The sequence below is a fragment of the Nostoc cf. commune SO-36 genome (assembly GCF_023734775.1).
Classification (GTDB): domain Bacteria; phylum Cyanobacteriota; class Cyanobacteriia; order Cyanobacteriales; family Nostocaceae; genus Nostoc; species Nostoc commune_A.
Genome location: NZ_AP025732.1, coordinates 1,441,789 through 1,499,459, shown reverse-complemented (window position 1 = coordinate 1,499,459; position 57,671 = coordinate 1,441,789). Strand labels below are relative to the sequence as shown.

The window sequence follows — 57,671 nt, the reverse complement described above, 5'->3', positions numbered from 1 at the left end:
CTTGGCAGTATTTTGTCAAAAATTATCAGCCAGCAACAGGATTTACCAAATCTACTGGGGGTTATCCTTCTGGTACACTCTGGGATATGGGTAATTACCTAATGGCGTTGAATGCTGCACGCTGGTTGAATCTCACTGACCAAGCAGACTTTGATGCTCGTCTCAACAAATTTTTAACAACTCTCAACAGCTTAAAGTTATTTGAAGATACCTTGCCCAATAAAGTCTATAACGCAGCCAATGGACAAATGGTTGATTATGGCAACAATCCCCTTGAGCGGGGTCTTGGTTGGTCTGCTTTGGATGTTGGGCGAATCCTGGCGGCCTTTGATGTCATTCGCACTTGTCATCCGCAATATAATGATTGGCTCAAAGGAATTGTCGCACAATGGCAAGTGGCGCGATCGCTCAAAGATGGGCAACTTTTTGGCGCTACTGTTCTTCCAGACAACACAACGTTATTGGTGCAAGAAGGACGACTCGGCTATGAAGAGTATGCCGCCAGGGGTTATCAACTTTGGGGCTTTTCTGCACCGAAAGCTATTGCTTTTGAGCCGTTTAAGTTAGTCGAAATTAATGGCGTGCAAATCCCCGTTGATACCCGTGACTTTCAAAACACCAACGCTAATAATTACGTTGTTAGTGAATCTTATATCCTAGATGGGATTGAATTTGGTTTGCAAGGTGAGTTAGCTGATTTTGCTGCCAGGGTTTTAGATGTGCAAAAACGGCGTTATGATACCACGGGGCAGTTGACTGCTGTCACAGAAGATAATATTGATCAAGCACCTTACTTTCTCTACAACACCGTCTACGCTAACGGTGCAAACTGGGCAACAATCACGGATGCCAATAAACCTTATCCACAGTTTCGCAGCATCAGCACCAAAGCTGCTTTCGGTTGGCGCTATCTTTTTCCAGATAATGCTTATGCTCAAAAAGTTTTTGATGCTGTCAAGGATCTCCGCAGTCCTGATGACAGTGGTTACTATGCTGGTATCTATGAAGAATCAAAACAACCTAATAAAGCTTTGACAGGTAATACTAATGGGCTAATTTTGGAGATTTTAAGAGAACTCCACAAAAAAAATGATCCAATAGCTATGTGGGTTTAGCAAAAATTTCTACAAACCATTTTCTGAGATTGGGGAGGCGGTGAATCTGTGTTTCAATTTCTGCCATAGCGGAGGTAGTAAGTTTAACTCCTGTAGAATAAACTGTTTCTACCAATGTGACCACCGGATTTTTACCCTTAAATGTGAGAGTTTGGGCGAAATTCAGTACAGTCTCAACAGTGTCAAGTAAACTACCATTCCAATGCTGTTCTAACCAGCCAAAACAACGTTCTATCGGGTTATATTTGCTATGATAAGGCGGATAATAAGCAAGTTGTAACGTCAGTTGAGATGATGTACCAAAATCTACAATCCGCTTCATAAATTGAGTGCGGCGAGAATTATTTTCAGGTCCATTATCCTGATTAATCACCAGTTTTTGAATATGAGCAAATCTGTGTTTGACAGTTTGCCACCAGCTTTCAAGCAAATCAACAATACAATCAGCGGTTAATTTGGAAGAAACAAAGAATAAAAATAACTCGTTGTATTCAGGTATAAAAATGCCGTAGGGAATCAGAGTTATCTCCGTCGGGAAGTCGTGGTCTACTGAGATGGTTGGCATTCGATTTTTACCCCCACGGTCAAATTCTCCAATCTTAACTGCTACCTTAGCATCAATGGAAATTCGCAGAGTATGAGGGTCATTGTCAGCTTCACTATTAATTTGTTCAACTTGTTCAAAAATCGCTTCTGTTTCGGGAATTTTCTTGATAGGCTTGGTTTTCAGAACTCTTTTTAAGGTATAGCCTAAATCATTCAATTTTCGTCGAATTGTTTCTGATGAAGGTAGTTCTTCCTCTGTGTAACCAAATTGTTCAATTAGTTGACGACGGACTTCGCTTGCCGTCATGCGTGTATACAAACGTATACTTTTAAAACTGGGGTCAGTTTGACTTTGTGGGTCTACTAACGATTTTATATCCCTCAACAAGTTTGATAATTTTGCTTCAGCCCGCTTGCGTCCACTACGCCTGAAACCATCAATAAAAGGCTGACCACTCTCTAACTCCTGCATCCCTTTACGGATAGTGCGCCTATTCCATCCCAACTCCCTTTCCGCCACAGTTTGTCCACCTATTCCCAAACCTTTGACTACTTCTGCCATGAATTGTCTTCGGTCACTTCCCTTGAGTTTTTTCGCTGTTTTGATGTACAGAGATTTTAGGTGCGCGGTGAGTTGAATGATAGATTTTGGATACATGAGCTAGACTGCACACTGAATTTATCTTTCTCTTATCATAGGATCAATTATTCTGTGGAGTTCTCTCACCTCATCAAATGAGTAACCAGTTGTTTGTTCACAAGCTTGATTGAAGCGAACAATTTGCCCTTGTGTGTCAAGAACTATTACCAAAACGCTGGCTGTATCAAGGACTGCGGAGATAAAGTTGCGTTCTGTGTTTAGTGTTTCTTCTGTTGATTTACGCTCGCTTACCTCACGAGAAATGAAATAGTAGACTATAGCCAAAATGAGAAAACTTAGACAAATAGCGAAGGCAAGTGTCAAAATCGTATTATGGGCACTGGCTTTTGCAGCTTGTGACTGCTGTTGAAGCAACCTTCTATCCTCATTTTCTATCTCATAAATCATCTTGCGGATATCATCCATGAGATTTTTTCCCTGATTTGTCTGAATTACCTGCAACGCCGCTTCAAATCCCTGATTCTGACGCAGGTATATAGTCTGCTTGAGTATGGCGAGTTTTGCAGCTATCAAAGGTTCAAGGGTGGCAAACTGCTTTTGTTGGCTAGGTTTATCTGCGATTAAATCCTTCAGTTTTGCAATTTTTTGATCGATGTTTGCAACTACTGCTTGATAAGGTTCTAGATAACTTTCTTGTCCAGTGAGAATGTAACCGCGTTCTCCAGTCTCAGCATCCTTCATCTCGGACAGTAATTCTTCTAGTTTATTGATTTTCTCTTGGGTTTTTTGTACCTGATTACTAGTATTAATTAATATATGTGTGTTTTGATAAGAAATTACGCCAATCAAAACTAAAATCGCCGATGCTAAACCAAACCCTCCGGCTATTCTTTTAAAAAATTGTTTGCGTCCCTTCTGCGCCTGTTTGTCTGTATCACTCGCCAATACTAAACTTGCTAAAGTGCGCCGCATTTCTAGTTGCTTGATTACTTGACGGCCTAGAATTCGTAATGCTTCAACTTGTTCTGGAGAGAGGTTTCTTGGTACATGGTCAATTACGCAAAGTGTTCCTAGTGCATATCCTTCAGGGTTAGTCAATGGTATACCAGCATAAAACCGAACATTCGGGTCAGAGGTAACTAGCGGGTTTGTAGCAAACCTTTCGTCTACTGTGGCATCAGGCACAATAAAAACTTCAGGTTGCATAATAGCATGGGCGCAGAATGCCACATTTCGGGGTGTTTGTAGCGCATCCAAACCAACTTTAGACTTGAACCACTGGCGATCGCTATCAATTAAACTGATTAAAGCAATGGGAGTTCCACAAATATATGAAGCTAAACGGGTGAGATCGTCAAAGGCAGCTTCCGAACGAGTATCAAGAATTTTATACTGCAAAAGAGATTCGATTCGCTGTGTTTCATTATCAGGTAATGGTGCTTTCATTCTTCAGGCTTTTACCATTTTAAATTTTAGATTTTAGATTTTGGATTATTTATAAGGTTTACCTCCTGCCCCCTGCCTCCTAAAATTTGACCCGTAACTGTCCTGTCAAAGAATTACCACCGTATGCACTTCCCCCCGTTTCTTGATTTCGGACATTACTAAAGCTATAGCCAAGGTCTGCCTCTATATTTGGTGAAACCTTTACCATACAGCGCGTTTGATATGTATTGGCATTGTCAAATTCTCCTTTAAGTCGCTGCTGTCCTAGGTTAGCAGCGAGGCGACAGCGTAAGAAATTAGCAATATCTCCTTCCCAAGCCACTTCAGCGTTGTAAACTAGAAAATCTGGTGGAGAAAAATAGCCACTTGTGCGTTCTAAATCGCGATTAAAACTCCAACTGAATAGGTTTGCTGCCAGAGAAAACTGTCCAAACTTGCGCTCTAGCCTACTAAATGATTGCACCTCGGAATTACCATCGTTGGTTTAACAAACAGGGTTTGGATTTTATTCGAGATGCTTTAATGCCTATTGCTAATGCGGCACAATTTGGACATCTGGGACAAGAAGCTTCTACTGCTTATGTGATTCGGCTACTGGCATTATTGAACCGTTGCAATTTCCTGAAAAAATTGGTTCTGAATATGCCTCAATTCCAAGAAGGGAATCAAGAATTATGGAATCGTTTAGCAGCAACTCATAACTTGTGTCTAGGACAAACTATTGAGCGTGTTTCTCGCGGTCAAACAATTCTGGTAAAAACTACCTCAAATCAGTGGGAATTCGAGCGTTTAATTTGGACTGCTCCTGTAGATGACTTTCTTAGCGTAGCTGATGCTTCCACGGAAGAAGCAGATATTTTTTCTCGGGTACGTACAATTAAAAGAGCAGTTATTACCTGTAAAATAGAGGGTTTACCTGCAAACATTTTCTACGTCATCAGAAATACTTTAAATCAGCCTTTACCAACTAGTTATCCATTAGCTATCTACGAGGTTGATCCAGGCAGTAAAATCTACAATTTTTATCCATTCATGGATGAAACGACAACTATTGAAGAGTTGGAAAGCAACGTAGTCGATTGTGTCAAAAAGCTCGGAGGTACTCAAGTGACACCTATGGGGCAACCCCTAATTTGGAAGTGGTTCTCTCATTTTTTAACCGAAGACCTCAAGGATGGTATTTATGAACGATTGGAAATGTTGCAAGGTAGCCAAAACACCTACTTTGCTAATGAAATGACTGCTGGGGTTAGCGTACCTTATGGTATGGAATATGCGGCTTATTTAGTGAAACGCTTCTTTTGATAGTTGGCATACTCCCCGCAATTGAATTGCGGAGATTCTAGACTTAAACAGCGATCGCAGATCCTATCAAGAAAAACTCTCGTGTGACCGATCAAAATTTCTGTGCCGAGATTTCAACAAAAACGTTGTTTTGCTTGATATCAGTGCAAATCCCGCCGTCTGTCCGTCAGATGTGAATGTCAAAAAGTTTACTTTGATGCATTCATTTTATTATTTCTTTGCCGTTGGTAATTTGGTATAGTTCATAATACTATTTTTAACAAAGAGATTTTAAATATACAAAGGACACAAATATTATGGATGTAAAAGAACAAAATTGGAATTACTTTACTAACCATTTGCTCGATTGGCATGGAATTTGGACGCGATATACACCAGAAGGTGATATCAAAGAATCGTTTCAAAGTCTGAGAAGTTTTAAAAGTAATCCAGAAAAGACTGAAATTACCCATACCAATACTTATACTTATGCAAATGGCGAAAATAAGCAAGAGAGTTGGGAATTTAATTTTCTGTCAAATAGCTTAGATAATGGACTTTTTCACCCATCACGCGAGACGATGCGAGGATATTTCTTTGCTTCCGGTCATGCTAGTTGGGCAGCAGTGAAATTAGAACCAAACTCGTATTTTGGGATAGAATTATTCTTTCGATATGAAGATTTACGCCATAGTGTAGGTATTGTTTACGACGAGAGGGGAAACTTATTTCATATAGCAAATATTCGTGAAGATTGTAATGAATTACCTAGCCAATATTGGTCAGATGAATTAAATCAATTACCACAACGGGAGTTGAGTGGTAATTGGCAAGGTATATCTATGACTATTACTCCCGATTTGAAGATTTCCGAACCAATAGTAACTCAATTTAATTGGCATAGAGAAGGGCATAAATATTACTATTTACCTGACGGTGTTTCTGTTAGTTGTCCTAGTTCAATTAGTATAGATACTCCCTTTTCTCTAATCGCAAATTGGTTGATTAATAATTATGAAATGCATCAACTAATTGCTAATTATGATGAATTGGGAGCATTTTCTTCGCTGACGCTAGAAACATTCCTGATATCCAATGTTTAATATTTTGCTCTACTAACATCTAATTAGTAGAGCAAAATAAATTTGCTTTAATTGGGGGAGCATTTTATGGAAATTAGAAACCAAAGAAAAACTTGAAGAATTTTTCAAGCAAGCATTTCCTCAACTCTCCCTAAAAAAAATTATTTCTTGTGAAGAAATAGCTAGATTTACATGATGGGTCGATTGAGTTAAAGGTCAAACTAGAAGTGTGTTTGTCGGTTTGTTGACAAAGTTAGACGGGTCTTGATCTCGTCGATGTTTAGTGGGAATGGGGTCTGGCTGCCCATCACCGACAAGGGCTGCGGTTTTCTCTAGGGATTCCCTCAATCGCTTGGCTGCGTAGATGGACATATCTCGTGGTACATTAATGCGATCGCGCAAATATCGCAGAGCAACATCAGATCCCGATGGAGGTACACAGTCTTCACCTGTCATCATGTGTGTTAAAGCACAACGTAGTGCTTGATCAAACAATTTATCATCTAAGGGGTTGACTCGGATAATATTAATGCGGTGTTCGATAGTTCGTTGAAGAGCTTCCATGCGAGAGTTTTCGGGTTCTGGATAAGTAACATCTGGTAGCCCGAACCAAGGGCCGTTATCCACCCGCGCTTTATTGAGAAGCATCTGGGTTTCGCCGTTTTCCCAACAGCCCCCCATCTGGGGCGGCAAATCATGTGCGTGGGTGTGAAAGTCGCTCTGGGTACCGCAGTAGGTCGGTCGGCTTTCCATTGCCGCAAACCATGCACTCAAACGAGGGTTTTCCTCACGCAGCGAATAGCCCTTATAGTAGTAAAGGCTCGCATTCATCCGTTCAAGATATGGTGTAAAAATGACATCGACAATGCCGAACCTATCTAGAAAGTAAGGACTTGGGGTGCGACCCAGAGCCTCCTCGACTCTAGCCACCACTCCGATAAATTGTTCTCGGTTGCGTTGTTCTTGTTGAGAGGAACCGGCTTTAGAACACAGCCAAACGCACCAAGCTCTAAATAAAAGTCGTTCTAATTGACGTAGAGGAAGCACTGTATGGTCTTCCATCCCTTGGCTCAATGGAGCAAAAACCTTTTCCAAAGCGATCAAAATGTCATCGCTTTCCTTAATAATCCGTCCATCTAGCTCGATCGCGGGGAGCATTCCTGATGGTACCTTACGTTTGTACCAACTTTCTTTCTCCCCATAGCAGAACATTGTCACTTTTTCGATGCGGTAGGGGATTTGTTTTTCCTCTAGCCATAACCAAACTTTTTGACAGTAAGGACACCAGGCGTGGTTATCGCGGTACAGCGTTACCCGCACATCAGATTCCGGTTGACCAAACAAGCGCAACCTGGCTCTAGCGTTGGTGAGACCATTAACGGTATCTATTTGATAGTCCGTGAGGGTTTCTAGTTCTTCCCAGCTTAAGGGTGCGGTAGTCATAGGGGAAATGGCATAGGGCAATACTCAGGACAATTCTATACTCTACAATATTTCCAATTACACTAACTGTATCGGCTAAATACTTACTAATTTGTATAAGCGTGTTTAAAGTAGCATAGATTTAAGTGAGCGATCGCTAGTTGAATAATGAGTATAGTATCCCCCATTCCGCACCCTAATACTATTTCACGAAAAGTATGATACAGATAATTAAGGAATAAATATTACGAGCAAAGATGGCTGGAGTCACCAAAGTAAAAATAGTTGAATCAGTTGACGAATTGCATGAACTATATTACTTAGACTAAAATCGACTGCTCTATCGACTGATAAAGTTAAACAGATGGGAATTGATGTCTAAATTTAATGAAGTACCAAGCTGGAGGCGAGTTTATACAAGAACTGCCACTGATTTTAGGGGGGCCAATCCTTCAACATACTGAGCCAGAGTCAGTGACGGTCTGGGTGGCACTGAAACAGTCTTGTCAAGTAGAACTTAAAGTTTATGACACAACAAATGATGGTGAAGCATTAGAAAATTGTTTATTGGAGGGAGAACGCTCTACCGTTGCTTTGGGCAAGTATCTTCACATTGTTGCTATAACGGCTCGGTCTACGCAAGGGTCTCGTTTAATTAATGACCGCATCTATGCATACGACCTCCAATTTACTGGTACTGACCAAAGCCCGCAAACGCTGCAACAAGCATTATGCTCAAACTCCTCTCCGACAGCCAGCATTAGCTACTTTGAACATCAAAAACCAACCTTTGTTTTGCCGCCGAACCGTCTTCAAGATTTGCAAATTATCCATGCTTCTTGCCGTAAACCTCATGGTCATGGGTTTGACGCGCTGCCAATTCTCGACAGTTTGATTGAGACATCAGCAAATCAACCCCAACACCGTCCGCACCAGCTATTCCTCACCGGAGATCAAATTTACGGCGATGATGTAGCAGAACCATCCTTGTGGGTTGCCAGTACTCTTGGTGATGCCCTCTTGGGTTGGGAAGAACAACTTCCTGTGAATGGAGTATACTGTACTCCCCAGCAGCTACCCCCTGGAGAACGGGCTGATGTGGCGACAAATCAAGCTGGCTTAACCGCAGGATTACATAATAAACCTGAGAAAGTTAACAGTCATCTTTTCAGCCTCGGTGAATATTACGCTACTTATTTACTAGCTTGGTCGCCAGTGTGCTGGCCGTCCGAATTTCCCAAAGGACACCAAGTAAAGCGCAAGAGCAAAGCCATCAAGAACTGGAACCGACAAGTCTGGCATTTGCGACAATTTATTTATACGCTTTGGAAAGTGCGCCGCGCCCTTGCCAATATTCCCATGTACACCATCTTTGATGACCATGATGTCACTGATGACTGGAACCTAAACCAAGCTTGGTGTTTGCGAGTGCTGGGACATCCTTTAGGACGAAGAATAGTCCAAAATGCATTGTTAGCTTACACGGTGTTTCAAGGTTGGGGCAATACGCCTGAGCAATTTGCAGAAGGTCAACCCGGTGAAAAGTTGTTGGCGGCGGCACAAGCTTGGTCAGCATCCCTTGGGAGAGATGCCAAGGCTGATGAGGCGATCGCTCGCTATGTAGGTATGCCAGCCAACGATCCCCGCACAAACTTACCTATTTTAGTTCGAGATGGTGCAGTATTCATTCTGGATCGACATCCTGAAGCAATCACTTGGAACTACATAGTCAGAAGCAATTGCCATGAAGTAATTGTGCTGGATACGCGGACTTGGCGGGGTTATCCAGCCGATCAAAAAGCGATCGCGCCGCCCATGCTGCTGTGTCCAAAAGCCTTTGAGCAACAACTAGTTTTACCTTTACAAGAAATAGTTGAACAAACTCAGATTCAAACTACATTTGTGATTGCGCCCACAAATGTATTTGGACTACAAGTGATTGATTGGATTCATCATTGGCAGTTACAACAGGAGAAAGTTTTTTCAACGGATGTTGGAGATGCCTGGAACATTAATACTGAAGCATTGGCTAAATTCTTAACCACCTTGTTTGAAGAACGTCAACAAGTGATTATTCTATCTGGGGATATTCACTACAGTTCTGTTGCTCACTTGTCTTATGCACGCACTCATTCCAAATTACAGTCTGTCTTAGTGCAGTTAACCGCTAGTGCATTGAAGAATGAAGAGATTTTGACGCGACTCATTCATACACGATTGAAACATTGGCTACTACCAGAAAACGTCCGACATTGGATAGGTTGGATTAATCCACCCAATATGGTAGAAGTTTCAGAGAAACAATTACACCATAATCGCCACATGCTGACTAACTCTGAATGGCATTGCGTGCTGGAGTGGATACCTCGAAACAGCGTTCAGACTTCTCGGTACGGAGCAGATATATCATCGTTGATAGCTCCCTGGAAACGAGCCGAAAATGCTAAATGGAAATGGTTACAACCCGTAATGTTTTGGAAATCTCGTTGGTTTCAAGAGGGGCGAGAAGTAGTTGGATTGAATAATTTAGGTCTGGTTCACTTTGAACTAGCAGATGGGAATAATTATTGCAAAGTTATTCAAGATTTGTACTGGTTTTCTTCTTGGCATCCAACCCAAGTTGTTTACAGCCGTTTTGAGAGCCAGTTAACGCCGAATAAGTCATTGTTACAATGACCCCCGGAAGATCCCCCCAACCCCCCTTAATTCCAGGGCTATTTCACCACATAAAGGCAAGAAGTTTGTCAATTGCCCATATTTCTTCCTTAAATATGTTTATCACTTTTTTAGTAAAATCGTATCAACACTTGCAATTTTACCTATTTTAGGGAATGAAAATAACCCTGCCCGCAAGCCTACGGTGTACACACAAGTAGTCCTAGAGCGAGTTTCCAGCCAAAAAAGGTAGATTCAAACTGATACAATCCGCGAATCAAAGTAGTAATTCCCGGAGGTTTCTGAGACTTATAACCAGACCAACCACCAAGTCGAGCAATAATCCAAGTAGCCCAAGCAAGGGTTTGAGGAGGATAAGGATTTTGTTGCAATTGAGTTTTCCCATCAAGAGTTGGGGCGATTGCAAACAAGCATTGCAGTTGCTCGTCCGAAAAGGCAACAGTTGCAGGCAAATCAGGATTTTCTCGTCCCTGAATCAATTGTAAAATTCTCACAGCAATAGACAAAGCCAACACAGTTAGTCGTTGGATGGCAGCAATCGACTCTAACTGGGTAGCTTCGAGATTTAATCCGGCTTTTTTGAGGGTGGCAAACAACTGTTCAATTCGCTGTTTCTCCTTGTATACCATCTAATCACTTGTAATGCTTGTTCTAAACAAACAACTTGGTGAGTGGTCAGCAATCGCCAATGAATCGGTTCTTGACCAACAGGTGGGTTAACTTCTACAGCTTCAACTGCATAAAGCGTTACACTAGCGGGATAATCTAAAGCACTCAATTGATCTGGACGTTGAATTTTCACCACCGCACGGCGAAGGATTAATAATGCCTCCCTTGCGGTTCTACCGATACGTGAATCTGCCGGGACATTTACGGTATAAGTTCCTTCACTAGATTGTTGGTTTAAATACGTATAAAGCGATTGAGTTTGTCCTGCAAGGCGACGGTCTTGGCAAGCTCTTACCAATACATGATTGTCTCGATTTGGTACAGTGGCAAATTCTTCATACAAATCGCTTTCTCGGTCGGCGATATGAGTCACTACTTTGGCTGACCCAATGCTTAAGAGAACTCCACAGAATAATTGATCCTATGATAAGAGAAAGATAAATTCAGTGTGCAGTCTAGCTCATGTATCCAAAATCTATCATTCAACTCACCGCGCACCTAAAATCTCTGTACATCAAAACAGCGAAAAAACTCAAGGGAAGTGACCGAAGACAATTCATGGCAGAAGTAGTCAAAGGTTTGGGAATAGGTGGACAAACTGTGGCGGAAAGGGAGTTGGGATGGAATAGGCGCACTATCCGTAAAGGGATGCAGGAGTTAGAGAGTGGTCAGCCTTTTATTGATGGTTTCAGGCGTAGTGGACGCAAGCGGGCTGAAGCAAAATTATCAAACTTGTTGAGGGATATAAAATCGTTAGTAGACCCACAAAGTCAAACTGACCCCAGTTTTAAAAGTATACGTTTGTATACACGCATGACGGCAAGCGAAGTCCGTCGTCAACTAATTGAACAATTTGGTTACACAGAGGAAGAACTACCTTCATCAGAAACAATTCGACGAAAATTGAATGATTTAGGCTATACCTTAAAAAGAGTTCTGAAAACCAAGCCTATCAAGAAAATTCCCGAAACAGAAGCGATTTTTGAACAAGTTGAACAAATTAATAGTGAAGCTGACAATGACCCTCATACTCTGCGAATTTCCATTGATGCTAAGGTAGCAGTTAAGATTGGAGAATTTGACCGTGGGGGTAAAAATCGAATGCCAACCATCTCAGTAGACCACGACTTCCCGACGGAGATAACTCTGATTCCCTACGGCATTTTTATACCTGAATACAACGAGTTATTTTTATTCTTTGTTTCTTCCAAATTAACCGCTGATTGTATTGTTGATTTGCTTGAAAGCTGGTGGCAAACTGTCAAACACAGATTTGCTCATATTCAAAAACTGGTGATTAATCAGGATAATGGACCTGAAAATAATTCTCGCCGCACTCAATTTATGAAGCGGATTGTAGATTTTGGTACATCATCTCAACTGACGTTACAACTTGCTTATTATCCGCCTTATCATAGCAAATATAACCCGATAGAACGTTGTTTTGGCTGGTTAGAACAGCATTGGAATGGTAGTTTACTTGACACTGTTGAGACTGTACTGAATTTCGCCCAAACTCTCACATTTAAGGGTAAAAATCCGGTGGTCACATTGGTAGAAACAGTTTATTCTACAGGAGTTAAACTTACTACCTCCGCTATGGCAGAAATTGAAACACAGATTCACCGCCTCCCCAATCTCAGAAAATGGTTTGTAGAAATTTTTGCTAAACCCACATAGCTATTGGATCATTTTTTTTGTGGAGTTCTCTAAACATCTTTGAGTATCCGTTGCCGAACGCAGCCATTTATATGACTCCTTCTGTTCTATCGGCAATTTGTGGTACTTTCGCTCATGCTTATCCGCATGGTTGATGTCTCTAGTCCATAAATGTACTGTGCTTATCCCCAAAGGAAATCCATTTTCTGCATCCAATATTAGGGTGGGATGAATATAAAATCCTACATCTGTGTTGTTTCCTACTACACCTATTCCCTTTGCTTTTAACCTGCCTACATGAGCCTGCAAGTTAATTTCGCTGGTATCACTTATTGCTAATATATGCTTTCCTTCTACCTGTAACACGCACTGGTCTGACAGGCTTCGGACTAATTCTCCTACTGTCACATTCTCATTTTCCAAAAAGCGGTAATATCCCACTTGTTCTGCTCTATTTTTACTGATTTGACGAATGCTGACTGATTGATGTTTTCCCATTGCTTCGTACAATGCTGCCCCCTTTTTATCAGTCGAGGGTCTCCAAATGCTTTTCCCTCAACCAATTGAGCGTGAATTCTTATTGGATTTTCCACCATCTCTTACTCCCCACAACTCCTTCTGTTATTAGTTTACTTGGACTTGTGTGTACACCGTAGGCCCGCAAGCAGGGTAGGGTGTTAGAAAATTTTGTAAGATACAGCGCTTCCGCCTGTTATAAGGTACACTAGGTTAAAGTACACTAGGTTAAAATATAAATACTTTTAAATGAAGTCATACTCTATCGAGCTTCGAGAAAAAATAGTTGCAGCACATATTCAAAAAAATATCTCAATCAGGAAAGTAGCTAACATATTTTCTGTCTCAAAGAGTTTAGTGCAAAAGCTTGTAAAACAACAAAAACTTGAAGGAAATTTACAACCAAAGCCGCGAGGAAAACCACAATTTAGTCATCTGACAAATGCTGACATAGAGTTAAGAGAATTAGTTGAAGCACATCCAGATGCAACATTGATAGAGTTGTGTGAATTATTTGCAGACAAAACTGGTAATTGGGTAGGTCGAAGTGCAATGTGTCGTGCCTTACAAAAATTAGGATTAAATCGTAAAAAAAAACATTGCGGAGTAGTCAAGCAGCAACAGAAAGAGTTCAAAAACTAAGAGTAGAATATTGGGAACAGGTCAGAGATATAGATCGAGATAACTTAGTATTCCTAGATGAGACAGGAGTTTTATTAGGTCTGGCAAGAACTCATGCGCGTTCGCAACAAGGAACAAGAGCTTACGACCAAAAACCATTTTATAGAGGTGTAAAAGTCACAGTAATTGGAGCAATTAGTATTAAAAAAGTAGTGGCATTAATGACGATGAATAACTCAATGGATAGCCAAGCATTTGATGTATTCATTGAGAAGTTTTTAGCGCCTAATTTATGGACAGGAGCAGTAGTCGTCATGGATAACTTACCTGCCCATAAACTAGCATCAATTGTACCAATGATTGAAGCTGTAGGTGCGAAAGTTATTTGTTTATCCTCATACTCTCCTGATTTTAATCCAATCGAGTTATGGTGGTCACAACTCAAATCTTTTTTACGCAGTTTTGCTCCAACTACAACAGAAATGGTTGATACAGTAATCTCAGTTGCACTCGACTTAATGAATCCTCAACATTTAAAAAACTGGTTTACTAATTGTTGCTATTGTACCTCATAACACCGGGAAGTGCTGTATGTATTTTTTTATAAGTCTAGAAAGACTCATTTTTCTGCAATAGCTTGTTCTATACAAACCTTCATTTTTTCTGATAAAGATTTGACATAGGGTTCATTAAAAATGGAGAAGTGGTTTCCTGGAACATGGTGGATATCCAAACCCCCTAAAGCCAATTCACTCCAACCCATGTTTGGATCTACTTCTTGTCCATTAGTTACAGGACGTTCTTCTGCTCGAAATACAGTGACTTGACCTGTATAAGCTTTTGGAACATATTCTTTAGCAGCCTGTTTGTTAAAATCTTTAATTTTTACTTGTTTGCGGTAGGTGTAAGGTAAGATTCGGGATATGTTCAGGTAAACTTTAAAGGCAAACTTCCGTAGTCTTTGTTTGAGCATATACTCAAGCCAACTACTCTTTCCTTCTATTTGCTGAAGAATGTAGTTAGGCCCAACTTCTAAAAGATTATTCAAGTGTCGAGAAATTCGTTTTGGCGCTGGTATTGAGTTGATAGTAGTTTTGCGACAAGTTGGATTACTAGTATCAAATATCGCTAGTAAAGCAACTTTTTGACCCTGCGCCACTAATTGTTGAGCCATTTCCCAAACTACTAGACCACCAAAAGAGTAGCCTCCTAAAAAATAAGGCCCTTGAGGTTGGATAGTTTGTATCTCTTTAATATAGTGAGCCGCCATTTTATCAACGCGAGTCAGGGGGGTTTGTTTTCCATCTACACCTCTAGCTTGTAGTGCATAAAATGGCTGGTTTGAACCAAGATAGTTAGCAAAATCCCGATAATAAAGAATACTTTCACCAGCCCCATGAACACAAAATAAAGGTGGCTTATAACCATTGGTTTGAAGAGGTACTAGTGATGACCAAGGTAGCCATTCTCCTGTTTTTAGGTTAGTTTGATTCTCATCCTCAATTATTAACTTTTCCAGTTGTGAGTCATTGCTTTTTGAAAATCTGGCGATCGCTTTGCTCAAAAAGTGTTTAAATAACCCTTGTGCTTGCTCACTATTAGGTTGAATAGTGAGTGATTTATCGCGCAGTAAATTAGCTAATTGCTCAACAGTTGGGGCTTGTAAAAGAATAGATAGAGGCAGAGTTTTGCCAAATATTTTTTCAATCTCAGCGAAAAGACGTACTGCAATTAATGAGTGACCACCCAAATTGAAAAAGTTGTCTGTTATTCCAATCGGGCGAATTCCTAAAACGCTTTCCCAGATTTCTGTTAGCTGAATTTGCAATGGATCTTCTGCTCTAACAAATGTTTTTTCTATTTTAGAATTAGTTTGATCAAGCGCAGATAAGGCTTTACGATCAACTTGACCATTAGCATCCAATGGCAAAGAATCCACTATCACAAAAGCAGAAGGCAACAAATACTCAGGCAGCTTTTGTTGGAGAAAACTCAGCAGTTGCTCACTCCCAAAAATCTCCCCTTGTTTGGGGACAAGATAAGCAACTAAACATTTATCCCCAGGAACATCTTCTTTGGCAATCACAACAGTTTTTTGCACACCTGGATATTGACCCAAAATTGTTTCAATTTCAGCCAACTCAATACGAAAGCCGCGAATTTTAGCCTGATTATCTAGGCGGCCCAAAAACTCAATATTGCCATCACTCAAGTAGCGTCCTAAGTCACCACTTTTGTAAAGGTATGACCCAGATTCGCTGCTAAAGGGGTTGGAGACAAATTTCTCAGATGTTAAGTCTGGGCGGTTAAAGTAGCCTTGAGCAACACCGATACCACTGATGTAGATTTCGCCAGTAACGCCAATTGGAAGGGGTTGCGATCGCTGATCGAGAATATAGATTTTTGTATTGGCGATCGCTCTTCCTATAGGAATTTCTGACCGAATGTTACTGGCTTCAGTGGCAGTTTCTGGATCGTAAACTGTGGCGGTTAAAGTTGTTTCTAGCGATCCATAAGCATTTAGCCAGCGTACTTGCTTGCCAACTTTTTCTATCCAAGTTAAATAAGCATTGCGTGAGACTTTTTCACCACCAACCATAACTAAGCGCAAGCTAACTGGCAAGGTTTGTGGATACACAGATAACTCGTTAACTAACTCATACCAAAAAGAAGTGGGTAGATTAACAACAGTAATCTGTTGTTGAGCAATGAATGGGAAAAACTGCGCCGTCGAGTTTTGTAAACCTTGAGACTGGAGAATTGCGGTAGCACCAGCGATCCAACAGGGAAACAGTGATTCAATGAACGTGTTACAACTGATACTAAATATTAGTAGTAAGCGATCGCTCTGAGTCAACTCCCAAGTATCACTGATTGCTAGACTGTGAGTAACGAGATTGCGTTGGGTAATGGCTATACCGTTAGGTTTTCCATTGGAGCCGGACACATACATCACACAGGCGAGAGTCTGCTCTGTGGTGTAACAGCCTAGATTTTCAGTTGTATGTAGAGCGATCGCTTCCCAATCACTATCCAAACAGATAACTTGTGCCTGATGCTCAGAAAGTTTCTCAACTAATGAGCTTTGGGTTAATACTAAGGATATTTGGGCATCTTCTAAAATGAAAGCCAGATTATCTTGCCCAGATGTCGGTGCTATGGATACGTAAGTTCCCCCTGCTTTAAAAATACCCAACAGCCCCACAATCATTTCCAGGGAAGGCTCTAAATTAAGACCGACGAGTACCCCCGATTTTACCCCTAGAGTTTGCAAATAGCGGGCTAGTTGATTTGCACGCTGGTTGAGTTCATGATAAGTTAGTTGCTGATTTTCAAAGGTTAATGCAATATTATTTGGAGTTCGTTTAGCTTGAGCCTCAAACCACTGATGGATACAAGTATTTTGGGGATAATCAGCCTGTTTGCCATGCCAATCAACCAACACTTGATGTTGTTCACCTGCTGTCAACAGGGGTAATTCAGATATCGGCTGATCGGGATTAGCAACAATACCTTCGAGTAAAGTTTTGAAGTGTCCTAACATCCGCTCTATGGTACTGGCATCAAACATTTCGGCATTGTAATCAAATACCATGCCCAGACCATTATCCTGTTCCCGCAAGACTAATGTCAGATCGTATTTGGTCTTGCCATGATAAATGTAGCCAAATAGAGAAGTGATAGTCAGATCGGGTAGTTGCACAGATGCCATGCCACGACCATTCGACCAAGGAGGATTAAGGGAGAATTTTACCTGAAATAAAGATGAACTATTGCGACTTTGTTGTTCTGGTTTAAGTTCTTCAATTAGCCTTTCAAAAGGTAGGTCTTGATAGGTATAAGCTTCTAAGCAATCCTTACGCACTCGGTCTAGGAATTGTCGGAAAGTTGGGTTTCCAGCTAAGTTACTTCGCAATACCAGGGTATTAGAAAAAAATCCAATCAGACCTTCGGTTTCTACTTGTCCCCGTCCGGCACTGGCAAAGCTAATGAGTAGGTCTTCTTGTCCAGAATAACGATAGAGTAATAGGTTAAACACTGTCAGTAGAGTCATGAACAGGGTAACACCCCATTTTTGACTCAGGTCTGTCAGAGCATGGTTCAGCGTCTTTGGTAGTAGCAAGGCGGCGCGATCGCCTCGATAGGTTTGTACACCTTGAGGACGGGGATGATCGTAAGGTAAGTCAATGATCGGTAAATTGCCTTCTAGCTTTTGCTTCCAGTAGTTTACCTGTGACTCTAAAACTTCTCCTTGGAGCCATTGATATTGCCAATTGGTAAAATCGGCATACTGCACTGGCAAGGGAGTTAAAGGAGAAGTCTTTCCTGCCGACAATGCTTTATAGATGTTAGTGAAGTCTTGATAGAATAAATCCGAAGAAGCTCCATCACAAACTATGCAATGCATATTCCAGATCAGCAGATGCTCGCGATCACTCAACCGCAGCAGCAGCAAGCGCAAAATCGGGCCATTTGCTAAATCAAAGGGTTGATGAGCTTCTTTAGTTGCCAATAAGTGAGCTTCTGCCTCCCGTTCTTCATCGGGTACTTGCCGCAAGTCAATTATTGGCAATGTCAAGGAAACATCGCTAGAGATAACTTGAGTAGGCTTACCATTCACGGCTGGAAAAGTTGTCCGCAGAACTTCATGGCGGCGGACGACTTCTTTCAAACTTTCCTCTAAGACAGCAACATTGAGATTCCCCGTAAAACGCACCACAACTGGCATATTGTTTGAGGAACTATCGGGTTCAAACTGATGAAGAAACCATATCCGTTGCTGACCAAAGGAAAGCGGCAAGTTGCCATTCCGTTCACAAGGGACAATTGGAGGAATCTGTGAATTTGCGGCTGTGGTAATTCGCCGGAGAAAGTTAATGATTTCGGCTTTTTGAGTTTTTAGCTCAGTCAGCAATTCCGGTGTAAGACTATCTTTTGCTGCCCGGTAGCGTAAGCGTTCGCCCTCTAGCCAAAGTTTGACATCGCGCTGACGTAGCTCAGATAGTAATTCATCTAATGTTTTCATAGCTCACCTTCCTCATAATCACCAGCTGTTTCACTGTCAGCAGTCTGAACACCTTGGGTTGCCCAAAGCAGAATTTCAACCCGTTCAGCCAAATCGGCTACCGTGGTAATTCAAATAAATTGGACATCAGGATTTCCACTTCCAAAGCTTGGCGCAGTCGAGAAACCACTTGAATTCCTAGTAGAGAATATCCACCCAGTTCAAAAAATTGTCGTAAATCCCAACTTTCTTGACATTCAAAACCTGTGTCCAGATATCTGCAATCTGCTGTTCAATGGGACTGCGAGGTGCGACATAATTTGCTTCCAATTCTGGACGGAAAGAATCAGGTTTTGGCAGCGCCCGCCGATCAATTTTGCCGTTAGCATTTAGCGGTAAAGCTTCTAGTGCCATAAAAATCTTTGGCACCATATATTCAGGAAGCTGCTGTTTCAAGAATCGCCGTAATTCCGAAATGATTTGCGGGCTATCTTGACCAGTTTCTGCTACAAAATAACCTACCAGTAATTTATCACCAGGAGTATCTTCTCGAACAATTACTACCGCTTCTTTTATTGCCGGATATTGCAAAAGTGCGATTTCAACTTCACCCAATTCTATGCGGAAACCGCTTACTTTTACTTGGTGGTCAATACGACCGAGATATTCAATCTCTCCATCTGGTAAATAGCGCCCCAAATCTCCAGTTTTATATAAACGTGATTGAGGATTTTGGCTAAAAGGATTGGCAATAAATCTTTCAGCAGTCAGATCCGGGCGATTGAAATATTCTCGTGCTAGACCGTCGCCACCAATATGTAATTCACCCGTGATTCCAATCGGAACTGGTTGTAAATGGGAGTCTAAGATATAAACTTGGGTATTAGCGATAGGGCGACCAATAGGAATAGAAGCCCCTGACTTTAACGGTGCTGTGATGTCATAACAGCAAGCAAAAGTTGTACTTTCTGTTGGCCCATAACCATTAATCAGTTTACAGTTTTCTACCGTGCTGATAAATTTTTGGACGTGGGGAACCGATAAAACATCGCCACCCGCTAACAGTTGACGTAAGGGTTTTAAAGCATGAATTTTTTCATCGACTATCAGATGGAACAAACCTGCCGTTAGCCACAGGGTTGTCACCTGATGCTGTTGAATAATTTGCCCTAATTCGTCTAAAGATGGGGTATGGGGAGGGAATATTACTAGTTTTGCACCGTTAAGCAAACAACCCCAAATTTCAAAGGTTGAAGCGTCGAAGGAAATGGGACTAATTTGCAAAAATACTTCTTTGGCGGTGAGACTTACATAGTTAGTATCTTTGACTAATCTAACTACACCTTGATGGATAACACTAACACCCTTGGGCTGACCTGTAGAACCAGATGTGTACATTACATAAGCTAGGTTGTCAGCTTTGACACTAGCAATTGAATTCTCTGGTGTTTTGTGGTTGATGGTATCCCAGTCGGTGTCTAGACAAATTATGCTTGCTGTGTGATTTGGTAGCTTGTCAATTAGCTGTTTTTGGGTCAATAATAATTTGATCTGAGTATCTGAAAGCATGAAAGCCAAGCGTTCTTGCGGATAACCCGGATCTAAGGGTACGTAAGCTCCACCTGCTTTCAGAATCCCTAAAAGACCTACTACCATTTCTAAGGAGCGTTCCACGCAGATCCCCACAAGAACATCTGTGCCGACTCCTAGTGTTTGCAGATATTGCGCTAATTGATTCGCGCGAATATTTAACTCTCGATAAGTAAGTTGCTGTTCTTGAAATACCAACGCTACTGCATCGGGGGTACGCTCAACCTGCTCTTCAAATAACTGATGAATAGATTTATCTTGAGGATAATTTGTTTGAGTCTGGTTCCATGTTGTTAATAACTGTTGCTCAACTGCTGGTATAATCGGCAATTTAGCAATCGTTTGATTTGGGTTAGTAACTATACCCAATAACAATGTTTCAAACTCTGCCATCCGGTTGCGAATAGTGCCAGCATCAAATAAATTAGTGTTGTACTGACATTCCAGGGTCATTTGACCATGTAATTCCGTAGCATTGATGAACAGTTCAAAGTTCTCGAATGCACGGGGGTTAGAGAAAAATTCTACCTCCAGCCCGGTGAAGGGGAGTTTATCACTGTCTAAACCCTGATCGATATTAAATGTAATGGGAACTAAGGGAATGCGGCTAGAATCCCGTGGCAAAACTAATTTTTTGACCAGACTACCAAAGGTAAATTGTTGATGGTCATAAGCATCTAAGACAGCCGATCGCCGCGATCGCAAGTAGTCGCTGAAAGATTTTTCGCCATCAACTTGGCTACGCAATGGTAGTAAATTTACACAATGACCTACGAGATTATATTGCCCCAAAGCAGCTTGCCCGGCGGCTGGAATCCCTACAACCAAATCATTTTGTCCTGTCAGACGGTGCAACCAGACTTCGAATCCTGCGAGGATAGTGGTCATAAAGCTACAACCGAGTTTTGTCCCTAGTTGTTTGAGGTTGGCAACTAATTCGGGATTTAAATGCCAATCTTCACGGGCGGCGTTAAAGGTTCTAAGTGGTGGACGAGGACGATCACTAGGGAAATCCAGCACAGGTACAGTGTCAGCAAATTGTTGCAACCAGTATTGTTCTGTGGCGATCGCTTCTGGACTATCCGCCTCTTCTTCCTGCAAAGTTGCATATTCACTTAAGTAGTCTGGTTCTTCTAATTCAGGAACAATACCTTGTATCAAGCCAGAATAGAGTTTACCCAAATCTGGCATTAGTACTGCCCAAGACCAACCATCACAAATAATATGATGGGCTGTCAAAATCGCTAGATGCTCCTGCGACTGCAATTTAACGATTTTTGCTCGAAATAGAGGCCCATGTTCCAAATCAAAAGGTTGCTCTACCTCTTGTCGTAAGATACTAGCTAATTTTTTTTGTTTATCCTGTAGTTCCAGATTAGAAAGATCAATAATAGGGATTTCAATTTGTCGAGAAGCAACAATGCAGAGTGTATTGCCATTCGTGCTAAAAGTTGTCCGTAGTGCTTCATGACGTTGTACTAACTTTTCCAGCGCAGATTGGAAAAGTTTGACATCAAGTTCGCCTTTTAGTCGCAGAGATTGGGATTCGTTATAAGCACAATTGGCAGCATCCCCCATTTGCACAGAAGCCCAAATTTCTTTTTGTGATTCTGTGGCAGGAGCGGTTAGAAGTAATTCTCCATCTGCAAATGGATCAAAATCAACCGCAGTTAAACTGGATTGGTAATCTACAGGTGATAAGCTCATACAACTCTATTATTTTCTTAATTTATTCAATGTGGTTAAATTTCAATCTGTCTTGGCAAACTACTGGCGCTCAATACATTCTTTACGCAAGATTGTAGACTTTAAATAATTACGAGCAGGAACTTCTACAAATCTATATGTCAATGATGCAGCGATCAATACCATCATAAGAAATACTACTAAAGATGTCAATGCTTCGTATTCCGTGAATCCTTTGCCCAACTCGTTGTGAAATCCATAAATCCAGAACAGCTTTAACAATTCTTGAATAAACCAATGAACCATATAAATTGAGTAGGATATAGTACCGAGATATAGCATTATTCGGGAATTTAAAAATTTTGATATCGCACCATTATTGTTGACAGATATAGCTAAAATAAGTATAGAAAAAGCTGGCAAAACAATCCAATCATGAAGGCTACGCCAATGATGCCAGTAGGAATGCATAATCATAATTATCCAAGTTATGGCTATAATTGCCAGGAAATTAAGATTAAAATACTTTCTATAATTACCTCTACGATAGACTTTATAAGTGATAAGACCAAGTATGCACTCTAGTCCGCATCTAGCTATCGAAGGTATGCCAATAATACTATCTAAATTGCCACGGGTAAAAGTGATTAGTAGTAATATACTGAAGAGAGTAAAACTATAAATTATCAAATCATTTTTTTCGCTACTCCTTAATAAAAAAAATAATAACAATGGAAATATACAGTAAACAACAAACTCTACACTGATTGACCAAGCAGGTTCATTCCAATAGGTATTACACCAAAATAAAGGTGGACAATTCAAATCGAATGCTTGTAGAAGGAAAATGTTTGCAAAAAGAGCAGTTAAGTTAAATTTACCAGTGAAAGCAGAATGATTTAGTAAAAAAAATTTGATAAATTCTAATCCAATAAACAGAGATAAAATAAATATATGTAAAGGATAAATTCTGGCAAAACGCGAAAACAAATACGAACGGTAGTTATCTAAGCTTATTTTTGAGTAAAAATCTTCTGCATAGACGTGGGTCATGATAAAACCACTTAGAATAAAGAAAAAGTCAACCCATAAATATCCATTTTTAAAGAAATTACTATAGTTTGATAAAGTTGAACCTGTTTTAGGTAAAGCGTAATATGAAAAATGGAGTATAACAACAATTAAAGCTGCTATACCACGCATAGAAGTAAGAGATTTAATGTGTTTATACATTGATTCTTTTGGGTATCAATAATGAGTGAAGCATAAGTTTTGTATTGTTATTTTCAGTAGAACTTTGCTTGTTTAATGGATATTTATTTCTTTTTTAATTGTGTTTTGGTCATTTTGATATGACCAAAACACAAGGGGACAGTCTTTAAGTGTGCGGCAATTCCAATCTAACAATTAGAACATGATTTCTAGCTAATCCCTAAGTTGTAGATAAAAGCCGTAATACTTACGTAGAAAATTCTCGCTGTGTGAAATTATTTTTGCCAAAGGAAGCTATCAAAGTCATATCAAAACCTTAATGTTGGAAAATTGTTAGCTACTTTATTAAGGAAAATTGCTGTTTCAAAATAGTTTAGGAAACACTTGCAACTTGTAAATATTTTCCAGGACGCTCGGTATCGGGAATATACCAGGCGGGGTTCCCTTGTGGATCTCGTCCTAATTTGGCATCAGGTTGCGGAGGACGATTGCGTAGGCTGTTATTGGTAATTTCACGATTTGTTACTTCTACAGACGGTGCAGACAAAAAGCCAGCAGACTGCATTTCGGCAATAGTCTCCTTAAAAGCTGCCATTACGAAAGCCAAATCAGCTTCGGAATGAGCTGTGGTTAAGAAGCAAGGACGGTGATCCCAAATATGTACTCCCCGATCGCGTAGCAAGTAAAATAGTAAATCTCCGTAGGCGAACTCTGGTGCAGATTTCACCATGAACAGGGAGCCGAAATTATAAGCTGTGAAGGGTGCTTGAACTTGCTGGAAATAACCCATGAGTTCCGCTACAAATTTATCGGTTCTTGCATTAAGATTTTGCTGTAAGCTGGGGCCACTCTTCTGCAAATGCTGAAGTACTGCTTTGGCGGCTGCTAGTGCTAGAGGATGGCGGACAAAGGTACCCGCAAAGTAAGTCACCCCTACCTCTGGAACGGAGTCATCGCCAAACTGCCAAAATCCACCATCCAAAGCATCCATATATTGCGATTTGCCAGCAATGACTCCAATTGGTAGTCCACCGCCCACAATCTTCCCGTAGGTCGCTATGTCTGCCTTTATACCGAAGTGGGCTTGAGCGCCACCTGGGTGAATTCTGAATCCGGTAACGATTTCATCAAAGATTAGGGCAATACCAGCTTCTTCCGTAAAATCACGTAATTGCTGAAGGAATTCCTTGGGCTGGTATTCAGGGCGACGGCTTTGCACAGATTCCACCATTACTGCTGCTAACTCATCAGCTCGGCTTCTGAGGATTTCTAAAGACTCAGGTGAATCGTAGTCCACCACCAAAATGTTCTCTACCATTTCGGGTGGGATACCAGGAGCAGCAGGAATTGACCGGAGTTTTTTTGTACCCCGAACAATTACTTCATCCAAAATTCCGTGATAAGCTCCAGAAAAGATGGCAATTAAGTTACGCCCTGTGATGGTGCGTGCCATCCGCATCGCTCCCAAAACCGCTTCTGAACCTGTGTTACAAAAGGCTGCTCGATCAAAGTTAGTCAACTCACACATCAGCTTCGCCACCTCTCCAACTAAGGGAGTTTGCGGCCCAATTTCCATACCGAGTTTGAGTTGTGCTTCAATTGCTTCGGTAATGAAAGGTGGCGACCAACCAAACAAATTCAAGCCAAAGCCATTGCTTAAATCGACATATTCATTGTCATCAACATCCCAAAGTTTAGAACCTGACGAACTAGAGACGACAATGGGGTAAACCATCTCTTTCATCGTCGGGTTAAACCCAGAAACAGTTCTTGGATCTGCTAAGTAAGGGCGATGAGATTGAGTAAATTCTTTAGATTTTTGAGTCCGTTTTGTATATCTTTGGATAATTTTGTCTAAATTAGTGCGTTGTTGCGTTGTTAGAGTCTTAGTCTGGGTCTTTTCAATTCGAGCAGCCGCACCAAATGCTTTTTTCGCACCATTTGACTCTGTGTCTACCGATGCTGATTCTTTGCTCTTTTGGGTTGGGGGGATAGATACAGCATTTTGTGGCTTGACACCATTATTTTGAGATGTCGCGGCAGGTACAACTGGGACTGTTAAAGATTGGCTGTTATTACCCAATAGCGCCAATTGCTGGCTCATAATTTGTAGCTGCTGATTAATCACACTTTCTAGGACGCTATTAGATGCAGCAGGTTGGAGGGAAATCTTAGGTGCAGATCCATTTGATCCATTTCTATGAACTTCATGCACTACCAAAGTGGGTGATGTGGTTGCAGGTGCAGGTTCTGGCAATGGTGGTTCTGAAATGGGGTCTGCAACGGTTTCTGTTAATCCTAGTGCAGATAAAGCTTCGGGAGACATGGCTTGATTGATCAAGTCAGCCAACGTTACTAAGTTTGGGCAAATTTCTAGTAACTGCCTAAGTGTTACCTTAACTTTAAATTTTTTCTTCAAAGCTAACCCGACCTGCGTTAGAGATAAGGAATCTAATCCCATTTCTAAAAATGTTGTCGAGTCGTCAACATTAGCAATTTCCAATCCTGATGTTTCTTCGATAATTTCTTTGAGCAGGGGAATAAGCTTTTGCTGAGGGGATGTTGTCATAGTTTGGATTTTTTCTAATAACTGGGGATTTGCAAGTTTGGGAGTTGCTGCACGATTGGGATGAGGTGGAGGATCAATCCAGAAGCGTTGGCGTTCAAAGGGATAGGTAGGCAGAGAAATTCGTTGTCGCGTTTCCCTTTGATAGAAATTGCTCCAGTCAATAGATACTCCTGCTAGCCACAGTTGTCCTACTGCCTTGAGTAATGCCGTCCATTCGGCTTCGTTCTCTGCGTTATCACCCAGAGAAGGAATCGCTATCTGTTGTTTAATATCTTTTGCTTGTTGGCGGGCTAAGGTTGTAGTTGTGATTCGTGGCCCGACCTCTAACAGTAGGCGTTCTGGCTCCTGCCAGATTGTTTGTATCCCCTCTGCAAATCGAACAGTCTGACGTAGATGTGTAGCCCAATACATCGGATCAGTTGCTTGCTGGGCTGTAATCCAGTCGGCGGTAACTGTGGAAACAAAGGGAATTTGCGGAGGTGATAATTTAACTTTCCCAACGACCTCAGCAAAGGGGGCAATAATGCTATCCATCATAGGAGAGTGGAAAGCGTGAGAAGTGTGTAAATGGCGACAAACAACTTCTTCGCTTTCTAATTGTTTTTGCAGAGTTGCGATCGCTTCTGTAGGGCCAGAAACTACACACAGGGAAAGGCCATTAATTGCAGCGATCGCAAGTTCTGTACTCAGTCGCGGCTCTACCTCTTTGGCTGGTAGGCGCACTGAGAGCATGGCCCCTGTCGGTAATCCCCACATGAAGCGACCGCGAATTGCAACCAACATCAGCGCATCTTCTAAGGAAAATACACCCGCTATACAGGCGGCGACAAATTCACCAATACTGTGACCAATCATTGCTTGGGGCTTGACTCCCCAACTCTGCCACAGTTTTGCTAAAGCGTATTCAATAACAAATAATGCTGGTTGGGTAAAGCAGGTTTGCCGCAGGGAGATAGCCGCAGTTTCGCGGTCGCTCGGTGCGGGATACATGATTTCTCGCAAATCCTTGCGCAACAAAGGTTTAAGGATTTCCGTACATTCATCTACTACCTCCTGAAATACAGGTTCGCGGTTGTAGAGATTCAGCCCCATGTTCACATATTGCGACCCTTGTCCGGGGAACATGAAGACAACGGCTGGATTGCGGATTTCTGTATGTCGGGTATTTACTTGATTTGGATCTAAAGATTGCAGAACTGCGATCGCATCTGTGATATCGTGACAAACTATACTGCGTCGGTAGTTGAAGGCTTTACGCCCTCGCTGTAGGGTATAAGCTACATCAGCTAAATTAATTTCGGCATTATACTGCAAATGCTGCTGCAAATTTGCGGTTGCAGCCTCTAAAGCTGTACTAGTTTTTGCCGATAGCAACAATAGCTGCTGTGGGCGCGAAGATCCTGAACTTTGGATTTGTGGCGCTTCTTCTAACACAATATGAGCATTAGTTCCGCCGACACCAAAGGAACTCACGCCGGCTCGTCGCGGAGTTTCACCCTCTGTCCATTCAGCGAGTTCGGTATTTACATAGAAGGGGCTGTTGGCAAAGTCAATTTTGGGATTGGGAGCCTCAAAATTTAAACTAGGGGGAATTTTTTTATAATGCAGGGCGAGAGCGGTTTTAATTAACCCTGCTACTCCAGCCGCCGCTACTAAATGTCCGACATTGCTTTTAAGAGAGCCGATGGCGCAAAATTGTTTAGCATCTGTATGTACACGAAATGCTTGGGTCAGCGCTTCAATTTCAATCGGGTCGCCCAAAGGTGTTGCTGTACCGTGAGCTTCAATATAAGAGATGCTTTCTGGGTGGAAGTTAGCATCAGCTTGTGCCATTGCAATGGCCTCTGCTTGTCCATCGACACTAGGAGCCGTAAAACTTACCTTATCAGCACCGTCATTATTGATACCAGATCCTCTAATTACAGCATAGATGCGATCGCCATCATTGAGTGCATCTTCTAAACGCTTGAGGACAACCACTCCTGCTCCATTGTTGAACATTGTGCCCTGAGCGCTGGCATCAAAGGGACGACAATGCCCATCCCCAGAGAGCATACTGCCTTCTTGAGCCATATAACCGCTATTTTGAGGTGTAGTCATAGATACACCACCAGACAAAGCCAAATCGCATTGATAGCTGGTTAAGGCTTGGCAAGCTTGAATAACTGCTACCAAAGAAGTAGAACAGGCTGTATTGACGCTGACGGCTGGGCCTTTGAGGTTGAGTTTGTAAGCGGCACGAGTTGTCAAAAAGTCTTTTTCATTTGCTAACATCGTTTGGAATTCGCCGATGCGATCGACAATTTCCATGCGTCCAGAGATGTGGTTAGCAAAATAAGTATTTTGACCACAACCAGCGTATAAACCAATCAAACCTTCAAAAGACTCTGATTCGTAACCAGCATTTTCTAGGGCTTCATAAACCAACTCCAGGAAAACTCTGGCTTGTGGATCCATAACCACAGCTTCGAGTGGATTAACACCAAAGAAGGCAGCATCAAAGGTTTCTCCCCCAGAAATAATTCCTCTAGCTTTTACGTAGCTAGGATCTTTGCAAAGGTTCGGGTCGATACTAGGGTCTAGTTCCTCATCTTCAAAGAAAGTCGTTGATTCTAATCCCTCACAGAGATTGCGCCAAAAGTCATCGACATTTCCAGCGCCAGGAAATCTTCCTACCATGCCAATAATGGCAACACCATCAAGAGGATCTTGGTTATCGGATGCTTGGATATTTACCATTGTTTAAACACCTTGTTGATGATTACGGCGACGTGTCCGAGCTGTTTGCTGGCGTTGAGCGCGATTTTGCAGTTTGTCAGAAGACGGTTGGCTATTCTGTTTTGAAGTCAAATACTTTGCCAAAGAGCTAATCGTTGAATATTGAAATAGCTTTACAGCAGATAGCTCAATACTAAGTTCCTGTTGTACTCGCACAGCAACTTGGAGAATTGAGATTGAAGTTGCTCCCAAATCAAAGAAATTATCATCAATTCCAACGCGATCTATTTTGAGTAGCTCGGATAAAATGCTTGCAAGCAGACGCTCTAATTCAGTTTGAGGAGAAATATACGCTTGTTCCAGTTGCGGACGTTCTCTACTTGGTGCTGGCAATTTATTTCTATCTACTTTGCCATTTGCATTCAAAGGCAGTGATTCTAACATCACAAATGCCGATGGCATCATGTAATTAGGTAGTTGCTGTTGCAAGAAACTCCGTAATTTGTTGTGCGTATATCCACTGTTATGGTGAGGAACAATATAAGCTGTCAACTGTTTTTCATTTGTTTCGTCTTGACGAGCTAAAACGACAATTTCCCTAACATCAGGATGTTGTGCAATTTCTCGCTCAATTTCTCCTAGCTCAATTCGAAAACCACGAATCTTTACCTGATTGTCAATACGACCTAAGAACTCGATATTGCCATCTGAAAGATAACTAGCTAAATCTCCAGTTTTGTAAAGGCGCGTTGATAAATTGTTATCAAAAGAGTGAAAAATAAATTTTTCAGCAGTTAACTCAGGACGGTTTAAATAGCCTCTAGCTAATCCATCACCACCAATGTACAATTCGCCAGCTTCTCCAATTGATACTGCTTGGAGGTTGTTATCTAATATATAAACTTGAGTATTAGCAATTGGACGACCAATAGGAATAGATACACCTGGTTGCAGTGCTGCTGTTATAGGATGGCAGCAGGTAAAAGTTGTATTTTCAGTTGGCCCATAACCATTAATTAGCTGACAGTTCTCTACTGCTTGGAGAAACTTCTGCACATGGGGAACAGATAAGATATCGCCACCTGCTAAAAGTTGACGAAGTGATTTTAAAGCATCAAGTTTTTCATCCACTATCAGGTGGAATAATCCTGCTGTCAGCCAAAGAGTAGTAACTTGGTATTGCTGAATAATCTGCCCTAATTCTGCTAAAGATGGTGTATGAGAAGGGTAGATTATAAGCCGCCCACCGTTAAGTAAGCAACCCCAAATTTCAAAAGTTGAAGCATCGAAAGAAATAGGAGCAAGTTGCAGAATTACTTCTTCAGGTGTGAGGTGGACATAATTAGTTTCTTTGACTAACCTAACTACACCACGATGGATAACGCTAACACCTTTAGGTGTACCTGTAGAACCTGATGTATACATGACGTAAGCCAAATTATCAGGAGTGATACTAGTGGTTAGGTTCTCTTTTTTATTTTGGGCGATCTCATGCCAATCTGCATCTAGGCAAATTACAAATGCTGTATGAGGAGGTAATTTGGCAACTAGTTCTTTTTGAGTTAATAGGATTGATACTTGAGTATCTGATAGCATGAAAGCTAAACGTTCTTGTGGATACCCTGAATCTAGTGGTACATAACCTCCACCTGCTTTAAGGATAGCTAAAAGTGCTACAATCATTTCTAAGGAACGCTCTATGCAGATTCCTACAAGAGTTTCTGTGCCTACCCCCAGTGATTGCAGATGTTGTGCTAGTTGATTAGCACGACTATTCAAATCTCTATAGCTGAGATGCTGATTATTAAAGATTAGTGCTATAGCATCAGGTGTTTTTTCTACTTGTGCTTCAAACAACTGATGAATACATGTTTGCTGATGATAATCAGTTTGAGTACGATTACACTCGCTTAGTAGATGCTTTTGGGATTCTTTCAATAAATAATCTCGTTGTAAGTTATTTTCTGATAATGAGGTTTGACGCTCATCTACCAGCAATTCATTTTTATTTTTAGCCAATGAATTAGTTATTTGTTTCATATTTAATTTTCACAACAAATATATTTTTGGAAAAATATGTGGTTTTTAAGCGTTGCTGCATTTTTAACTCTACACATTTACGGGTTAACAATGCAGTTAATGTGACTATTAAAATATACAAAATCAGGATGATTACTGGCTACAAATTATTCAACTTTGTTTTAAAATTTATATGAAACATAATTTTGTATAGTAATCGATATAGATTTTGGATAAATTAATGAATTATGTAAATCGAGTACGGTATTGAGTGAGTAATGAGTAATTTAGTGTATTTAAGATAATGTTGTTCTTTTTCCTGCTTATATGTTTATTTACTAGTATTTTTACTTAGGCATAGTTTACTTTTTAGCTTTGAGATGATATTAAAAGACTAATTTAATAACAAGTTGTGCCGTAATCTTACAATGTTTGTATGAAAGGGCACTGACTTTAAGATTTAGTTTTCTTATTCTCGCCTATTTCCTCGAAATCATAGTAATTTTCAATACATCTTCATTGAAAATTAAAATTTTAGAGGTGGTTTTTAATGGGAGTATTAACTGTACGTTCGCTCATCTTGAGATGACGAGAAGAATTAATGCCTTGAAGAGCAAGGAAAACAGGGATTTTACCAGCTAGTAATGGAATCCCCTTGAGGGTAACGTTGGATTCTCGCGAAACGACAGTACGGTAACGATTGTAATGCTTACTTGCAATAACGAACTATTTGCTACAGTCTACATAAATAAAAACCGCAGTTTCAACTGGATAGTTATGTTCGCCTAGTGCAGCGTGGCGAACATAATAAGCAACGACGCTAGCCGAGAAAACGAAGTCATTGGCAGTTCGGCTAGGTGAGGTAATTTGCGTTAAGGAGTCCGGAGATAGAAATTATTTATATATAATTTTGAAAAATAACGTTTTTGATGAATCAAAAACTAGAATTATTCGTCACTTAAACTATCAATTCCCTACCGATTTCTACTGGAGGATGATTTATGTCATCGAAACTGCTACGACTTATATCTTTGGGTAGTCTTAGCTTATCTTTATGTCTGGGCAATTCGGCAGCAATGGCGCAATATGACTCTACTGGCGATGGTGTAATAGTACCAACAGTACCATCAGGTGGTACATCAGCACCTGTACCAATAGATACATCCACAGGCGTACCACCTTCGCCCTCTGCTGACGGTACAACTCGGTTTACCTGTCAGACTTACAATGGTCAGTATACTGTGATGTATCAGCCACAAAGCCAACCAGGACAATTCTTTCCTTGGGCAGCACCTGCGGCTTTGGGCGGTGGTTGGGACGCACAAAGGCGTTGTGCAGCAATTGCCAGTCGTTTAGAACTTTATCGCCCAGATGGATTACAAGAACTCCAAACATCTGTAGAAAATAACGAAAATATTGTCTGCGTCACAACTGAAGCTAATTCAACCTGTAGGATTGTGCTGACAGTCCCGCCTGGGAAAGATCCCTATGTTATCCGCAATAGCATTTTTCAGAACTTGACTACTGCTGACAGTGGACAACAAACTATAGCCGTTAACACTTATGGCGATCGCAGTAGGGGAGGCAATGAATTATATAATTTAGGACGCACACTTCTAGGCGGTGGCAATAATCGGGTTAGTTCGTCTAAAAGTGGGATTAATCTCAAACCTTTCCTCGATCGCAAAGATGGTGGTACCGCTAGAAATCTTCGCAATGGAGTAGCAATTCGTCGTCAGTCTCAGCCTAATGTTCGCTTAAATCCTGGTAAGTTCCGATAGACAGGAGTGGTTTTTAATACAAAATTACTTTCACATAAAAATATCCAACTACTTATTGTGGGGCGGGCATCTTGTCCGCCTTTTTTTATGGGCGGACGAGATGCCATAGCAAATATTTGTTGTTTTAACCTTTTGCTAGCGGTTTCTTAATGTTACCGAGATAGTTTGAGGTTGCTGAATACGGACAAATACTACTGAAATATGTAATTTTTTTACTACATAGTCACTTTTTGGATGAAGTATGTGGTTATTGGATGCGATCGCCCCACCAATGATCGTGGTTGCGGTGGGCATAGCGATCGCTTTTGAACTGTTACAAAGTGCGGACAACTTTGGATAAATCTCAAGGCCAATGCCTTTGGCGAACGTAGCGATACTCAACAGGTATTCCGAAGTGAATTAAGCATTTTGGGCATCATCATTAATTTATCAAAGAGGTCTTAGATATGGCACTTAATTCTGGCGACGTTGCATTTATAGGTATCAATACTGCGGGTGTACCTGACGATTGGGTAGCTTTTGTTACGCTAGCTGCTATTCCAGAGGGAACGGTCATCTATTTTACCGACAACGAACTTACAACAGGGACGGCAACGGCTTTTAACACTGGTGAATCATATACTAAATGGACTGCCCCAGCAGGCGGTGTTGTCGCAGGGACTATCGTCACTTTGACCAATTTTGATGTGACTGGTGGACCAGTTGCCAATGTAGGTACAGCTGCTGTGGTAACTTTTTCAGGGTCTACTAATCGCGGCTTTAGCCAAACCGCCGACTCGGTATATGCCTATCTTGCTGCCAGTGAGGCAACGGCAGACACGCCGACAACACAGATCGCACGAATTAATATCGGCAACGCAGAGGATGGTGTCGCACCTAACTCGCTACCTGCCGACAGCCGTATAAGCTTCTTGACAGGTGAGGAATCGGCAGTCTATACCGGTACTCGTACAGCAAATACCTTTGCCGAATTCAAGGCAATTGTTAACAACCCTGCTAATTGGACGCTGACTACTGGGGCAACTCTTATTACAGCGCTGAACCAAACCGCCTTCACTATCAATGCAACCCCCACTGTCACGATCGCAGCCCAAGATGCCAACGCAGCCGAAGCTGGCACTGACCCTGGTATCTTCCGGATCTCTCGCACAGGCAGTACCACCAATGCCTTGACGGTAAATTACAATGTTGCAACGGGTTCTGGACAAGCTACAAGCGCAGATTACACCCCAACCCTAACAGGTACAGCAACGATCGCTGCCGGACAATCCTTTGTCGATGTCACCATTACACCCGTCGATGATACGACAGTTGAAGGAACTGAAACCGTCAGTGTGACTCTAAATAGCAGCGCCGATTATACTTTGGGTGCTACTGCTACTGCAACAGTGGCGATCGCTGATAACGATACGCCTGTAGGTTCCATTGATCTCTCTACATACGTCCGCATCGGACGTTACGACCTACCCGAACCGACGCGAACCACTGCGCCAACCAACAGCTTACTGGCTCAAGAAGCCTCGGCTGTTACCTACAACAAGGATACCGACACGCTGTTCGTTGTTGGCGATGGTGGTAGAGCGATCGTGCAAGTATCGAAGACGGGACAATTAATCGACTCAATGACGCTAGCTTCTGGCAGCAGTCCCCAAGGGACGGAATTCTACGATACAGAAGGGCTTACGTATGTTGGTGACGGCAAGTTTGTCTTGATTGAGGAGCGAGAGAGACAGGCTAATTTGTTTACATATACCCCAGGAACTACCCTTACCAGAAGCAATGTCCAAACTGTAAAGCTCGGTACGACGGTGGGAAATATTGGTATCGAAGGTATCTCCTATGACCCACAGACTGGTGGCTTCATTGCAGTTAAGGAGATTACACCCGAAGGAATTTTTCAAACAAACATCGATTTTGCGGCGGGAACTGCAAGCAACGGTTCGGCTACCACAGTCAACTCGACCGATCTTTTCAATCCAGCTTTGGCCGGACTTGTAGACTTCGCGGATGTTTTCGCATTGTCGAACCTATCAGCCTTGAACGGGCAACCCGACTCAAGCCGCCTGTTGATCTTGAGCCAAGAATCCGGCAAGATCGTCAACATCGATCGCACTGGGAATATCTCTAGCTCATTAACCATCGTCTCCGATGCGGGTAATCCTTTATCCGTTGTGGATCAGGGGAATGAAGGAATCACGGTGGACAAGGATGGATTGATTTATGTCGTTAACGAAGGGGGCGGAGGTGATATAGATCATCCTCAACTTTGGGTCTATGCACCGTCCTCATTTACATATACCAATCAAGCTCCTGTAGCCGTCAGCCTTGCGAATACCGTCACCAGCTTGTCAGAAAGCACCAGTACTGCAACTCCCTTGAAAGTCGCCAACATTATCGTTAGTGATGACGCTCTGGGAACAAATACCCTCGGTTTGACTGGTGCAGATGCTAACTTCTTTGAGATTACGGGTAATGCTTTGTTCCTCAAAGCGGGAACCACCCTAGATTTTGAAACTAAGACCAGCTACAACGTCAGCGTCAATGTAAATGACACCACCGTTGGCAATAACCCAGATGCAACTACGGCATTTAGCTTATCAGTCACCGATGTAAATGAAAATCCCACCACCAGCAGTATCTTCATCACTGAAGTAGCTCCTTGGAGTAGTGGCAATTCGCCCGTCGCCGCAGATTGGTTTGAGTTGACCAACAAGGGTTTGAGCGCTGTAGATATCACCGGCTGGAAAATTGACGACAACTCGAATAGCTTTGCTGCGTCTGTTGCCTTGAGCGGTATCACCAGCATCGGCGCAGGTGAATCGGTAATCTTTATCGAAGGAGCTACCGTCAATCCTACTTTCCTATCCAACTGGTTCGGTGCGAACCCACCAGCCAGCTTGAAAATCGGCAACTACTCTGGTGCGGGCGCGGGCTTGGGTACGGGTGGTGATGCCGTAAATATTTATAATGCCACTGGTGCTTTACAAGCTAATGTCGTCTTCGGAGCATCTCCAGCCGCAGCCCCATTTGCCACCTTCGACAATGCCGCCTTGTCAAACAATGCCACGATCGCAACACTAAGCACTGTGGGAGTCAATGGTGCATTTGTCGCTGTAAATTCAAGCACGGAAATCGGCTCTCCAGGGACTATTGTTTCCTCTCTACCCACGATCGCGATCGCAGCCCAAGATGCCAACGCAGCCGAAGCTGGCACTGACCCTGGTATCTTCCGGATCTCTCGCACAGGCAGTACTACCAATACCCTGACGTTAAATTATACTATTGCAACGGGTGCTGGACAAGCCACAAGCGCAGATTACACCCCAGCCCTAACAGGCACAGCAACGATCGCTGCCGGACAATCCTTTGTAGATATCACTATTACACCTGTGGATGATACCGCAGTTGAAGGAACTGAAACCGTCACTTTGACTCTAAATAGCAGCGCCAATTATACTCTGGGTACTGCTACTGCTACAGTGGCGATCGCTGATAATGACGCAATTCGGATTCACGACATTCAGGGAACGGGGCATATCTCACCCTTGAGAGGTCAAACCGTCAGCAATGTAGCGGGAATTGTCACGGTTACAGCTAGTAACGGTTTTTACTTGCAAGACCCCAACCCAGATAGCGACGAACGCACTTCTGAAGGTATTTTCGTCTTCACCGCATCAGCACCAACCGTATCTGTCGGCGATTCTATATTAGTCAATGGAACAGTTGCGGAGTTTCGTCCCGGTAATAATGCAAATAACCTGACGGTAACACAAATTACTAGTCCTACAATTGTCACAGTCTCCAGTGGCAATGCTTTGCCAACTGCCACAATTCTAGGTAATGGCGGCAGAACCATCCCAACTACAGTAATCGATAACGACACTACTGGTAATATCGAAACTGGAACGACCACTTTTGATCCTGCCCAGGATGGCATCGACTTCTACGAAAGTTTAGAAGGAATGCGAGTACAGGTCAATAATGCGATCGCCACTTCACCCACTGCAAGCTTTGGTACATCACAAGAAATTTGGGTATTAGCAGACAATGGGGCAAATGCCACTGGGCGCACAGCTCGCGGTGGTAGCCTAATTAGTGCTTCAGATTTTAATCCTGAACGGATTCAGATCGATGATCTCAACAATGCCTTAGTACTACCTGAAGTTAATGTTGGTACGCAACTTAGCAGTATTACTGGTGTCGTTAACTACGACTTTAGCAACTATGAAGTTTTAGTATCGGCTGCTCCCACAGTAGTACAGAACAGTACCCTTCAAAGAGAAGTCACTAATTTAACTCCCACCACTGACCAATTGACAGTTGCTACCTTCAACGTCGAAAACCTTGACCCAAGCGATGGTGCAACCAAGTTTAATAACCTTGCCAGCCGCATTGTCAATAATCTGAAATCACCAGATATTATTAGTCTGGAAGAAATTCAGGACAACAACGGGGCAACAAATAATGGCGTAGTTGATGCCAGCACCACCTTCCAAACATTAATTAATGCGATTAGTGCGGCTGGTGGCCCCACATATCAATATCGCCAAATTGACCCAGTGAACGGTACTAATGGTGGTGAACCTGGTGGAAATATCCGGGTAGGCTTCTTATTTAATCCCAATCGTGTCAACTTTGTAGATCGCCCCGGTGGTACTTCCACTTCCAGCACCACAGTTAGTAACGTCTCTGGTGTTCCTACAGTTTCTAATAGTCCTGGTTTGATTGACCCCACCAACTCGGCCTTTGCTAGCAGTCGCAAGCCGTTAGTTGGGGAATTTACTTTCAAGGGTGAAACTGTTTATATAATTGGCAACCACTTCAATTCTAAAGGTGGCGATCAACCATTATTTGGTGTGAATCAACCGCCAACCCTTACCAGCGAAACCCAGCGTCAGCAACAAGCTACTCTGGTGAAAAACTTTGTTGATAGTATTTTAGCGATCAACCCCAATGCCAATGTAGTAGTAGCAGGTGACTTGAATGACTTTGAGTTTTCTAACCCTATCACCACTCTAGAAAGCGCTGGGCTGACTTCATTAATTGAAACTCTGCCTCAAAATGAGCGTTACACCTACAACTTTGAAGGCAACGCCCAAACACTTGACCACATTTTAGTGAGTAATAGTTTGCTCAGTAAGCTGGATGGGTATGATGTAGTTCACATCAACTCAGAGTTTGCCGATCAGGATAGCGATCACGACCCTAGTGTAGCTCGGTTTAATCTCTTTAAAAACAATGCTCCCACTGTAGTACAACCGATTGACGACCAAATCATCTCTACTAACAAACCTTTTTCTTTCAATGTCAGTAACAAATTTGCTGACGTAGATCAAGGCGACACCCTCAGCTACAGTGCTACAGGCTTACCCACTGGATCTAGTATTGTTGCTAATACAGGTGTTATATCCGGCACTATCTCCCAAATTGGCATCTTTGGAGTCACAGTTACTGCCACTGATAGCAGTGGCGCTAATGTTAGCGATCGCTTTGATCTGACTGTTGCTAATAACAAGGCGACATTTGGCAACGACATTATCTTTATCGACCAACTTAGTGGTTTGAACACAGTCAATGCCCTAACTGGGAGCGATCGCGTCATCGGCACTGATGGCAATGAGACGATCGATGGTGGACTTGGCGATGACTACCTTGATGCCAAGGGCGGCAATGACATCATCTTCGGTGGACTTGGCAATGACACAATCTTAGGTGGACTTGGTAATGACACAATCTCAGGTGAAGTTGGCAATGACACAATCTCAGGTGAAGCTGGCAATGACACAATCGATGGTGGACTTGGCAATGACACAATCTCAGGTGGACTTGGTAATGACACAATCTCAGGTGGATTTGGCAATGACCGCCTAATTGGTTGGGGGGGTGGCACAAACGAAATTGACGTACTCAACCCACTCATCATTAATCAGGGTGTAGATACTTACGTCTTGGGTGATGCTACTTCAGTTTTCTATGCCAGTTCCGGCAATCTTGACTATGCCAATGTTGCCAGCTTCCGAGCAAACGATCAGATTCAGCTCAAAGGAAGTGCTAGCAATTACTCACTAGGCGTGTCTGCAATTAGATCAACTGTAGGTATTTTCACTAACAGTGGTACAGAATTGATTGGTGTTGTGGAAAACGGGTTAAACCGCAATACCAATTTGGCAACAGATACTCGTTTCGTCTTTGTTTAACGCAGATTTAAGCGATCGCCTTTAGGGAAACTTGAAGGCGATCGGATCAAGTGAAATCTACCTCAGAGCTAACCTATGGTAACTACAAGCACAGTTCGCTTTTCTCAGTTCAATGCTTCTTTGAATCGCAACGCAGAAGGTCAGTTAGTAACCGATCTGTCTACCCCTGACAATACTCAAGCAAAAGCTGTTGCGGAAATTATTCAGCGTAACAACCCAGATGTGCTGCTGATTAATGAGTTTGACTACTCCCAAGAAGCAGTTCAGTTATTCAAGGAAAATTACCTTGCAGTCAGCCAGAATGGTGCAAATCCTGTTGATTACCCTTACTTTTACATTGCTCCTTCCAATACGGGTATTGCCTCTGGGTTTGACTTGAACAACAACGGCGCAGTAGTTACAACCCCAGGCGAACCGGGATATGGCGATGATGCCTTCGGATTCGGCAATTTTCCTGGTCAATTTGGGATGTTGCTGTTGTCCAAATATCCCATCGATACAGCTAACGTCCGCACCTTCCAAAACTTCCTCTGGAAGGATATGCCCAATGCTTTGCTTCCTGATGATCCGACAACACCACAGCCCAATGATTGGTATTCTCAGGATGAACTGGAAGTTTTACGCCTCTCCTCCAAGAGTCATTGGGATGTCCCAATCCAGGTAAACGGTGAGACAATTCATGTCCTCGCCAGCCACCCCACACCTCCAACCTTTGATGGCGTGGAAGACCGCAACGGTAAACGTAACCACGACGAGATCCGTTTTTGGGCAGACTATATTACCCCTGGTACAAGTAATTATATTTACGATGACAAGGGAAAAATCGGCGGGATTGCTGCTGGTTCAAGCTTTGTGATTGTGGGCGATCAAAATGCCGATCCGTTAGATGGTGATAGTTTTGACAACGCTATTCGCCAACTGTTGCAAAATCCCAATATTAATACTAATTTCATTCCTACTAGTCTTGGTGGCTCCCAACAAGCAGACTTACAAGGTGGTGCAAACGCCAGCCAAAAAGGGAATCCTAGTTTTGACACCGCAGACTTTGCTGATACGGCTCCAGGCAACCTGCGAGCTGATTATGTGCTACCGTCCGCTAACCTGACAATTGCCAACTCAGGAGTATTTTGGCCTCTGAATACTGACCCGACATTTCCCTTGGTAGGTACTTTTCCTTTCCCTAGTTCTGACCATCGCTTAGTATTTACAGATGTGCAGACTGGGCCAAATGAACCAGGTAAAACCATTCCTCGTGCAGGATTTCTGGAACAAACTACCTTTGTTACTGGTTTTATTCCTACTGGCGCGGCGGGAACCGTAAATGGGGTACAGACTCCAGTGGGCGGATTATCTGGTATCACTTACGATGCAGCTAACAACCGCTACTACTCTGTCTCAGACGATCGCTCTCAATTTGGCCCCGCCCGCTTCTATACTTTTACTACTGATACTGGGGTGACTTTTACCAATGTCACGCCCCTGAAAGATAGCAATGGCAACTTATTTGCAACATTTAGCATTGACCCTGAAGGCATTGCTTTAACCAATAATGGGACAATCTTCATCTCTTCAGAAGGCGAAGTTAATCCTACTGCTGGTCGTGTTAGCAATCCCTTTATTAAGGAATTTTCCCTGACAACGGGTCAAGAATTGCGTAGTTTACCGCCGCAGGCATCGCTATTTGTCCCCAGCAAATTCCTACCAGTAGTTGAGGATAGCAACAGCAACGGTATTGTAGATGCAGGCGATACGCAGACATCAGGCGTTTACAATAACTTAGCCTTTGAAAGCCTCACCATTACACCCGACCAGAAAACCCTATTCACCGCCACCGAAAACGCGCTTTCTCAAGATGGATTAAGGGCTTCACTCACTAGTGGTAGCCCTTCTCGAATTCTGCAATACAATCTACTTAGTGGACAACCAGAAAAAGAATACCTTTATATTACCGATGCGATCGCTGATGTGCCCAACCCTAGCACAGGCTTTGCTGATAATGGCTTGACAGATTTACTAGCAATAGATAATCGTGGCACATTACTGGCGTTAGAGCGTTCCTTTGCCCAAGGTGTAGGCAACACTATCAAAATCTACGAAGTTTCCCTGCAAGGATCAACAGACATTAGCTTCTACGATTCTCTCAATAATTTGAGTGCTGAACAACTAGCTGCGATCCAACCTGCTCAAAAGCGTCTGCTATTAAATTTAAATGATCTGGATTTGCCTAACGGTACAGATAACATCGAAGGTATTACCTTTGGCCCCAAACTAGCAGATGGTAGCCAGTCGATTGTGCTGGTAAGTGATAACAACTTCAATCAAAGCCAATTTACCCAAATCCTAACCTTGAATGCAGACTTAGTTCCAACTGCTGCACCCACGCTAGAAACCCGTCCCGATTTGTTGGATGATGAAACCCTGCCAGTAGATCAACGGGCTGATGCTGATGATCCTGCAATCTATATTAATGCTACAAATTCTGCCGATAGCTTAGTATTAACCTCAGTCAAAAATGCTGGACTGCGGGTTTATGACTTGTCCGGTAATTTGTTGCAAACAGTTAATCCGGGTAGCATTCGCTACAACAATATTGACCTGCAATACGGTTTTAAATTAGGCAATCAATCGATTGATATTGCCGTAGCTAGCGATCGCAACAACGACAAACTAGCAATCTTCAAAATTAACCCCAATCCTTCTACCCCCGGACAATACCTGGAAGATATCACCGATAGCAATATTGCTACTGTCTTCCAAGCAGCACCTTTTGAACCTCCCTATTCTGCATCAACTCGCAGTTCTTACGGACTTACCTTATACCGTAGCCCTGTAACCAATGATTACTATGTCTTTACCAGTCGGCGAGAAACTGGAGACATAGCTCAGTTTAAACTGATTGACAAAGGTAATGGCCAAATTGGGGCTGAACGGGTGCGGGAATTCACCGTACCGACAATTGAGGAACGCGATCCGCAAACAGAGGGTATGGTAGTAGACCAAGAAACTGGCTTCCTCTACATTGGACAAGAAAATGTAGGTATCTGGAAGTTTCAAGCAGAACCAAACGGTGGCACAACTGGCAAGCTAATTGATCGAGTCAGAGATTTGGGTGGTAATTACCTCACCGATGACGTAGAAGGACTGACCATTTATTACGGCAAAAAATGGCACAGGCTACTTATTAGCATCTAGCCAAGGTGACAATACCTTTGTTGCCTATACTCGTGAAGGTAACAACGAATATGTGGGTAACTTTGCCGTTGGTAACAATGGGGCCATTGACAGCGTACAAGAGTCAGACGGTGCAGATGTAATTAACGTGCCACTTGGGGCTAACTTTCCATTTGGTTTATTTGTCACTCAAGATGGCTCTAATGAACCTGCCACAATAGTTAGTGATGAAGGCGAAGAAGAAAATATCAGTTCTAACTTCAAGTTTGTACCTTGGGAAAATATTGCCAATGCCTTCCCCAATTCTCTAAATATCGACACTACTAGTTACAATCCACGCAATCCTGTTGCTCAACCCAAGTTAACTATCTATGAATTTGAAAACCTACCCAAGTTAGGAACAACCTCTGAAAATCAAGATATTTTATTAGGTGGTTTCTCTGGGTTGTATTTCCAAGGGTTTGCAGCAAATGGCAACCTGAAGTTTGTCACCCACACAGACCGAGGCCCCAATGGAGAACCTGATGGTGTAAACAGACCATTTTTATTACCCGACTTCCAGCCAGAAATAGTCAGCTTTGAACTCAACCGCAGCACAGGTGAAATCAATATTACCAAGAGAACGGGGCTATTCCGTCAAGATGGGACAACGCCATTAACGGGACTGCCTAATTTGCAAGCTGTAGGAAACGGTTTAGCCTACACAGATGAAATTGCCGTTGACTTAGACAACAATGTTCTCGCTAACGATCCTTTGGGTGCTGACTTAGAGGGAATTGTAATTGCGGAAAATGGAGACTATTGGATGGTAGATGAATACCGTCCGGCAATTTATCACTTTGATGTTGATGGTAAACTAATTGACCGCTTTATTCCTCAAGGAACTGCCACTGCACCCAACCCAGATCAACCAGCTGCAACATTTGGCACTGAGGTTTTGCCAGAAGTTTACGCCCAACGCCGCAATAACCGAGGATTTGAAGCTGTCGCCCTGGAAGGTAATAAATTATATGCCTTTATTCAGAGTCCAATTGATAATCCAGATGTCGCCAATGATGCGACTTCCAGAAGTTCTCTCAATCTGCGAATTCTAGAGTTTGATATTGTCACCAAGCAGGTAACAGGAGAATATTTGTATCTCCTGGAAGGTTTACCAGCAACTGACAAAATTGGCGATGCAGTATCTTTAGGTAACGGCAAATTTGCAGTAGTTGAGCGAGATGACAATGGTACATCTGCTGGCAATAAACTAATTTACCAAATTGATTTAGCTGGGGCAACGAACATCAATAACCATGCTAACTTTACTTTGCCAGCTAATAAAACCATCGAACAACTAACCTCTGCGGAGTTAGTTGCTGCCAATATTACCCCTGTTAGCAAAAGCTTAATCGCTAATGCTGCTCAGTTAGGCTACACCGGAGTCGAAAAATTAGAAGGTCTAGCATTGGTAGCACCCAACACTCTAGCCTGGATTAACGACAACGACTTTAACGTTACGGGTAATACTGCTGCTGAAAAACTCGGCATATTGGAACTACCCAATAACCTGACAACTGTACAGCCTACTTTCCCCAATGGTTTCGGGTTCCAACAACAGCGATACTGTCAATCTTGAACCAGGGCAATTCTTTAATACTGGTGATGGAGCAGACTTTGTAGAAGGCACTCAAGGTAACACAATCCTAGCCGGAAACGGTGACGACATAGTGCTTGCAGGAAGTGACTCTTCAGTTTCTGGAAATGACGGTAATGATCAGATATTTAGTTGGTCAAAATGGCCCGGCTCAAAATACCAGTGCTGATGGTGGCAATGGTGATGATGTTATTACCCTAATAGAAGCCAGTGGTAGTAATAATTTGTTTGGGGCGGAAGGTAATGATAGTCTCACAGTAATTGAAGGTTCTCGCCAATCATTATTCGGTGGTTCAGGTAACGACAGCCTCACGAGTAAGGGTAGCAATAACCGTCTCTACGGTGGTTCTGGAGATGACAAACTCTTCTCAAGTGTGAATGATTTGCTGTTTGGTGGCGATCGCGATGATGTACTATTTGCTGGTCAAGGTGGTGGTAATCGCCTCAGTGGTGGTACTGGTGCTGACCAATTCTGGATTGCTAACGCCAGTCTGCCAACTAGCAAGAACATTGTGACTGATTTTGCGATCGGCATTGATAAAATTGGGCTTAGGCGGTATTAGTGTTACTCAGTTGAGTGACCTGACACTATTACAACAGGGTAGTGACACTTTAGTCAAAATAGGAAATACCGAGTTAGCTTCATTGTTGGGAATTACATCAACTAGCCTCACAGCAAATAATTTTACTTTCTCAGCTAGTGTAGTTTAGCCTGTTGGCGTAAGCTAATTGTTACAGCTTCATTACATAGCCAAAGTTAATGAAGCTGTACTGATTATTTATTGTGAAAATATACAAAAATTAGAGATTTTCATCTTACTAAAGATAGATAATTTCAGTCCTTAAAAAACTTTTTATATTATCAAAAACATCCAGCAAGTTCTTAGCAATAGATTTAGCAAAAGATTGGAATATAAGGTTTGTTAACCATTCCACAATATTTTCACAACTTTTGCTGTGTAAGTTAATTAAGGTGAAACTAACATTGTCATTTTTGTTACTTAAAAGCTCTCGTGAAATGTCAGTTATGGTGGTTGATATTTAATAGTTCAGAGTCAACAAGCTTACAAGTCAATTACATCTTTGAAGCAAAAACTATTAGTTTTTCCTCACCATATTACTTTTTTGATTTCACTAGAGCTAACACCATCTCAACAATTAAACACAGGGAGATTCTCTTTCATGGCTAAGAACGTCATTCTTATGATTGGGGATGGTATGGGCTGGCAAATGGCTCGTGCTGCGTCCATCTACAAAGAGATTCAAAATGGTAAGACAGGCGCTAACCTGAGTGATTTTTATACACAAGGTAAGGGTCAAGGACTCAACTTTCAAACACTCCAAGGCTACGGTTTAGCAACTACCTACGGGACAACGATCGCTGGTAGTAATGGAGTTTTTAGCACTGCTAATTCAGCTCTTGACGATACCAATCCCATTACCGGAGAGAGCCAGGTTCGTCCTGGTTTCACCTTTGATCCAACTTTTAACCCAGGTAATACCCCAATAGGTGGCGCAAAAGTCAGTGATGGTGCTGTTGGGAATCTAGTAGGTTATGACCCTACCAGAGGTGGTGTTAACCCTTGGACTCCCGGTAATGACCCAGAATATATTAAGTACAGCTATCCTGACTCGGCAAACACCGCAACAACTCTGTACACTGGGGTCAAGAGCTACAACAGCGCTATTAGCGTTGATATTTTTGAGAATCCTCTAGAAACAATTCTCAAAACGGCGAACCAAGTTGGTAAATCTACTGGTTTGGTGACTTCAGTTCCTATTGACCATGCAACACCTGGTGCTGCTGCTGCCAACGTTAACCGTCGCAATAAGTATGATGGCGATTATCCGGCATTAGACAACATTCTGCAACAGGAACTCCGTGTCTATCAACCAACAGTATTACTTGGTGGCGGACACCCGCTCTCTGCTCCTGGGGACTTACTACCATCGGAGGTTGAGCCGAATACAAGCAATGAATACATTAGCCAATCTACCTACACAGAACTTAGCACTAAACCCACAAACAACCTCTACGATTACACCTTTTTAGAGCGCGGTGAGAATGCTGCCCAGAAACTAGCTGAAACTGCGGCGACAATCGATCCAGAAAAAGGCGATCGCCTTTTCGGTCTATATGGTGCGCGCGGTCAAAATGGTAACTTGCCTGTAAGTTCTGCCAACGGCGACTACAGCACCACTGGTTTAGATATGTTCAGCGTTTTCGCTAATCAAGGTGATAACGCCGAAGTGGACACCACGCGTCCACTGTTACCCGGAGAAACAGATGCATCTTTCATTGCCAAAGAGGTTAACGAAAACCCAACCCTCAATGACTTGACAAATGCTGCGTTAGATGTGCTAAAAAAAGACCCCGATGGTTTCTGGTTAATGGTTGAGGCTGGCGATATCGATTGGTCTGCCCATGACAACAACATGGACAACTTGCTCGGCACCACTTTGGACTTCGATAAGGCAGTTGGATCTACAATTGACTGGATCAATAACAATGGTGGCTGGGAAGAAAATCTACTAATCGTGACAGCTGACCACGATCACTATCTGACTCTCGACGGTGATTTTCCAACTTTAGTACAAACTCAAGGTGCGGAAGCATTAACCAATTTGGATACTCCAGCAGAAGTTGGACATTACTGGGGTCTGATCCCAATGTCAAGTATGGTTGGGGAACTCACACCAATCTTCCCGTACCTGTTTACTACCAAGGTGCTGGTTCTGAAGTGTTAAATAGCTTGGTGGGTAAAGGTTATAACAACTACGGTTTCGATATTCCGGGAATTGCGGGTTTAAATGATCAAACCCACATCTACCAAACGATGTTTGCTTCAATAAAGCCAAAAGTTGAGTTAGTAGGTTTTGCTTCTTTACCTGCTGATACCTATAGTGATGGCCCAGCTTCTGGTGCAGAAATTTCAGCCAATGGCAGAACCGGGCCTTTCCCTGGACAGCCAATTCAGGGTTTTAGCGGTGTTCAATTTGCTAACAGCAACTCTTTGTACTTCCTGTCAGATAATGGCTACGGTGGCAAAGATAATAGTGAAGACTTCCTGTTACGAATCAATCGTGTAGACCCGAATTTCAAGGGCACAGAAAATGGCGATGGCACTGTTAAAGTTTTAGACTACATCCAACTGTCTGACCCTAACAACAAAGTTCCTTTTGAAATTGTGAATGAGGGAACTACTGGAAGAATTACTGACTGGTGCAGACTTTGATGTCGAGTCATTGGTCTTTGATAAAGACGGGACAATCTGGGTTGGAGAAGAGTTTGGCCCCTACCTGCTGCATTTTGATGCCAGTGGTAAGTTGTTGGAAGCTCCCATTGCTACACCTGACCAATTCAAAACTTTAGATGGAGAAGCACCGAAAGTTATTGGACACAGAGGCGCAAGTGGCGATCTCCCAGAACATACCTTAGAAGCATACAGACGGGCAATTGAAGATGGTGCTGACTTTATTGAGCCAGACTTAGTAGTTACAAAAGATGGCGTGTTGATTGCTCGCCATGAACCTGCTTTGGCAATTTTGAATGCTGATGGTACTCTTAATTTAAGCAATACAACCACAGACGTTTACGATGTTACCAAGTATCCACAGTTTGCCGATCGCAAGAAAACAGTCAGTCTAGATGGAACAGAAATCACAGGTTGGTTTGCTGAAGACTTTACTTTAGAAGAAATCAAGACTTTAGGTGCTATACAGCGTGTACCTTTCCGCGACCAATCCTTCAATGGTCAATTTGAAATTCCCACCCTCGCCGAAATCATCGACTTGGTTAAGGAAGTAGAAGCCGAGACGGGTAAAAAGATTGGCATCTATCCTGAAACAAAGCATCCCACCTATTCTGCTGAAGAAGCTACTTATGTAGGCACTACGGAGAAAATTAACCGAAACACCAGTGAAATCCTCATCGATACACTCAAGGCTGAGAACTTCACTGATCCCAGTCGGATTTTTATCCAATCCTTTGAAGTCGGTAATCTCAAGGATCTCCACGATCGCATTATGCCTAATGCAGGTGTAGATATTCCCCTGGTTCAACTTCTAGATGCAGCAGGCATTGAGCTAGACGGTGAGATCATAGAGACTCAGCCTTATGATTTTGAAGTCAGTGGCGACCTCCGGACTTATGGTGATTTACGGACTCCAGAAGGTTTGGCTGAAATCGCTACCTATGCTGATGGCATTGGCCCTTGGAAGCGGTTAATTGTCAGCGTCAGAAGTACAGATGCTAATACCGATGGTTTGGCAGATGATGTCAATGGAGATGGTGCAGTAAATGATACTGACAGAACGCTGTTACCTCCCACGACTTTAATTCAAGATGCTCACAATGCAGGTTTACAGGTTCATCCTTACACCTTCCGCGATGAAGACCTATATTTAGCAGCAGATTACAAAGGTAATCCAGAACTAGAATTTCAGCAGTTCTATCAATTAGGCGTAGATGCGCTATTTACAGACTTCCCAGAGACAGGTGATAAAGTCCGAGATTTCTTGAGTGATCCTCAGAATAACTTAGTGCGATCGCCACAAAACCCCGATGTTCTCTCAGGAGATGCTTTTGCTAACTTGGGTGGTTCCAAAGGTTTTGAGGGTGGAGCAATCAACGCCAGCAAAACCAAGCTCTATATGCTACTTGAAGGTACGGTTCAAGGTGATGCTCCCGGTGCGTTGCGGATTAACGAATTTGATATCGCCAGCCGCAAGTACACCGATAATACACTTTACTACAAGCTGGATAATCCCGCGTATGCGATCGGTGATTTAGCAGTCATTAATGACAATGAGTACTTAGTCATTGAGCGGGATGGTGGTCAAGGAAGTGCTGCTCAATTCAAGAGAATCTACAAAATTGACTTGTCAAAAACAGATTCTAATGGCTATGTAGTCAAAGAAGAAGTTGCAGACTTGTTAAACATCCAAGACCCCAACGACCTGAATGGAGATGGCAAAACCACCTTTGACTTCCCATTTGTCACAATTGAAAACGTTTTAGTTGTTGACAAAAATACCATTTTGGTAGCTAATGACAACAATTATCCCTTCTCTACAGGTCGTCCTGGAAATGATCCTCAAAATCCAGTCATAGACAACAATGAAATTCTACTGCTGAAGTTGGAGAAGCCCCTTAATCTTGCTCCTGGCTTAGGTCAACCTCAAGCAGAAGAGATTAATTTTGGCTCTAATAGCAGTGATGATATTATCGTTGAGCCAAATAAAACCTTATTCACAGGTGACGGAGCAGACTTTGTAGAGGGTACTAAAGGAAACACAATCCAGACTGGAAACGGTGAAGACACGGTACTAGCCGGTAGTGACTCCTCAGTGTCCACAGGAGACGGTAACGATCAAGTCTTGATTGGCGTAAATGGCCCTGCTAACAACACTAATGCTGATGGTGGTACTGGTGATGATGAAATTACCGTAGTCGAAGCCAATGGCAGTAATAATTTGTTTGGAGCAGCAGGTGCTGATACTCTCACAGTAGTTGAAGGTTCGCGTCAATCATCCTTCGGCGGTTCAGGTAACGACACTCTCACGAGTAACGGTAGCAATAACCGTCTCTACGGTGGTTCTGGCGATGACAAACTCTTCTCCAGTATCAATGATTCCCTATCTGGTGGCGATGGTGATGATGTGCTATTTGCTGGTCAACAGGGCGGTAATCGCTTGAGTGGTGGTACTAGTGCTGACCAATTCTGGATTGCTAATGCCAGTCTACCAACTAGCAAGAACATCGTGACTGATTTTGCGATCGCCATTGATAAAATCGGGCTAGGCGGTATTGGTGTTACTCAGTTTAGTGCTTTAACACTATTACAACAAGGTAGTGACACCTTAGTGAAAACCGGAAATACAGAGTTGGCTTCATTAGTCGGAATTACATCAACTAGTCTCACAGCAAATGATTTCGTTTTCTCTGCTGGTGTGATCTAGCTGAAAAATGATTGCAGCTAAAATTTAACATTCAAAATCAGTTAGGCTGTATAGATTTTGCTAATGCGAGGGAGTGATCTCCCTCGCTTTCTATTTGACAACGCAATATACCACTGCCGTTTGAGACACGTACAACACAAAAAACCCCGGCGAAACTAACCGGGGTTACAGAGAGAAGTATGAATGACAATGAGATACAGCGATACTGAAATCCAAAAATCTTAGCTAACGCTAAAACCAACTAAAACCAAAGCGGTGACAATTAAAGTTGCAAAAAGGCCTTGTAAAACGTATTTACGTTGTTCCCAAATTGCTGGGTATTCAGCGTAGTAAATCTTGGGTTCTGTTGCGTAGTTATTGAGAATGCCGTCTTCGTTAATGGTGGTGTACATAATTTTTTTCTTTTTTTGTTTTGTTATCTTATGTAAACAAATTTAACGTTTTTGTTACAAAATGTCAATAGGGCTTGACAAGAAAATATTTATAGTCTTTTTAAGACTGATACCATTTAACTTTAATAATGATACAAATACGCTGGTAAGGGCATGGCAATGCCATGCCCCTACGATAAATCTATGTGTATCAGGCTTTTCATGAATTGGTATGACTTATCAGCGATCGCAGATTCTGGCAAAGCGGTTCTAGCCAGCGAAAGCCAGATGTCTCTCAATACGGTTCGGTTAGGGTAAGAGATGCTTATTGTAAAGACGGCGATTTATCGCGTCTTTGCGATCTAGGGCGAGACGTTAAATGGTATCTGGATCTATATTTAATTCTCGCAATTTTGCTGCCAAGCGATCGCTGCGTTGTTTTTCTTGTTGTGCAACTTCTTCCGGTGTCGGAACTAGTTCTGCTTCAGGAGTGAAAAAGCGTAAATTTTTTTGATAAACCCCTAAATACAAACTTAGCTGTTGACTCCACAACCAGCCTTGGAGATTTGGTTCCAACGGTTGATATTCACCATCAAGCAAATGAAACCCTGTAAATTCTAAGGTTTCTGGATCAAACCAGAAGTAATCTGGTGTGCGAAAGATATCTTGGTAAATTTGTTTTTTTAAGCCCTTGTCAGTGTCGCCTGTGCTATTTGAGAGAATTTCTATAATTAAATTGGGATATTTGCCATCTTCTTCCCAAACAACCCAGCTTTTACGGGGTTTACGTTCAGTACCCATTACTACAAAAAAATCTGGCCCCCGAAAGTTTTCTGATTTGCGCTGGCGTGGACTGTAATAGATGGTGAGATTACCCGATGCATAAAAGTCGTTGCGATTTCGCCACAACCACTCTAAGCATTGGATGAGTAGTGTCATTTGTAGCCGATGCAAGTCAGTTTCCAAAGGCGGTTCGTCACTATATAAATCCCCTGGCGGAAATATAACATTTTCTGGGGTTGCTAAATCTGGGATGACAGACATGGCGGTAAGTGCCTCAGTGCTATAAGTTTAGCGTAGCAGTGATATCTACAAGAACCGTTCAATGATGATCTCGTCTATATACGTTCCTTTGATCTTGGCTTGTCTTTGTGCCGTCCCAATTATGCGAAAACCATGCTGGAGATAACTAGCTAACGCAGGGGCGTTATCGGCGCGAACGTAGGTTAATATTTTTTCGTATCCCTTGCTGCGAGCGCTTTCAAATGTAGCCTCAAACAGACTTTTGCCAATCCCTTGGCGTCGGTACAAAAGATCCACGTATGTTCCGATGATTCCCACATGATCAAAGGCATGTGTAAAGGACGCAAATGGTTCCATACTTTGAAAGCCAACAATCGTCTGCTCTGGAAAGCGCACAGCAACATGGAACACCCCACGATGGGGAAAATTCAATATATACTCCCGTTCGGCATCGGCTGTGAGCGGCGTATCAAATGCGGTATACAGACCGGCTTCGATAATGGGGTTCAGAATGCCAACAATCGCCACAGCATCATTCGGTTGTGCTTCTCTAACCAGCAGTTTCATTGTCAGTTTTCTCCTAAACGTGATTGGTTTTGCTGGCATTTACACCCAATTTAAGAGATTTTGAGAAAATTGACGCATAACACTAACTTTATTTTTAAATATCTAACCCAACTACCATTAAATCAGGCGGATGTTCAAGATTAAACTGGTAATATATCTCTCGTCGCTCTTGGGGTGGAAGAGTTAACAGCCATTCTAAAATTCCCATTTCACCAAGTTGAATTTGTGGGTTGCTGCGACTGAGGCGCACTTTAATTTGCTCGTTGCGGCTAACTGGCAATTGTTCAGTTACTTTCAGATTTACTTCTTTCTCTAGTAAGTTAGTAATTATCAACCGATAACTATAAGTAATCCGGCGCTGGTTACTAATTAATCTTTTATCTACCAGACGCTCAACTAAATCGCGCTCTATTTTTAAACCTTCATCAATTCCTAAGTTCAGTTTGAATTCTTGTCCTGGTGCAATATTCTCTAAGCCAGTAGTACCGACAAAAACGTTGTCACGGAAAATATTAGCTTTGCCCGATAACAAAGTCGCACCGTTGGGACTATTTTTCACATTAGCTTGTAGATAAGCAAAGCTTACTAAGCGCGGCATTGCCACATAATCAAAGCTACAAGGATAATCATCGTTAAAAATTGTAGTTTTATGGGGTGCGCCATCACTAGGGATGTTACCACCACTATTTAATTTAAAGGTAACTACGCTGCCTTTTTTGGATACTTCTGCTGTAATGGTTTCTGCTGGGATAAGAATATCCTCGGCAACTTCGTCTTCTTCTTGCCAATCAGTTCTGGCAGCAGAAGCAGGCGGTTCTACTATGCTAGGCAGCAGTGGTGGCTGGGCAGCAAATTGTCGTCCTCGTAACATTTGTGGACGTGGCGCATCAATATACCAGGGTTCAAGTTTGGGTGGAAGTGTACCTAATCCCGGTTTAGCGGTAGAAAGGGTGAGATTTGCACCAATCCAATCTTCGCCAGTGCTTTGAGTGATTTCTGCAAGGTAACTCAGATGTACGATATCGCTGGTAGTACTAAACCGTAAGTCATATAGCGGAGTCCAACTAGCGCGATTCACTATGTAGGATACCTCTAATTCAAATTCGCCTTCACCCGCTACTTCAACGGCTACAACTAAACTAAAACTCTCTTTGGGATGGGGTGTTTGAATTATTTGCAACGAGGTGTGGAGTGCTTGCAGTTGTTTGTTTAATTCCTCCTGTTGGGTTTTGCACTCTCCAGATGCGATCGCATACTCACTATACTGGCTTCCGAGAAAGTTTAAGAAATCTAAAGTTTCGCTAAGGCTGAGATTTTTCCGAGACAAACTTTGTGCAAAGGGTTCTTCTGTTTTTTCACGTAAGCCGGCGATAAAGCTAGACTGCAATGCCAAAGCATCCACTTGGGCTTGCAGGTGGCGTTTTTCAGCTTCTAATTGCTGAATTTGCCTTGTCAAATGTGCTACTCGCTCGGCTACAGGCTCAGTAGTGTAAATGCGATCGCTACTAACCCCCAGCAAGCGCACTTCTACTGTACCTTTACCGCTAACCCTGATAGACTCAGTTTCTAGAGTCATTGGCACTGGGGCAATTACTAATTCCTGTTCAATTCCTGTTAAATCAACTACACCCCGTCGTGTAACCAATGCTCTGTCAGAATACACGGTAACAGCTACAATCTCGCTTTGTACTGTTTTGCGCCAAGTCGGTATTTCCGGGTTAACCACTGCCAGTTTTCCCCCATTTTTAATGATTATGCTGGTTAATTGTCAATGTTTCCCGGTCTAACCGTCAACCCCTTGAGGTAATTCGTAATTACGAATTACCCGTGAGTTGGTTCAAGGGTAGTGAAGTAGTATGAGAATTTTGCTCGACAATATTTTTTGCCGCAGCTAGTAGATATTCATAATAGGCACGAGCGACGATAGATAGCTGCTTGCCAGATGGATAAACCATGTACCAATGTCGCTGAATCGGGAAATGTTGTACATCTAAAATACTAAACTCTGAACTGTCTGATAGTAAGGTATGACGCGATAAAACAGAAATACCTAAACCACCTGCGATCGCTTGTTTAATTGCTTCGTTACTTCCCAATTCTAGCTTGACTTTTACCGCCACCCCTTGTTCTTCAAATAGCTTTTGGACAGCGCGACGAGTTCCTGAACCTGGTTCCCGCATGATAAAAGGTTCGTTAGACAGGCTTTGTATAGGAATATTTTTTTCTTTGGCTAACGGATGATTAGTCGGCGCAAAGACTATCAAGGGGTTTTCTAAAAATGGTTGACAAGTTACATCCATATTGTCTGGAATTTGACTCATAATATACAAGTCGTCCAGATTCTGACTCATCCGTTCCAAAATTTGTTCGTGATTTGTGACTTGCAGCGATATATCAATCCCTGGATAAAGTTCGCAAAAGGGCCCTAACAAACGTGGAATAAAATATTTTGCTGTTGTAATCACTGCCAAGCGTAATTGCCCCTGTTTTAGCCCTTTTAAATCTGCCACCTTCATTTCATACTGGGCTATATTCTCAAAAATCTGCCGACAAGTGGCAAATAATTCGCGTCCGGCTTCCGTCAGATACAACCGCTTTCCCACTTGCTCAAATAATGGCAACCCTACCGTTTTTGTAAGTTGCTTGATCTGCATAGAAACGGTAGGTTGAGTGAGAAACAATTCCTCCGCAGCACGAGTAAAGCTACTGTGCCGTGCCGCCGCCTCGAACACCTTTAATTGGTGCAGCGTCGCTTGGTTCAAGGGTGATTCTCCTGTATATAGCGATTATATAGATATAAAACTAGTATTACTGAACACTAGCAAATGATATAGTGACCCTCACAGAAAGTTACGAGTTTTATCATAGATAAAAATCTATTCTTTATATTAATATAAAGGTATTTTCTTTATGGATTCAAGAAGCTATTATCAGAACAGCTAAAGCGTAAGATGCCTTCCATCTCCCGATGAATGCTGAATGAGGATTTTCCAAAATTCATCTATCATCATTCATCATTCCATAATTCTTCTTGAACTTTTGTCGGTAGCTTGGTTAAGTCTGGTAATCTTAGTACCTCGATTTCCGCAACTTGTTCTTTAATATTCACTGGCAAGTTTAATGGTTCGCGTTCTTCTATCCAGCAACTTGCTAATGGCAAGGTTAACTCCATTTCGTCTAACGGCCGAGGAATTACCATCACTGCATTCAATTCCCCAATACGTTCTGCTTCAAACATTCCCGCTTCTACTGCTACCGCCACATTTGCTACGGAACCACGAATAATGGCTGTACACAACCCCCCACCAATTTTCTCATAAGCTGCTAAATGAACATCAGCAGCTTTGAGCATGGCATCACACGCTCCGACCATCGCGGGAAATCCTCGCGTTTCTACCAAACCAATTGCTTGGTTACTCAGACGGCTGGAATTGCCCTCTTGCATTAATTTAGTGAAACGAGTTGTGATGGGAAGGACTATATCTAGGTTGGGATAAGGTCGGGCAATCACCAAACTAGAAACTAACTGACCAAACTGTTCAGCCGTTTGCACACCTGATTCTACCGCCAGACGCACATCAGCAATTCCACCCCGGACGATCGCAGTACAATAACCGCCACCAATTTTTTCATACCCAACCAGGTGAACGCCGGCTGATTTCAGCATCATATCCGCCGTCCCAACGATCGCCGGAAAGCTGCGGGTAGAAACTAAACCCAAAGCAGTATCCTGATAGGTTTCGTGACTACTAGTTCCCTCGATGGTACGAATAGGCCGTTGATTGTATGTTTCCATGATGAATTCTCCAAAATACGGAAAAAGCCGACAACTTACAATTAACACTTACTCGGACTAATCGTCATTTGAGTCGCTCAAGGATTGTCTATGAGGAAACAGTGTGGTCAACAGTCTGTTTATGCTCCCTTGTCCATAAATTTGAGTCCCAAAACCGTTAGGGGATTCTGCGGGCGGCTGATTGGGGTCTAAGTTATGCTCTGTAGACGGTTGGGCGGCTTCCTGCAAGGTAGAGTTAGCATCATTGGTAGGTTCCTCCACGGGAGGAGAATTACTTTCGGCAGTGGCAGGAGATTTAAAGTAAGAAATCGACTTGTTTTGTTTGAAATCTACAAAAGCCGAAGCTGAGAAGTTAGAGGAAACTGCCTTTTCCTTAACTCCACCTGAGCCATTTTCCTCTTCCTTCGGCGGTGACACACTTGTAGAAGCTGGGTTACTTGTAGATGGTTCCGGTTCTTTTGTTGGGGCAATCTGCCTACTGGTGTCTCCTAAAATTGAAGCAGGTGGTACTACTTGTCCAGGTTCAACCGAATAGTTAAAAACTGTTGTCGCTGAACCAATACAAGCATTTGCTCCAATTTTGCCCTTGCCAACCATCAAAAACCCGGCTCCTAGGTTTGCACCTGCTTCTACCTCTAGGATGCCTTCATGGACTTGGAGAATTGCTCCCATACCAATACAGACCCCTGGCCCAATGATGATCTTGCTGTTTACAGCCGCTTGGAGGATCACCCCAGGTGCAAGTACCGCGCTTGGATGAATAGTCACCTCACCACTAATGTAAGTATCAAAGTTATTGCTGAGGCGCAGTAGCGGCACAGACATGGAAATTTTAACCTCGGAAGCCGGAGTGGGGAATGGAGATGAGGGAGCAGGGGGAGCAGGGGAGGCAGGAGAAGAAGAATTATTTATTGATTAATCTACCAATGACCAATGCCTCATTCCCCACTCCCTACTATGGGCGTTGAATAATTGTTTCTAATACCCGACGCTTGGCTTTAGGATCAACACCAATTAAGCGCACATATTCCCCTGGATATTCGCCGAGTTGCTTTTCTACGGCGGCGATCGCTTCTCTTTCTGAGGAGGCTTGAATTTGACCGGTACTAGTCCAAGAACCTGTACGGAAGCGGCGTTGATCTACGTGTTCAATGCTAATTTTCGAGCCACCAGCCAATAATTGCCGGAGTTGGCCTACTACTTCTGTACTCAAACGGGTACTGGTAGCTGTTGCTGTGGCAGAAGGTGCTGCACTAGTGGCAAATGATTTCTGACTACCACCACCAGAAGAAGCGACTTGACCATTTGGACGTTGGATAATGGTCTCTAATACGCGCCGTTTGGCTTTAGGGTCAATACCAATTAAACGCACATATTCCCCTGGATATTCGCCGAGTTGTCTTTCTACGGCGGCGATCGCTTCTCTTTCTGAGGAGGCTTGAATTTGACCCGTACTAGTCCAGGAACCTGTACGGAAGCGGCGCTCATCTACGTGTTCAAGGCTAATTTTCGAGCCACCAGCCAATAAATTTCGGAGTTGGTCTACTACTTCACCACTCAGGCGGGTACTGGTAGCTGTTGCCGTACCAGAGGATGCTGCACCAGTAGTAAATGATTTCTGACCACCAGAGGAAGCTACTTGACCATTTGGACGTTGGATAATAGTCTCCAATACCCGCCGTTTGGCTTTGGTATCAATACCGATTAAACGTACATACTCGCCTTGATGGCTTGCTATACATTCTTCCAAAGCGGAGATGACTTGATTTGTGGAAGTTGCTTCAATTGGCTTGCAACTAGTCCAGGAACCGGTGCGGAAACGACGTTCATCTACGTGTTCCATGCCAATTTTGTAACCACCTGCCAACAAGTGGCGGATTTGCTCTAGAGTGTCGCCACTGACTTTGCCACTGCTAGAACCGTTACCGTTACCATTACTGCTGCTGTAACCGCCATTGCTATGACTACTAGCTGGAGCTTTAAAACTGGTAGCTGGTTTTGCATCATCATCGGGACGTTGGATAATGGCTTCTAGCACACGCCGTCTATCTTTGTCAATGCCAAACAGTCGGACATACTCGCCGCTATGATCATTTACACAGCTTTCTAATGCTGCGATCGCTTCACCGATTGATCTCGGTTCGATTGGCTGACAGCTAGTCCAAGAACCTGTGCGGAACCGTCTTTGGTCTACATGTTCCGTACCAATCTTATACCCTTGCTCTAATAGATACCGTAACTGATCTATTGTTTCTGCACCCAAGCTATTGCTCGCCACTTCACTACTCCTTTCCAACTCTAAAACAGTAATACCATTACCTGTATAAGATTTAGCGTTCTCATCCCGAATGGGTGCTATACATTTGCTATCCGCAGCACAGAGATAACCAGCTCGTAATGCTTGATTAATCCCAACCACATGATGAGAAAATTCTTTATCCTGATCTTGCACATCTGGCAAGCGGTCAGCTTGCTGCTGGCTGGTAATTATCGCTCCCGAAGGTACATATTTACCAGGGGGAATCTCTACGTCTTGAATTAAAGCGTGCATCATGACAATGCAACCTTCACCCACTCTGGCATTAAACACCGTCGAGCGAAAGCCAATGAAGGAATTATCCCCTACATAGGCTGGCCCGTGAATTAGAGCCATGTGGGTAATGCAAGTGTTTTTACCAATCCATACAGAGTATTGGTTTTGGTCATCGCCAATTACTCGGCCTTGCTCCAAC

General features: G+C 42.6%; 28 protein-coding genes and 5 pseudogenes (2 of these 33 only partly in view). 12 read left to right on the top strand and 21 right to left on the bottom strand.

The window, feature by feature from the left end; translation table 11 throughout:
- Positions 1-1,115, top strand: the 3' portion of a protein-coding gene (locus tag ANSO36C_RS06585) for a DUF3131 domain-containing protein (protein WP_251958883.1). Its footprint begins 178 nt before the window's first position; the window shows 1,115 of its 1,293 coding nt (coding positions 179-1,293); its start codon lies beyond the left edge, outside the window; its stop codon occupies positions 1,113-1,115.
- On the opposite strand, the gene ANSO36C_RS06580 is transcribed toward ANSO36C_RS06585, so the two are convergent.
- The 3 genes and pseudogenes from ANSO36C_RS06580 to ANSO36C_RS06570 all read right to left on the bottom strand — a co-directional run bounded on the left by ANSO36C_RS06580 (position 1,102) and on the right by ANSO36C_RS06570 (position 4,171).
- A complete protein-coding gene (locus ANSO36C_RS06580; RefSeq protein ID WP_251960248.1) occupies positions 1,102-2,301 on the bottom strand; it encodes an ISAzo13 family transposase in 1,200 nt (399 codons plus the stop codon). The two genes, ANSO36C_RS06585 and ANSO36C_RS06580, sit on opposite strands and share 14 nt — an antisense overlap.
- Positions 2,302-2,379: 78 nt before the next feature.
- Positions 2,380-3,708, bottom strand: a pseudogene (locus ANSO36C_RS06575) (CHASE3 domain-containing protein); the annotation flags it as partial.
- Between the two features lie 79 nt (positions 3,709-3,787).
- Positions 3,788-4,171 carry a hypothetical protein gene (locus ANSO36C_RS06570; RefSeq protein ID WP_251958882.1) on the bottom strand — a complete coding sequence of 128 codons (384 nt, stop codon included), beginning with the start codon at positions 4,169-4,171 and terminating at the stop codon, positions 3,788-3,790.
- Between ANSO36C_RS06570 and ANSO36C_RS06565 the strand changes: the two genes are divergently transcribed.
- Entirely contained in the window at positions 4,162-5,013 is an 852-nt protein-coding gene (locus ANSO36C_RS06565) for a hypothetical protein (RefSeq protein WP_251958881.1), read from the top strand. The two genes, ANSO36C_RS06570 and ANSO36C_RS06565, sit on opposite strands and share 10 nt — an antisense overlap.
- A gap of 296 nt (positions 5,014-5,309) precedes the next feature.
- The gene (locus tag ANSO36C_RS06560) at positions 5,310-6,095 is read left to right on the top strand and encodes a DUF3598 family protein (protein WP_251958880.1); all 786 of its coding nucleotides are present in this window, start codon (positions 5,310-5,312) and stop codon (positions 6,093-6,095) included.
- 195 nt (positions 6,096-6,290) lie between these two features.
- Here the strand turns inward: ANSO36C_RS06560 and ANSO36C_RS06555 are convergent, their stop codons facing one another.
- Positions 6,291-7,517, bottom strand: coding sequence for a glutathione S-transferase family protein (locus ANSO36C_RS06555; protein ID WP_251958879.1), 1,227 nt, complete (start codon positions 7,515-7,517; stop codon positions 6,291-6,293).
- A gap of 366 nt (positions 7,518-7,883) precedes the next feature.
- On the opposite strand from ANSO36C_RS06555, the gene ANSO36C_RS06550 reads away from it, so the two are divergent.
- Positions 7,884-10,172: an alkaline phosphatase D family protein gene (locus tag ANSO36C_RS06550; RefSeq protein ID WP_251958878.1), complete on the top strand. Its 2,289-nt coding sequence runs from the start codon at positions 7,884-7,886 to the stop codon at positions 10,170-10,172.
- A 179-nt stretch (positions 10,173-10,351) separates the two neighbouring features.
- Here ANSO36C_RS06550 and ANSO36C_RS06545 read toward each other — a convergent pair.
- Positions 10,352-11,238: pseudogene (locus ANSO36C_RS06545) on the bottom strand (IS4 family transposase); the annotation flags it as partial.
- An 83-nt stretch (positions 11,239-11,321) separates the two neighbouring features.
- Between ANSO36C_RS06545 and ANSO36C_RS06540 the strand changes: the two are divergent.
- On the top strand, positions 11,322-12,521 hold the full coding sequence (locus ANSO36C_RS06540) for an ISAzo13 family transposase (protein WP_251960248.1): 1,200 nt from the start codon (positions 11,322-11,324) through the stop codon (positions 12,519-12,521).
- A 6-nt stretch (positions 12,522-12,527) separates the two neighbouring features.
- On the opposite strand, the pseudogene ANSO36C_RS06535 reads toward ANSO36C_RS06540, so the two are convergent.
- Positions 12,528-12,998 (bottom strand): annotated as a pseudogene (locus ANSO36C_RS06535) (IS4-like element ISSysp3 family transposase); the annotation flags it as partial.
- Between the two features lie 267 nt (positions 12,999-13,265).
- Between ANSO36C_RS06535 and ANSO36C_RS06530 the strand changes: the two are divergent.
- Together ANSO36C_RS06530 and ANSO36C_RS06525 are read left to right on the top strand one after the other, a co-directional pair.
- The gene (locus ANSO36C_RS06530) at positions 13,266-13,658 is read left to right on the top strand and encodes a helix-turn-helix domain-containing protein (protein WP_251955951.1); all 393 of its coding nucleotides are present in this window, start codon (positions 13,266-13,268) and stop codon (positions 13,656-13,658) included.
- The gene (locus ANSO36C_RS06525; RefSeq protein ID WP_251958877.1) at positions 13,616-14,212 is read left to right on the top strand and encodes a transposase; all 597 of its coding nucleotides are present in this window, start codon (positions 13,616-13,618) and stop codon (positions 14,210-14,212) included. The genes ANSO36C_RS06530 and ANSO36C_RS06525 overlap by 43 nt, the downstream gene beginning before the upstream one ends.
- A 44-nt stretch (positions 14,213-14,256) precedes the next feature.
- Here ANSO36C_RS06525 and ANSO36C_RS06520 read toward each other — a convergent pair whose 3' ends face one another.
- The 6 genes from ANSO36C_RS06520 to ANSO36C_RS06495 all read right to left on the bottom strand — a co-directional run bounded on the left by ANSO36C_RS06520 (position 14,257) and on the right by ANSO36C_RS06495 (position 30,457).
- Complete coding sequence (locus ANSO36C_RS06520) at positions 14,257-18,663, bottom strand: amino acid adenylation domain-containing protein (protein ID WP_251958876.1); 4,407 nt, start codon at positions 18,661-18,663, stop codon at positions 14,257-14,259.
- 97 nt (positions 18,664-18,760) lie between these two features.
- A complete protein-coding gene (locus tag ANSO36C_RS06515) occupies positions 18,761-18,832 on the bottom strand; it encodes a hypothetical protein (protein ID WP_251960261.1) in 72 nt (23 codons plus the stop codon).
- 8 nt (positions 18,833-18,840) lie between these two features.
- Positions 18,841-21,939, bottom strand: a complete 3,099-nt coding sequence (locus ANSO36C_RS06510) for a non-ribosomal peptide synthetase (RefSeq protein ID WP_251958875.1) — start codon at positions 21,937-21,939, stop codon at positions 18,841-18,843.
- Positions 21,940-21,999: 60 nt separating this feature from the next.
- Positions 22,000-23,151, bottom strand: coding sequence for an acyltransferase family protein (locus tag ANSO36C_RS06505; RefSeq protein WP_251958874.1), 1,152 nt, complete (start codon positions 23,149-23,151; stop codon positions 22,000-22,002).
- Between the two features lie 352 nt (positions 23,152-23,503).
- Positions 23,504-28,438, bottom strand: coding sequence for a type I polyketide synthase (locus ANSO36C_RS06500; protein WP_251958873.1), 4,935 nt, complete (start codon positions 28,436-28,438; stop codon positions 23,504-23,506).
- A 3-nt stretch (positions 28,439-28,441) separates the two neighbouring features.
- On the bottom strand, positions 28,442-30,457 hold the full coding sequence (locus ANSO36C_RS06495; RefSeq protein ID WP_251958872.1) for a non-ribosomal peptide synthetase: 2,016 nt from the start codon (positions 30,455-30,457) through the stop codon (positions 28,442-28,444).
- A 980-nt stretch (positions 30,458-31,437) separates the two neighbouring features.
- On the opposite strand from ANSO36C_RS06495, the gene ANSO36C_RS06490 reads away from it, so the two are divergent.
- Positions 31,438-32,217 (top strand): COP23 domain-containing protein, encoded by a 780-nt coding sequence (locus ANSO36C_RS06490; RefSeq protein ID WP_251958871.1) that lies wholly within the window; start codon positions 31,438-31,440, stop codon positions 32,215-32,217.
- A gap of 135 nt (positions 32,218-32,352) precedes the next feature.
- On the opposite strand, the gene ANSO36C_RS06485 is transcribed toward ANSO36C_RS06490, so the two are convergent.
- On the bottom strand, positions 32,353-32,598 hold the full coding sequence (locus ANSO36C_RS06485) for a hypothetical protein (protein WP_251958870.1): 246 nt from the start codon (positions 32,596-32,598) through the stop codon (positions 32,353-32,355).
- Between the two features lie 65 nt (positions 32,599-32,663).
- On the opposite strand from ANSO36C_RS06485, the gene ANSO36C_RS06480 reads away from it, so the two are divergent.
- The 3 genes and pseudogenes from ANSO36C_RS06480 to ANSO36C_RS06465 form a co-directional block, all read left to right on the top strand.
- Positions 32,664-38,414 carry an SdiA-regulated domain-containing protein gene (locus ANSO36C_RS06480; RefSeq protein WP_251958869.1) on the top strand — a complete coding sequence of 1,917 codons (5,751 nt, stop codon included), beginning with the start codon at positions 32,664-32,666 and terminating at the stop codon, positions 38,412-38,414.
- 75 nt (positions 38,415-38,489) lie between these two features.
- Positions 38,490-43,932 (top strand): annotated as a pseudogene (locus ANSO36C_RS06475) (phytase).
- Between the two features lie 471 nt (positions 43,933-44,403).
- Positions 44,404-49,179, top strand: a pseudogene (locus ANSO36C_RS06465) (alkaline phosphatase); the annotation flags it as partial.
- A gap of 224 nt (positions 49,180-49,403) precedes the next feature.
- Here the strand turns inward: ANSO36C_RS06465 and psb34 are convergent.
- Positions 49,404-49,574, bottom strand: a complete 171-nt coding sequence (gene psb34, locus ANSO36C_RS06460; protein ID WP_251958868.1) for a photosystem II assembly protein Psb34 — start codon at positions 49,572-49,574, stop codon at positions 49,404-49,406.
- A gap of 159 nt (positions 49,575-49,733) precedes the next feature.
- Between psb34 and ANSO36C_RS06455 the strand changes: the two genes are divergently transcribed.
- Positions 49,734-49,871, top strand: coding sequence for a hypothetical protein (locus tag ANSO36C_RS06455; protein ID WP_251958867.1), 138 nt, complete (start codon positions 49,734-49,736; stop codon positions 49,869-49,871).
- A 57-nt stretch (positions 49,872-49,928) separates the two neighbouring features.
- Here ANSO36C_RS06455 and ANSO36C_RS06450 read toward each other — a convergent pair whose 3' ends face one another.
- From ANSO36C_RS06450 to ANSO36C_RS06415, 7 genes are all read right to left on the bottom strand, one after another.
- Positions 49,929-50,597, bottom strand: coding sequence for a Uma2 family endonuclease (locus ANSO36C_RS06450; protein ID WP_251958866.1), 669 nt, complete (start codon positions 50,595-50,597; stop codon positions 49,929-49,931).
- A gap of 45 nt (positions 50,598-50,642) precedes the next feature.
- A complete protein-coding gene (locus ANSO36C_RS06445) occupies positions 50,643-51,143 on the bottom strand; it encodes a GNAT family N-acetyltransferase (protein ID WP_251958865.1) in 501 nt (166 codons plus the stop codon).
- 94 nt (positions 51,144-51,237) lie between these two features.
- Positions 51,238-52,869: a mucoidy inhibitor MuiA family protein gene (locus ANSO36C_RS06440; RefSeq protein ID WP_251958864.1), complete on the bottom strand. Its 1,632-nt coding sequence runs from the start codon at positions 52,867-52,869 to the stop codon at positions 51,238-51,240.
- Between the two features lie 88 nt (positions 52,870-52,957).
- Positions 52,958-53,905, bottom strand: a complete 948-nt coding sequence (locus ANSO36C_RS06435) for a LysR family transcriptional regulator (RefSeq protein WP_251958863.1) — start codon at positions 53,903-53,905, stop codon at positions 52,958-52,960.
- A gap of 245 nt (positions 53,906-54,150) precedes the next feature.
- A complete protein-coding gene (locus ANSO36C_RS06430) occupies positions 54,151-54,939 on the bottom strand; it encodes a BMC domain-containing protein (RefSeq protein WP_251958862.1) in 789 nt (262 codons plus the stop codon).
- Positions 54,940-54,996: 57 nt separating this feature from the next.
- Complete coding sequence (locus ANSO36C_RS06425) at positions 54,997-55,764, bottom strand: transferase (protein ID WP_251958861.1); 768 nt, start codon at positions 55,762-55,764, stop codon at positions 54,997-54,999.
- A 130-nt stretch (positions 55,765-55,894) separates the two neighbouring features.
- Positions 55,895-57,671, bottom strand: partial view of a ribulose bisphosphate carboxylase small subunit gene (locus ANSO36C_RS06415; RefSeq protein ID WP_323374570.1) — the 3' portion only. Its footprint extends 227 nt past the window's final position; only the last 1,777 of its 2,004 coding nucleotides appear in the window; its start codon lies off the right edge, out of view — the gene reads right to left on this strand; its stop codon occupies positions 55,895-55,897.

Excerpts from the sequence above, each read along its gene's own strand:
- ANSO36C_RS06565 (WP_251958881.1), top strand. The coding sequence starts at position 4,162 with ATGATTGCACCTCGGAATTACCATCGTTGGTTTAACAAACAGGGTTTG.
- ANSO36C_RS06560 (WP_251958880.1), top strand. The coding sequence starts at position 5,310 with ATGGATGTAAAAGAACAAAATTGGAATTACTTTACTAACCATTTGCTC.
- ANSO36C_RS06555 (WP_251958879.1), bottom strand. The coding sequence starts at position 7,517 with ATGACTACCGCACCCTTAAGCTGGGAAGAACTAGAAACCCTCACGGAC.
- ANSO36C_RS06550 (WP_251958878.1), top strand. The coding sequence starts at position 7,884 with ATGAAGTACCAAGCTGGAGGCGAGTTTATACAAGAACTGCCACTGATT.
- ANSO36C_RS06530 (WP_251955951.1), top strand. The coding sequence starts at position 13,266 with ATGAAGTCATACTCTATCGAGCTTCGAGAAAAAATAGTTGCAGCACAT.
- ANSO36C_RS06520 (WP_251958876.1), bottom strand. The coding sequence starts at position 18,663 with ATGAAAACATTAGATGAATTACTATCTGAGCTACGTCAGCGCGATGTC.
- ANSO36C_RS06510 (WP_251958875.1), bottom strand. The coding sequence starts at position 21,939 with ATGAGCTTATCACCTGTAGATTACCAATCCAGTTTAACTGCGGTTGAT.
- ANSO36C_RS06505 (WP_251958874.1), bottom strand. The coding sequence starts at position 23,151 with ATGTATAAACACATTAAATCTCTTACTTCTATGCGTGGTATAGCAGCT.
- ANSO36C_RS06500 (WP_251958873.1), bottom strand. The coding sequence starts at position 28,438 with ATGGTAAATATCCAAGCATCCGATAACCAAGATCCTCTTGATGGTGTT.
- ANSO36C_RS06495 (WP_251958872.1), bottom strand. The coding sequence starts at position 30,457 with ATGAAACAAATAACTAATTCATTGGCTAAAAATAAAAATGAATTGCTG.
- ANSO36C_RS06490 (WP_251958871.1), top strand. The coding sequence starts at position 31,438 with ATGTCATCGAAACTGCTACGACTTATATCTTTGGGTAGTCTTAGCTTA.
- ANSO36C_RS06480 (WP_251958869.1), top strand. The coding sequence starts at position 32,664 with ATGGCACTTAATTCTGGCGACGTTGCATTTATAGGTATCAATACTGCG.
- psb34 (WP_251958868.1), bottom strand. The coding sequence starts at position 49,574 with ATGTACACCACCATTAACGAAGACGGCATTCTCAATAACTACGCAACA.
- ANSO36C_RS06455 (WP_251958867.1), top strand. The coding sequence starts at position 49,734 with ATGCCATGCCCCTACGATAAATCTATGTGTATCAGGCTTTTCATGAAT.
- ANSO36C_RS06450 (WP_251958866.1), bottom strand. The coding sequence starts at position 50,597 with ATGTCTGTCATCCCAGATTTAGCAACCCCAGAAAATGTTATATTTCCG.
- ANSO36C_RS06445 (WP_251958865.1), bottom strand. The coding sequence starts at position 51,143 with ATGAAACTGCTGGTTAGAGAAGCACAACCGAATGATGCTGTGGCGATT.
- ANSO36C_RS06430 (WP_251958862.1), bottom strand. The coding sequence starts at position 54,939 with ATGGAAACATACAATCAACGGCCTATTCGTACCATCGAGGGAACTAGT.
- ANSO36C_RS06425 (WP_251958861.1), bottom strand. The coding sequence starts at position 55,764 with ATGTCTGTGCCGCTACTGCGCCTCAGCAATAACTTTGATACTTACATT.